This is a genomic window from Burkholderia sp. WSM2232 (genome assembly GCF_000472545.1).
In the GTDB taxonomy this organism is placed as follows: Bacteria; Pseudomonadota; Gammaproteobacteria; order Burkholderiales; family Burkholderiaceae; genus Paraburkholderia.
In genome coordinates, this window is the sequence record NZ_AWZV01000014.1 from 1 (window position 1) to 57,671 (window position 57,671).

At 63.7% G+C, this 57,671-nt stretch carries 48 protein-coding genes (1 of these 48 running past the window's edge); 16 read left to right on the top strand and 32 right to left on the bottom strand.

All coding sequences use genetic code 11. From position 1 onward, the window contains the following. Nucleotides 1-246: 246 nt before the first annotated feature. Complete coding sequence (locus tag F757_RS0114425; protein ID WP_027212012.1) at nucleotides 247-1,131, bottom strand: alpha/beta fold hydrolase; 885 nt, start codon at nucleotides 1,129-1,131, stop codon at nucleotides 247-249. 84 nt (nucleotides 1,132-1,215) lie between these two features. After that, nucleotides 1,216-2,139, bottom strand: coding sequence for a ferritin-like domain-containing protein (locus F757_RS0114430; protein WP_027212013.1), 924 nt, complete (start codon nucleotides 2,137-2,139; stop codon nucleotides 1,216-1,218). 351 nt (nucleotides 2,140-2,490) lie between these two features. Between F757_RS0114430 and F757_RS0114435 the strand changes: the two genes are divergently transcribed. The 3 genes from F757_RS0114435 (at nucleotide 2,491) to F757_RS0114445 (ending at nucleotide 4,599) form a co-directional block, all read left to right on the top strand. Continuing rightward, a complete protein-coding gene (locus F757_RS0114435; RefSeq protein WP_027212014.1) occupies nucleotides 2,491-3,015 on the top strand; it encodes a gamma carbonic anhydrase family protein in 525 nt (174 codons plus the stop codon). A 75-nt stretch (nucleotides 3,016-3,090) separates the two neighbouring features. Next, nucleotides 3,091-4,041 (top strand): Hsp33 family molecular chaperone HslO, encoded by a 951-nt coding sequence (gene hslO, locus F757_RS0114440; RefSeq protein WP_027212015.1) that lies wholly within the window; start codon nucleotides 3,091-3,093, stop codon nucleotides 4,039-4,041. A gap of 171 nt (nucleotides 4,042-4,212) precedes the next feature. Then, a complete protein-coding gene (locus F757_RS0114445) occupies nucleotides 4,213-4,599 on the top strand; it encodes a hypothetical protein (RefSeq protein ID WP_027212016.1) in 387 nt (128 codons plus the stop codon). 248 nt (nucleotides 4,600-4,847) lie between these two features. On the opposite strand, the gene ftsB is transcribed toward F757_RS0114445, so the two are convergent. The 9 genes from ftsB to F757_RS0114490 form a co-directional block, all read right to left on the bottom strand. Beyond that, complete coding sequence (ftsB, locus tag F757_RS0114450) at nucleotides 4,848-5,279, bottom strand: cell division protein FtsB (RefSeq protein ID WP_027212017.1); 432 nt, start codon at nucleotides 5,277-5,279, stop codon at nucleotides 4,848-4,850. A gap of 118 nt (nucleotides 5,280-5,397) precedes the next feature. Next, the gene (eno, locus tag F757_RS0114455) at nucleotides 5,398-6,681 is read right to left on the bottom strand and encodes a phosphopyruvate hydratase (RefSeq protein ID WP_027212018.1); all 1,284 of its coding nucleotides are present in this window, start codon (nucleotides 6,679-6,681) and stop codon (nucleotides 5,398-5,400) included. A 197-nt stretch (nucleotides 6,682-6,878) separates the two neighbouring features. After that, nucleotides 6,879-7,733: a 3-deoxy-8-phosphooctulonate synthase gene (gene kdsA / locus F757_RS0114460; protein ID WP_027212019.1), complete on the bottom strand. Its 855-nt coding sequence runs from the start codon at nucleotides 7,731-7,733 to the stop codon at nucleotides 6,879-6,881. Continuing rightward, complete coding sequence (locus tag F757_RS0114465) at nucleotides 7,730-9,403, bottom strand: CTP synthase (protein ID WP_027212020.1); 1,674 nt, start codon at nucleotides 9,401-9,403, stop codon at nucleotides 7,730-7,732. Before F757_RS0114465 ends, kdsA begins: the two co-directional genes overlap by 4 nt. A gap of 121 nt (nucleotides 9,404-9,524) precedes the next feature. After that, nucleotides 9,525-10,328 (bottom strand): alpha/beta fold hydrolase, encoded by an 804-nt coding sequence (locus F757_RS0114470; RefSeq protein WP_027212021.1) that lies wholly within the window; start codon nucleotides 10,326-10,328, stop codon nucleotides 9,525-9,527. 213 nt (nucleotides 10,329-10,541) lie between these two features. Continuing rightward, entirely contained in the window at nucleotides 10,542-13,523 is a 2,982-nt protein-coding gene (locus F757_RS0114475; protein WP_027212022.1) for a ComEC/Rec2 family competence protein, read from the bottom strand. A 147-nt stretch (nucleotides 13,524-13,670) separates the two neighbouring features. Next, entirely contained in the window at nucleotides 13,671-14,459 is a 789-nt protein-coding gene (locus F757_RS0114480; protein WP_027212023.1) for a TatD family hydrolase, read from the bottom strand. A gap of 140 nt (nucleotides 14,460-14,599) precedes the next feature. Continuing rightward, nucleotides 14,600-15,343: a lipoprotein-releasing ABC transporter ATP-binding protein LolD gene (lolD, locus tag F757_RS0114485; protein ID WP_027212024.1), complete on the bottom strand. Its 744-nt coding sequence runs from the start codon at nucleotides 15,341-15,343 to the stop codon at nucleotides 14,600-14,602. Further along, nucleotides 15,336-16,589 (bottom strand): lipoprotein-releasing ABC transporter permease subunit, encoded by a 1,254-nt coding sequence (locus tag F757_RS0114490; protein ID WP_027212025.1) that lies wholly within the window; start codon nucleotides 16,587-16,589, stop codon nucleotides 15,336-15,338. Before F757_RS0114490 ends, lolD begins: the two co-directional genes overlap by 8 nt. Before the next feature lie 422 nt (nucleotides 16,590-17,011). On the opposite strand from F757_RS0114490, the gene F757_RS0114495 reads away from it, so the two are divergent. From F757_RS0114495 to F757_RS0114520, 5 genes are all read left to right on the top strand, one after another. Beyond that, nucleotides 17,012-18,163 carry a hypothetical protein gene (locus F757_RS0114495; protein WP_027212026.1) on the top strand — a complete coding sequence of 384 codons (1,152 nt, stop codon included), beginning with the start codon at nucleotides 17,012-17,014 and terminating at the stop codon, nucleotides 18,161-18,163. A gap of 37 nt (nucleotides 18,164-18,200) precedes the next feature. Next, a complete protein-coding gene (gene recJ / locus F757_RS0114500) occupies nucleotides 18,201-19,907 on the top strand; it encodes a single-stranded-DNA-specific exonuclease RecJ (RefSeq protein WP_027212027.1) in 1,707 nt (568 codons plus the stop codon). A gap of 204 nt (nucleotides 19,908-20,111) precedes the next feature. Beyond that, nucleotides 20,112-21,216 (top strand): peptide chain release factor 2 gene (prfB, locus tag F757_RS0114510; protein ID WP_013338772.1). Its coding sequence is split into 2 segments (ribosomal slippage): nucleotides 20,112-20,192 and nucleotides 20,194-21,216, totalling 1,104 coding nucleotides; the frame shifts between segments, so codons are not numbered across the junction. A 115-nt stretch (nucleotides 21,217-21,331) separates the two neighbouring features. Continuing rightward, nucleotides 21,332-22,858 carry a lysine--tRNA ligase gene (lysS, locus tag F757_RS0114515; RefSeq protein WP_027212029.1) on the top strand — a complete coding sequence of 509 codons (1,527 nt, stop codon included), beginning with the start codon at nucleotides 21,332-21,334 and terminating at the stop codon, nucleotides 22,856-22,858. 295 nt (nucleotides 22,859-23,153) lie between these two features. Beyond that, the gene (locus F757_RS0114520; protein ID WP_027212030.1) at nucleotides 23,154-23,933 is read left to right on the top strand and encodes a glycine zipper 2TM domain-containing protein; all 780 of its coding nucleotides are present in this window, start codon (nucleotides 23,154-23,156) and stop codon (nucleotides 23,931-23,933) included. A gap of 108 nt (nucleotides 23,934-24,041) precedes the next feature. Here the strand turns inward: F757_RS0114520 and iscX are convergent, their stop codons facing one another. The 10 genes from iscX to F757_RS0114570 all read right to left on the bottom strand — a co-directional run bounded on the left by iscX (nucleotide 24,042) and on the right by F757_RS0114570 (nucleotide 31,290). Then, complete coding sequence (iscX, locus tag F757_RS0114525; RefSeq protein WP_013338769.1) at nucleotides 24,042-24,239, bottom strand: Fe-S cluster assembly protein IscX; 198 nt, start codon at nucleotides 24,237-24,239, stop codon at nucleotides 24,042-24,044. 15 nt (nucleotides 24,240-24,254) lie between these two features. Beyond that, the gene (fdx, locus tag F757_RS0114530) at nucleotides 24,255-24,596 is read right to left on the bottom strand and encodes an ISC system 2Fe-2S type ferredoxin (RefSeq protein ID WP_027212031.1); all 342 of its coding nucleotides are present in this window, start codon (nucleotides 24,594-24,596) and stop codon (nucleotides 24,255-24,257) included. 159 nt (nucleotides 24,597-24,755) lie between these two features. Further along, the gene (gene hscA, locus F757_RS0114535; protein WP_027212032.1) at nucleotides 24,756-26,627 is read right to left on the bottom strand and encodes a Fe-S protein assembly chaperone HscA; all 1,872 of its coding nucleotides are present in this window, start codon (nucleotides 26,625-26,627) and stop codon (nucleotides 24,756-24,758) included. Between the two features lie 157 nt (nucleotides 26,628-26,784). After that, a complete protein-coding gene (hscB, locus tag F757_RS0114540) occupies nucleotides 26,785-27,312 on the bottom strand; it encodes a Fe-S protein assembly co-chaperone HscB (protein WP_027212033.1) in 528 nt (175 codons plus the stop codon). A 154-nt stretch (nucleotides 27,313-27,466) separates the two neighbouring features. Next, a complete protein-coding gene (gene iscA, locus F757_RS0114545) occupies nucleotides 27,467-27,790 on the bottom strand; it encodes an iron-sulfur cluster assembly protein IscA (protein WP_027212034.1) in 324 nt (107 codons plus the stop codon). Between the two features lie 132 nt (nucleotides 27,791-27,922). Then, complete coding sequence (gene iscU / locus F757_RS0114550; protein WP_027212035.1) at nucleotides 27,923-28,336, bottom strand: Fe-S cluster assembly scaffold IscU; 414 nt, start codon at nucleotides 28,334-28,336, stop codon at nucleotides 27,923-27,925. Between the two features lie 90 nt (nucleotides 28,337-28,426). After that, nucleotides 28,427-29,650, bottom strand: a complete 1,224-nt coding sequence (locus F757_RS0114555) for an IscS subfamily cysteine desulfurase (protein WP_027212036.1) — start codon at nucleotides 29,648-29,650, stop codon at nucleotides 28,427-28,429. Between the two features lie 73 nt (nucleotides 29,651-29,723). Further along, entirely contained in the window at nucleotides 29,724-30,254 is a 531-nt protein-coding gene (gene iscR, locus F757_RS0114560; protein ID WP_027212037.1) for a Fe-S cluster assembly transcriptional regulator IscR, read from the bottom strand. A 155-nt stretch (nucleotides 30,255-30,409) separates the two neighbouring features. Beyond that, nucleotides 30,410-30,907 (bottom strand): low molecular weight protein-tyrosine-phosphatase, encoded by a 498-nt coding sequence (locus tag F757_RS0114565; RefSeq protein WP_027212038.1) that lies wholly within the window; start codon nucleotides 30,905-30,907, stop codon nucleotides 30,410-30,412. Between the two features lie 143 nt (nucleotides 30,908-31,050). Beyond that, entirely contained in the window at nucleotides 31,051-31,290 is a 240-nt protein-coding gene (locus F757_RS0114570) for a hypothetical protein (RefSeq protein WP_027212039.1), read from the bottom strand. 267 nt (nucleotides 31,291-31,557) lie between these two features. On the opposite strand from F757_RS0114570, the gene F757_RS0114575 reads away from it, so the two are divergent. Then, entirely contained in the window at nucleotides 31,558-32,067 is a 510-nt protein-coding gene (locus tag F757_RS0114575; RefSeq protein ID WP_027212040.1) for a hypothetical protein, read from the top strand. A 182-nt stretch (nucleotides 32,068-32,249) separates the two neighbouring features. Here F757_RS0114575 and F757_RS0114580 read toward each other — a convergent pair whose 3' ends face one another. Next, a complete protein-coding gene (locus F757_RS0114580; RefSeq protein WP_027212041.1) occupies nucleotides 32,250-33,665 on the bottom strand; it encodes a lactate utilization protein B in 1,416 nt (471 codons plus the stop codon). A gap of 10 nt (nucleotides 33,666-33,675) precedes the next feature. Continuing rightward, complete coding sequence (locus F757_RS0114585) at nucleotides 33,676-34,398, bottom strand: (Fe-S)-binding protein (protein WP_027212042.1); 723 nt, start codon at nucleotides 34,396-34,398, stop codon at nucleotides 33,676-33,678. Between the two features lie 179 nt (nucleotides 34,399-34,577). Here F757_RS0114585 and F757_RS0114590 point away from each other — a divergent pair, with 179 nt between their 5' ends. Beyond that, nucleotides 34,578-35,390 (top strand): IclR family transcriptional regulator, encoded by an 813-nt coding sequence (locus tag F757_RS0114590; protein ID WP_027212043.1) that lies wholly within the window; start codon nucleotides 34,578-34,580, stop codon nucleotides 35,388-35,390. A gap of 115 nt (nucleotides 35,391-35,505) precedes the next feature. On the opposite strand, the gene pbpG is transcribed toward F757_RS0114590, so the two are convergent. Further along, nucleotides 35,506-36,687, bottom strand: coding sequence for a D-alanyl-D-alanine endopeptidase (gene pbpG / locus F757_RS0114595; protein WP_027212044.1), 1,182 nt, complete (start codon nucleotides 36,685-36,687; stop codon nucleotides 35,506-35,508). 752 nt (nucleotides 36,688-37,439) lie between these two features. On the opposite strand from pbpG, the gene F757_RS0114600 reads away from it, so the two are divergent. Continuing rightward, nucleotides 37,440-38,012, top strand: coding sequence for a phasin family protein (locus F757_RS0114600; protein ID WP_006051259.1), 573 nt, complete (start codon nucleotides 37,440-37,442; stop codon nucleotides 38,010-38,012). 374 nt (nucleotides 38,013-38,386) lie between these two features. Here F757_RS0114600 and lpdA read toward each other — a convergent pair whose 3' ends face one another. The 3 genes from lpdA to aceE all read right to left on the bottom strand — a co-directional run bounded on the left by lpdA (nucleotide 38,387) and on the right by aceE (nucleotide 44,848). Further along, a complete protein-coding gene (lpdA, locus tag F757_RS0114605) occupies nucleotides 38,387-40,162 on the bottom strand; it encodes a dihydrolipoyl dehydrogenase (RefSeq protein ID WP_027212045.1) in 1,776 nt (591 codons plus the stop codon). Nucleotides 40,163-40,372: 210 nt separating this feature from the next. Beyond that, on the bottom strand, nucleotides 40,373-42,055 hold the full coding sequence (gene aceF / locus F757_RS0114610; RefSeq protein WP_027212046.1) for a dihydrolipoyllysine-residue acetyltransferase: 1,683 nt from the start codon (nucleotides 42,053-42,055) through the stop codon (nucleotides 40,373-40,375). A gap of 96 nt (nucleotides 42,056-42,151) precedes the next feature. Continuing rightward, entirely contained in the window at nucleotides 42,152-44,848 is a 2,697-nt protein-coding gene (aceE, locus tag F757_RS0114615) for a pyruvate dehydrogenase (acetyl-transferring), homodimeric type (RefSeq protein WP_027212047.1), read from the bottom strand. A 275-nt stretch (nucleotides 44,849-45,123) separates the two neighbouring features. On the opposite strand from aceE, the gene fixL reads away from it, so the two are divergent. The 3 genes from fixL (at nucleotide 45,124) to folD (ending at nucleotide 49,479) form a co-directional block, all read left to right on the top strand. Continuing rightward, the gene (fixL, locus tag F757_RS0114620; protein WP_035466833.1) at nucleotides 45,124-47,640 is read left to right on the top strand and encodes an oxygen sensor histidine kinase FixL; all 2,517 of its coding nucleotides are present in this window, start codon (nucleotides 45,124-45,126) and stop codon (nucleotides 47,638-47,640) included. Next, nucleotides 47,637-48,281: an oxygen response regulator transcription factor FixJ gene (gene fixJ, locus F757_RS0114625; protein ID WP_006051254.1), complete on the top strand. Its 645-nt coding sequence runs from the start codon at nucleotides 47,637-47,639 to the stop codon at nucleotides 48,279-48,281. The genes fixL and fixJ overlap by 4 nt, the downstream gene beginning before the upstream one ends. 337 nt (nucleotides 48,282-48,618) lie before the next feature. Beyond that, nucleotides 48,619-49,479: a bifunctional methylenetetrahydrofolate dehydrogenase/methenyltetrahydrofolate cyclohydrolase FolD gene (gene folD / locus F757_RS0114630; RefSeq protein ID WP_027212049.1), complete on the top strand. Its 861-nt coding sequence runs from the start codon at nucleotides 48,619-48,621 to the stop codon at nucleotides 49,477-49,479. Nucleotides 49,480-49,736: 257 nt separating this feature from the next. Here folD and F757_RS0114635 read toward each other — a convergent pair whose 3' ends face one another. Next, nucleotides 49,737-50,891: an acyltransferase family protein gene (locus tag F757_RS0114635; protein WP_027212050.1), complete on the bottom strand. Its 1,155-nt coding sequence runs from the start codon at nucleotides 50,889-50,891 to the stop codon at nucleotides 49,737-49,739. A 294-nt stretch (nucleotides 50,892-51,185) separates the two neighbouring features. Between F757_RS0114635 and F757_RS0114645 the strand changes: the two genes are divergently transcribed. Next, nucleotides 51,186-53,303, top strand: coding sequence for a M3 family metallopeptidase (locus tag F757_RS0114645; RefSeq protein ID WP_027212051.1), 2,118 nt, complete (start codon nucleotides 51,186-51,188; stop codon nucleotides 53,301-53,303). A gap of 262 nt (nucleotides 53,304-53,565) precedes the next feature. Here F757_RS0114645 and F757_RS0114650 read toward each other — a convergent pair whose 3' ends face one another. After that, nucleotides 53,566-54,858, bottom strand: a complete 1,293-nt coding sequence (locus F757_RS0114650; protein WP_027212052.1) for an amidohydrolase family protein — start codon at nucleotides 54,856-54,858, stop codon at nucleotides 53,566-53,568. A gap of 227 nt (nucleotides 54,859-55,085) precedes the next feature. On the opposite strand from F757_RS0114650, the gene F757_RS0114655 reads away from it, so the two are divergent. Then, nucleotides 55,086-55,781: an aspartate/glutamate racemase family protein gene (locus F757_RS0114655; protein WP_027212053.1), complete on the top strand. Its 696-nt coding sequence runs from the start codon at nucleotides 55,086-55,088 to the stop codon at nucleotides 55,779-55,781. A gap of 364 nt (nucleotides 55,782-56,145) precedes the next feature. Here the strand turns inward: F757_RS0114655 and F757_RS0114660 are convergent, their stop codons facing one another. From F757_RS0114660 to F757_RS35795, 3 genes are all read right to left on the bottom strand, one after another. Further along, nucleotides 56,146-56,634 carry a hypothetical protein gene (locus F757_RS0114660; RefSeq protein WP_156923615.1) on the bottom strand — a complete coding sequence of 163 codons (489 nt, stop codon included), beginning with the start codon at nucleotides 56,632-56,634 and terminating at the stop codon, nucleotides 56,146-56,148. Then, nucleotides 56,606-57,325 (bottom strand): M35 family metallo-endopeptidase, encoded by a 720-nt coding sequence (locus F757_RS0114665; protein WP_027212055.1) that lies wholly within the window; start codon nucleotides 57,323-57,325, stop codon nucleotides 56,606-56,608. The genes F757_RS0114660 and F757_RS0114665 overlap by 29 nt, the downstream gene beginning before the upstream one ends. An 82-nt stretch (nucleotides 57,326-57,407) precedes the next feature. Continuing rightward, nucleotides 57,408-57,671 carry the 3' portion of a PAAR domain-containing protein gene (locus F757_RS35795; protein ID WP_198021398.1) on the bottom strand. 237 nt of this gene lie beyond the right edge of the window, so only the last 264 of its 501 coding nucleotides appear in the window; its start codon lies beyond the right edge, outside the window; its stop codon occupies nucleotides 57,408-57,410.

Here is a 57,671-nt window from a genome sequence, read left to right on the forward strand (position 1 = left end):
GAAGCGCGCTCTGGCTGCCCGAGGCCCGTTTTAGACGCTTGCCCGTCGTGCAGATGCCGTGGTGCGCCGACGTGCGGAGTGCCGGGTTCCGCGCTGCAGGCGCGCCCGTGCCCTTGCCCGTGCCCTTGCCCTTGCCCTTGCCCTTGCCCTTGCCCTTGCCCTTGCCCTTGCCCTTGCCCTTGCCCTTGCCCTTGCCCTTGCCCTTGCCCTTGCCCTTGCCCCTTCGCCCTCCGCCCTCCGCCCGCTCTACGCGCAGAACCCCTCGATCAACGCCGCGACCTGTTCCGGCTGGTCGTGGTGCACCATGTGCCCGGCTTCGTCCATGATCTTCTCGCGCCAGTCCACAAACGCCCGAAAGCGCGCCTTGAATTCCTCGAGCGGAATCTCGCCGGCCAGCTCCGCAAGCGTCGGAGAATTCGCGGCCTCCACATGCAGCACTTTCGCGCTCACCTTGCGCCAGACGGCCATCACCTCGTCCAGACGGTAGAGCATCGGCCCGCGCAGCTTGTGCGCCGGGTCCGCGAGCAACATGAAGCGCCCCTCGCCGTCGGGCTTGGACCAGTGCTTTGCCAAGAACTGCGCGCGAGCGGGCGCGAGCCGCGGGTTAGTCTTCACGAGCCGCCCGGCCACTTCATCGAGCGACGCATAGCGCTTCAGTTGCGGCGGATCGCGCAGCTCGTCGAGCCAGTTTTGCAGGCGTCTGGGCGCTTGCGCGGCGTGCGCGGGCGCGAGTCCGAAACCCTCCAGATCCACCACCCGCCGCACGCGCTCCGGCCGCGCACCCGCATACAGGCAGACGACGTTCGCGCCGAGGCTGTGTCCGACGAGATTGACCTGACCGGTTGGCGCGTAATGGTCGAGCAGCGCATCCAGATCGGCGAGGTAGTCGTGGAACCAGTAATGTCCACCCCCGGCTTGCGCCACCGGCCAGTCGGACAGACCGAAGCCGCGCATGTCGGGCGCGATGACCTGCCAGTCACCGCCGAGCGCATCCACGACGAACTGGAACGACGCCGCCACGTCCATCCAGCCGTGCAGCATAAAGAGCGCAGGAGCGTCGGGATGGCCCCAGCGCCGCACATGCAGACGGATGCCGCGCACAGCGACGAACTCGGATCGGGAGGTATTCATGGTCGGACGCACGCCAAAAAAGAATGATCGTTCGATTATAGCGAGATGGACGGACGGCAGGCGGCGACTGCGCAGTGCAACGAGTCAGTCGGATGGCGTTGGAGGGACACTCGCGCTGTCTAGCTCGACGCCTGCCAGCGCCGCCAGCTCGGCGAGTTCCGCGGCGTCGAAACCCGCGTCGCGGCGCGCCTCGAAATTGAACGGACCGCGCAATTTCGGCGCGTGGTATTCGCAGGCAAGGCGCGTGTACGTCGCATGCGGATCAAGCCCGCCCTCGTCGCACAGATGACGGAACCAGCGGTTGCCAATCAGCACGTGACCGATTTCGTCACGCAGTATCACGTCGAGGATCGACGCCGACTTCTGGTCTCCTGCCTGCAGCAGACGCGCACGAATTGGCGGCGAGGCATCGAGCCCGCGCGCTTCGAGCGTCCGCGGCACGAGCGCCATGCGCGCGAGGACGTCGCCGCGCGTGCGCTCACACATGTCCCACAGGCCGTCATGGGCTGGAAAGTCGCCGTACCCATGGCCGTACTCCGCGAGCCGTGCTGCGAGCAGTGAGAAGTGATATGCCTCTTCGGCGGCCACTTTGAGCCAGTCGGTGTAGAAGGCTGCGGGCATGCCGGCGAAGCGCCACACCGCGTCGAGCGCCAGGTTGATCGCGTTGAATTCGATATGGGCGAGCGCGTGCAGCAGCACCGCGCGCCCTTGCGGCGATTGCATGCTGCGCCGTCCCAGCCGGCGCGGCTCGACGAGTTCCGGGCGGGCGGGCCGGCCGGGCAAACCCGGCGGCTCGTCCAGCGTGATTTCCGCGACGCACGGCACGGTGCCGTCGAGCACCGCCGCATGAAGGGCGCGCGCGGCGCTTGCCTTCTTCGCTGGATCGATTTCGCGCAGCGCGGCGAGCGCCGCCGTGCGCGCGCAACGCGGCTCGCCGCCCGCGGCGGACACGGACTGAACGGGCGCAGCGGACGGCGCGGAGCAAGCGGGAATGGCGGCGGACTTCATGAAAAACGTTGGCGGCAAAGTTATTGAACGTGACAGATAGCGAGCGAACGGTGCGGACAGCGGCGGGACAGCGCGAACGTATGAGGCGTCGGTTCGCGACCGATCGAGTGCCTCGCCTTCGGGACCGCCAGAACGCTCGCTTAGCAGGCAACCGGAGCGGGTCCGGCAGCCAGGCCACGACACCCCACGGTGAGCCGGATACGGCGCAGCGCCCGAACCACACAACCGTTTACAATACTCGATTCGACGTCCGCTAGCGCCCAACCGGCCGCGCCGTAACCCGCGAAGAGCCGTCGAACCCGACACGCCGCGAGCCTTTCCCTGCCCGCGACCGATCCACGAGGAGACAACGTGACCATTTACAAGCTTGGCGACGCCGCGCCGAACATTCATGAAAGCGTGTTCGTCGCCGATTCCGCGACCATCATCGGCAACGTGACGCTCGAGGAAAATTCAAGCGTCTGGTTTGGCGCAACGCTGCGCGGCGACAACGAGCCGATCACGCTCGGTGCGGGCAGCAACGTTCAGGAAAACGCCGTCTTGCACACCGACCCCGGCTTTCCGCTGACGATTGAAGCGAACGTGACGATTGGCCATCAGGTCATGCTGCACGGCTGCACGATCAGGGAAGGCGCGTTGATCGGAATTCAGGCGGTGGTCTTGAATGGCGCGATAATCGGCCGCAACTGTCTGGTCGGAGCGGGCGCCATCGTCACCGAAGGCAAGGTGTTTCCCGACAATTCGCTGATCCTCGGCGCGCCCGCGAAGGTGGTGCGCGAACTGACCGAGGCGGACATCGCCAACATGCAGCGCGGCACGGCCAGTTACGCCGAGCGCCGCGAGTATTTCAAGGCGCAGCTCGTGCGCATCGGCTAAACCGGCCGCGTGCGCGGGCGCGCAGGGTGTATGCACGGACTTCGCCGTGCGGCGCCATTCGATAGAGGAAAAGTTGTGAGCGACCAGTTGCAAAAATTCATGTTCAGCGCGGCGCCAGTGCGCGGCGAGATCGTTTCGCTGCGCAACACGTGGCAGGAAGTGCTCACGCGCCGCGAGTATCCCGCGCCGGTGCGTACGATCCTCGGCGAGATGATGGCGGCCTGCGCGCTGCTGTCGGCGAATCTGAAGTTCGACGGCACGCTGATCATGCAGATTTTCGGCGACGGCCCGGCCAAGATGCTGGTGGTTCAGTGCAGCTCGGACCTGTCGATGCGCGCGACGGCCAAGCTCTCCGGCGAGGAAGGCAGCACGATCGGCGATACCGCCTCGATGGTGGAGCTGCTCAACGCAAGCGGTCATGGCCGCTGCGTAATCACGCTCGATCCGCGCGACAAGAAGCCCGGTCAGCAGCCCTACCAGAGTATCGTGCCGCTTTCCGGCGAGGACGGGCCGCTCAGTTCGATGGCCGAAGTGCTCGAGCACTACATGCATCACTCGGAGCAGCTCGACACGCGTCTGTGGCTCGCCGCCAACTCCGAGCGGGCGGTCGGCATGTTGCTGCAAAAGCTGCCCGGCGACGGCGGCATCGTCCCGCATCCGGGCGAACTGGATGCGGACACGTGGGAGCGCGTGTGCACGCTCGGCAGCACGCTCTCGCAGGACGAACTGCTGAAGGAAGAGCCGGAAACCGTGTTTCGCCGCCTGTTCTGGCAGGAAAACGTCCAGCATTTCGAGCCGGCCAGCGCACGCTTCGAATGCACGTGCTCGCGTGAAAAAGTGGGCTCGATGCTGAAGATGCTCGGTCGCGACGAAGTGGACAGCGTGATCGCGGAACGCGGCCACGTCGAGATTCATTGCGAGTTCTGCAACCAGCGGTACGAGTTCGACCCGGTCGACGTGGCGCAACTTTTTCTCGCCAACGCACTCTCACAAGGTGTGTCGCCGGCCGCGGAGCAACGGCACTAACACCGCCGCGGGCCAGCGGTTTGGGCGGTGTCTTGGATTAGCATCGGCTTGACGTAGCAGCCTCGCCGGCGGTCTCATTCGTGGGTGCCCGGCGGGCACCTGGTGCCCACGCCCTTGCCGCCTGGTTGCCACTTAGCGTCCGTTTAGGTATCCGATCTATCGGGACTCAACATGAGCATTTCCACTTCATTTGGAGGCGCCGCGCGCACGCTTGCCGTGCTGACGGCGCTCGCGAGCCTCTCGGCGCTGACCGGTTGCATGATGGACCCGCCGGGCCCGTCGCCCATATACAGCCGGCTGCCCGCTGACCAGGCGGGCATGGCTAGCACCGCCCAGCCGCTGACACCGGCCGAGCGGCAACGTTACGATGCAATCGATCAGCAGGTCATGGCCGAGCAGAATCAGGCCATTGCCGCGGAAAACGCCGCGCAGGCGTGGTCGCGTTATTACAGTCCGCCGGTACCCGTCTCGGTGTACGGCAGCTACTACGGCGGCGGATGGGGCCACGGCTGGGGCACGGGCGTCGGCTTTGGCTACGGGCCTTATTGGGGCTGGTAACGGGATACCGGCGTGGGAATACCGGCGTGCGAATACGGCGTCATGCCTGAAGGCTCGTTGCAGGCATGCCTGAATGCAGGCCGCATGAGACTTTTTTACGTGCTCTCCCCTGCTGCATGCCGGTAGACGAAAAAAGGCGCGGTTCGCACCGCGCCTTTTTTCGTCCCGGTTCTGCCGCCGTCCTGTTGGCCGTGGGCCCTGCCTCATGCTCTGGGATCACCGCAACGCAGTGATGGCACGCGCGAAGCTCAGTGCGCGGGCTTCTTCTCTTTTGCCGCCTTGCCGCCGTGCTTCCGCTCCGGCTTTGCACGTGATTCCGGATTCGGCACCACATGCAGCGGCGCGGCAGACACCTCGCCGCGAGTCGAAGTCGCAGCCGAGGGCGCGTTTGCCGTCGGCAACGGTGCATTCGGCGACACGAACTGCACGAACACTTCGCCGTCCTTGACCATGCCCATTTCATAGCGGGCACGCTCTTCGACGGCAGCGGTGCCGTTCTGCAGGTCCTGCACCTCGCCTTGAATGCGCTCGTTACGCAGCTTAGCCTCGGCGTTCTTCTGCACCTGCTGCGCGAGTTGCTGCTGTAGCTCGTGAACGCGCAACCATCCGCCATGGCCCCACCACAGCGGATACTGGATCAAAGCCAGCAGAACGATCAGTACAGCAGTGACGAGCCGCATGAAGTAAGCACAATAAATACGCGCCGCCCTGCGCTTTACGCAGGGCGGCGAGGTCAATCAGACACGAAGGAGAACCGGCTCATCGGTCAGCGTAGAAAACAGTGGTCACAACCATTGATTAGCGCAGATTGTAGAACGCCGACTTGCCCGGGTAGCTGGCGATATCGCCGAGGTCTTCTTCGATACGCAGCAGCTGGTTGTACTTCGAGATACGGTCCGAGCGCGACAGCGAACCGGTCTTGATCTGCCCGGCGTTCAGGCCGACAGCGATATCCGCAATCGTCGAATCTTCCGTTTCGCCGGAGCGGTGCGAGATCACAGCCGTGTAGCCCGCGCGCTTCGCCATTTCGATCGCGGCGAAGGTTTCCGTCAACGTACCGATCTGGTTGATCTTGATGAGGATCGAGTTTGCGATGCCCTTCTCGATGCCTTCCTTCAGGATGCGCGTGTTCGTGACGAACAGGTCGTCGCCCACCAGCTGGATTTTCTTGCCGAGCTTCTCGGTGAGCAGCTTCCAGCCTTCCCAGTCGCCTTCGTGCATGCCGTCTTCGATGGACACGATCGGGAATTTGTCGGCGAGCGTCGCCAGATAGTCGGTGAATTCAGCCGACGACAGTTGCAGACCCTCGCCCGCCAACTGGTACTTGCCGTCGTGGTAGAACTCGCTCGCTGCGCAGTCGAGCGCGAGCAGCACGTCTTCGCCGGCGCGGTAGCCCGCTTTTTCGATGGCTTGCAGGATCGTGGACAGACATTCGTCGTTGCTGCCGAAGTTCGGCGCAAAGCCGCCTTCGTCGCCGACCGCCGTGCTCATGCCGCGGTCCGACAGAATTTTCTTCAGCGCGTGGAACACTTCGGCGCCGCAGCGCAGCGCTTCGCGGAAAGTCGGCTGGCTGACCGGCACGATCATGAATTCCTGGATGTCCAGGCTGTTGTTTGCATGCGCGCCGCCGTTGACGATGTTCATCATCGGCACCGGCAGTTGCATCGCGCCCGAGCCGCCGAAGTAACGGTAGAGCGGCAGGCCGGCTTCTTCAGCGGCGGCCTTCGCGACGGCCATCGAAACGGCCAGCATCGCGTTCGCGCCGAGGCGCGACTTGTTGTCCGTGCCGTCGAGTTCCAGCAGGGTCTTGTCGAGGAAAGCCTGCTCGGAAGCGTCGAGGCCCATGATCGCTTCGGAGATTTCGGTGTTGATGTGCTCGACGGCCTTCAGCACACCCTTGCCGCCGTAGCGGCCGGTTTCACCGTCGCGCAGTTCGATCGCTTCACGCGAGCCGGTCGACGCGCCCGACGGCACCGCGGCGCGGCCCATCGTGCCGGACTCCAGCAGCACGTCGCATTCGACGGTGGGGTTGCCTCGCGAATCGAGAATCTCTCGACCGATGATATCTACGATAGCACTCATGGTTTCCTCAAGAAATGACGATGAATTCGTTACTGTGACACTGCACCTGGCGCCTGGTGTGGCGTTGGCCGACCACCCCGACAGACAAGCTGTGCGCCGATACGTTCGACAACCATTGTGCGCATTTGCCGCGCGCCGGCTCGCAACATCAGCCGGCCGGCCCATGATGCGAGCCGACGCGCGGGCGCATGCCTGAATCAGTTGAAATCGCTTTCGAGGAACGGCGCGCGCTTGACCGCCTGATCGAGCGTAACGAGCGTCTCCAGCAGATCGGCCATGCGGTTGAGCGGCACCGCGTTCGGGCCGTCCGACTTGGCTTCTGCCGGATTCGGATGCGTTTCCATGAACAGGCCCGCCACGCCGACTGCCACTGCCGCCCGCGCGAGCACCGGCACGAATTCGCGCTGACCGCCCGAGCTCGTGCCCTGGCCGCCCGGCAACTGCACCGAGTGCGTGGCGTCGAACACGACCGGCGCATGGGTTTCGCGCATGATCGCGAGCGAGCGCATGTCCGACACGAGATTGTTATAGCCGAACGACACGCCTCGCTCGCAGGCCATGAAGCGGTCTTCGGAAAGACCGGCTTCACGTGCCGCGTCGCGCGCCTTGTCGATCACGTTCTTCATGTCGTGCGGCGCGAGGAACTGGCCTTTCTTGATGTTGACCGGCTTGCCCGAACGCGCACACGCGTGAATGAAGTCAGTCTGACGGCATAGGAAAGCAGGCGTTTGCAGCACGTCGACCACGGAGGCGACCTGTTCGATCTCGTGCTCGGCGTGAACGTCGGTCAGCACCGGCAGGCCGAGCTGACGCTTCACTTCCGACAGAATGCGCAAACCTTCGTCCATGCCAAGACCGCGGAACGACTTGCCGCTGCTGCGATTGGCCTTGTCGTACGACGATTTGTAAATGAACGGAATGTTCAGCTTCGCGCAAATTTCCTTCAGGCGGCCCGCCGTGTCGATCGTCATTTGCTCCGATTCGACGACGCAGGTGCCGGCGATCAGGAAAAACGGCTTGTCGAGCCCGATTTCGAAATCGCCCAGTTTCATGCTTTCTCCCCGACTTCGTTCGCGACACGCGACTGCTGATGCGCCAGCGCTGCCTCGACGAACGACTTGAACAGCGGATGGCCGTCACGCGGCGTGGAGGTGAATTCCGGGTGGAACTGCACGCCGACAAACCACGGGTGCATGCTGCGCGGCAGTTCCATCATTTCCGGCAGATCTTCACTCGGAGTACGGGCGCTGATGATAAGACCACCGGCTTCGAGCTGAGGCACGAAGCGGTTATTGACTTCATAACGGTGACGATGGCGCTCGTTCACGTCCTTGCCATAGATCTCTTCGGCCATCGTGCCGGGCTTGATCGGGCAGCGCTGTGAACCGAGACGCATCGTGCCGCCGAGATCGGATTCTTCAGTACGCTTTTCGACGCGGCCTTCGCGGTCGTACCACTCGGTGATGAGCGCGACCACGCGGTTCGGCGTTTCCTGATCGAATTCCGTGCTGTTCGCGTCCTTCAGGCCGACCACGTCGCGTGCGAATTCGATCACGGCCAGTTGCATGCCGAGGCAGATGCCGAGGTAAGGCACCTTTGCTTCACGCGCATAACGGATTGCAGCGATCTTGCCTTCGGTGCCGCGACGGCCAAAGCCGCCAGGCACGAGCACCGCGTCCAGATGCTTGAGACTCTCGACGCCATGCGTTTCGATCTCTTCCGAATCGATGTACTCGATGTTCACGCGCGTCGCCGTATGCATGGACGCGTGGCGCAGCGCTTCGATCAGCGACTTGTACGATTCCGTCAGATCAACATACTTGCCGACCATGCCGATCGTGACTTCGTGCTCCGGGTTCTGCAGCTTTTCGACGAGCTCCGACCACATGGACAGATCCGCCGCCTTCGGCGTGAGCTTGAGTTCTTCGCAGATGATCGCGTCGAGACCCTGGTCGTGCAGCATCTGCGGAATCTTGTAGATGCTGTCCGCGTCCCACACGGAAATGACGGCGTCTTCCGGCACGTTCGAGAACATGGAGATTTTCGCGCGTTCGTCGTCCGGAATGCGGCGGTCGGCGCGGCACAGCAGCACGTGCGGCGAAATACCGATTTCGCGCAGCTTTTGCACGCTGTGTTGCGTGGGCTTGGTTTTCAGTTCGCCGGCGGTGGCCACCCATGGCACCAGCGTGAGATGCACGAAGCACGCACTGTTGCGGCCCATGCGCAGGCTCATCTGACGCGCGGCCTCGAGGAACGGCAGCGATTCGATGTCGCCCACCGTGCCGCCCACTTCGACGATCGCAACGTCCGGCTCGCCGCAGGTGGCCGACGCGGCGCCACGCTCGACGAAAGCCTGGATTTCATTCGTGATGTGCGGAATGACCTGCACCGTCTTGCCGAGATAATCGCCGCGGCGTTCCTTGCGGATCACCGATTCGTAGATCTGGCCCGTGGTGAAGTTATTGGCCTTGCGCATCTTCGTGCTGATGAAGCGCTCGTAGTGGCCAAGGTCGAGGTCGGTCTCCGCTCCGTCTTCCGTCACGAACACTTCGCCGTGCTGGAACGGGCTCATCGTGCCGGGGTCGACGTTAATGTAGGGATCGAGCTTGAGAAGGGTGACTTTCAGACCGCGCGATTCGAGGATCGCGGCGAGGGAAGCGGCGGCAATACCCTTGCCGAGGGAAGATACTACGCCGCCGGTGACGAAAACATATTTGGTCATCGCTGGATGCTCGCGGGAAAAACGGATTATACCGTAAAGCAGGGTCCCAACCGAGCAAAATGCGAGCAGCCCCGGCGCGCGCACGTGCGGTGCAATCCAGCCGCGATCGACGCACGCCGCCTCAGCTCCGCTGGTTCAGTTCGCGCAGCATCCGCTGCACAGCGCGCGCCGTTTCGATCGGCTTTTCCATCGGAAAGAGATGGCTGCCCTCGATCCATTCGATGTGGCCGCCCGTCGCGCGGCGCGTGGCGTCGAGCCCGACCTGGCGGATTTCTTTCGAGCGCGTGCCGGCGATGAAACCCACGGGCACCGGCGCGCCTCGCGCGAGCCGCGCACCGAGCGTGTGCGGTAAAGTCCGGTAGATCTGATATTCGATGCGGCGATCGAACGCGAGGCTGCGCGTTCCGTCATGCGACACCTGCGGAATGCCGAAGTCGATGTAGTCGGACAGCATGCGCTCGTCCCACCGCGCGAACGCCGGCTTCGCATGAAAATGCCGCCATGCCTCGTCGCGGCTCGCCCAGTGGGTGCGGCGCGTGCGCGTGGCGGCCGCGGGCGAGAGCCGCTCGTCGAGCCCGGTCCACTGCGAGACGCGCAGGACGCTGCTGCGCCAGCCCGCGACCACCGGAGAGTCCAGCATTACGACGCCCCTCACCCACTGCGGCTTTTTCAGCGCGGCCAGCAGCGAAAGATAGCCGCCTAGCGAATGGCCGACGAGCCACACAGGCTCCTCGTAGGTACGGCCGATGTCGTCCAGCAACTGTTCGACGAGATGCGGCCAGTCCTGCGTCACGGGAAAGCGCGGATCATGCGCGATGCGTTCGATCGCGCGCACCTCGTAGTCGTCGGAGAGCTCGGCGAAAATCGTCCGGTAGGTCGAGGCCGGAAAGCCGTTCGCGTGCGAAAAGTGAATGATGTTTTTCAACTGCGATGATCTCCGTTCTGTTTTCGTGCAGCGGGTAAAGCTTTGCTGCATACGGCAGATGCCCGGCGGTGTTTTGGTGGCTACGCGGTTTGTGTGCCCGCTCGACAGCGAGTGGAAAGCGCCGCTCTCGTCGGCCGTTCCTCGGCCGTTCTATCGTCTACTGTGATGCCTGCGTGATACATGGCCACGATCGGCGAACGGCTGCACGAACATTCAGCGATCCATCCAGTAGCGCCGGTGCGTGTCGCGATAGCGCTCGACCGTGAGCGCGGCCTCCTGCGCAGGCGGGCCTTCGCGTGTCGCGAAATGCGGGTCGACGAGAACGCGCACCGCACCGTCCGCGTCGCTCCTGCCCAGCTCGATGTGACGCGCCGAATAGCGCGCCAGCACACCCGCATTGGGATGATGAAAGCGGTTGCGATAGCCTACCTGAAATAGCGCGACGAGCGGGTCGATAGAATCGAGGAACGGCTCGGTCGACGAAGTCTTGCTCCCATGATGCGGCACCACGAGCACCTGCGCGCGCAGCATGTGGCGATCGCGCGAGAGCAGCATGCGTTCGGCGGGCGCCTCGATGTCCGCCGTGAGCAAAGCGGCAAGAGGCGCGTCCGGGGCTTGAGGCTTCGCGGGGTCGTTTGGCTTGTCGTTTGGCTTGTCGTTCGGGTTGCCGTCAACCTTGTCTTTGGAGTTGCTGCGCCCTCCACTGTCCGCCTCGCTGCCCACGCGGTCATGCCCAGCCGGGCCGTGCACCGCCATTGGTGGCGACGTGCTCACGCGCAGCACGCAGCAATGCTCGTTCGGCTTGCCTTGCAGGGGACCTGCGTCGGGCCACAGCATCGTGAACTCGACACCGTCCCACTGCCAGCGCTGCCCCGCCGCACACGGCAGTGTCTGCGCGCCGTGTTGCCGCGCAGTCGCCCATAGCGCGTTAGCGGGCGCCAGCGAGGCGACCATCTGACGAACCTCGATTGCCTCCAGCACAGCTGGCGCGCCGCCCGAGTGGTCCGAATCTGCGTGACTGATGATCAGCGTATCCAGTGCGTTCACGCCTTGCGCCCGCAAGAACGGCACCACCACCCGCTCGCCGGCATGAGTCGATTCGGGCCCGGGCCCGGCATCGAACAACAGCGCATGGTGCGCGGTCTCGACTAGCACCGAACTGCCTTGCCCGACATCGAGCGCGGTGAGCCGGAAGCTGCCGGGCGGCGGCGCGGACGGCGCCGAGGCAACCAGCGGCAACCACGTGAGCGGCGCCGCCCAGCGCAGCGGCCAGCCGCGCGGCGCGAGACACCACAGCACGCCCGCCGCCGCGCTGGCGAGCGCCCAGCCATCCGGCCGCGGCAGCCACCAGAGCACCCAGCGCGGACCGGACAGCCACTGCAATCCCGCCATCATCACGTCGAGCAAGGCGTGCGCGATTCGCAGCGCCGCCGCATCCAGCGGCGCGGGCAGCACCATGCCGGCCAGCACCGCAGGCGTCACGAACACACTCACCCACGGAATCGCGAACGCGTTCGCGAGCGGCCCGATTAACGGAATCTGCGCGAACCAGAGGACGGTCAGCGGCGCGAGCGCGAGCGTGACCGCAAGCTGTACATGCGCCGCGCCATGCAGCCGCTCGCCGAACGCGCGCAGGCGCCGCACAGCGGCGGCGCGCAAGCTTGAAAAGCGCATGAGGCGTAGGAGCCGCGAGAAGCGTGAGTGGCGTGAGAAGCATGACAGGCGTGAGAGGCGCGAGATATGTGAGAAGCGCGAGATGTGTGAGAACCACGACAGGTTTGACAACCACGAGGGGCGTGAGAGGCACGAGAAGCGTGAGAGGCACGACAGGTGTGAGAAGCGCGAGAGGCGTAAGAAGCGCAACCAGCGCGCAAAGCGTGAAGAGCGCGACGAGGACCCGGCTACGGCGCCGCTATCGTCGCCGATTTCGTCCGTAAGCGGTTCATGATTCTGCACGCGTGGCCTCCCCGACGTGGCGTAAAGAATCGCCGCGACCGCGCAGAAAGACAGCCAGAATCCCGCCGACACCACCGCCCACGGATCGATCAGCAACACGAGCCCGAGCGCCCATGCAAGCACGGCCGAGCGCGGCACATTGCGCCCGCTCAGGTAGGCCAGCGCGACGACGCTCGCCATCCACAGCGCACGCTGCACCGGCACGTTGAAACCGGCGAGCGCTGCATGAAGTGCGGCGAAGAGCGCGCCGCCCGTCACCGCGACAACCTGCGCGGGCAGACGCAACGGCCAGTGGCGGCCGAGCCATCCGGAGCGCCGCCAGACAGTGCCGACCAGCCACGCCGCAAGGCCCGCGGCAAAGCCGATATGCAGGCCGGAAATCGCCACGAGATGACTCGTGCCCGTGGCGCGCATCAGTTGCCAGTCAGCGGGAGTGATTTCGTCCTGCGCGCCGATTGCGAGCGCCGCCACGATGCCGCGATGCGCCGCGTTTGCGAGCACCGTGTCGATCCGCGTTCGTAGCGCCGCGCGCCAGCGATCCACGCTCACGCCGATGCCACGCGCATCTGTCCGCAGCCTCGCCGCCTGCGCATTGCCGCTCACATAGCCGGTGGCCCGCACGTTGCGCGCGAGCAAGGCAGCTTCCGCGTCGCGCAAACCGAAATTCGCATTGCCGTGCGGTCGCTTCAGACGCACCCGCAAACGCCAGCGCTCGCCGGGCTGGAGCGGTGGCGGCGGTGCTTCGTCACTGATCCATGCAAGCTGAATGACGCGCGGAAAAGCGACCGCCGCGGGCGAAGCCAAGCCAGACGGCAAAGCATCGGGTGACTCCACTTCGAAAAGAAAACGCACGCCCTGGTCGTCGCGCGCCGGCAAACCTTTGATGCTGCCGACCACGTCGATGTCGCGGCCTTCCCACCCGGGCGGGAGGCTCGACGCGAGCCGTGCATCGGCACGCCACGCGGCATAGCCGAAGCCCGTGCACCACGCCGCACAGCAGAGCGCGCCCCATCCGGCGCAGGACCGCCAGCGTCGACACCACCCACGTGTAGAAGGCCCGCGATGCTCATCATGCTCATCACGCTGGCGAGATAAACGCCCCCACCAGCCCCAGCCGGCGACTGCCAACGCCGTGCAGCCTACCAACGCGAGCACGCACCCGCCACGCCAGTCGGGCAGCGTCGCCTGCCGCTGCAGCCACACCACGCCCAACGCGAACCCACACCACCATGCACGCATCCGCCCTCCGCCCGCCATGCGCCGGGCGAGCCACACGTATCACCCGGCGTACAGGACGCAAGGCACGGCACGGGTGGCGCGCAAGCGCACGCACGGCCGGGGCGTGGGTCTCGCCCGGCGCGAACCACTGTAAATCAAGCGCTTCGATTATGCAGAGGAAAGGGCGAGCCGCGGCAGCGCGGCGAGCGCGTTAGCCGTTGTGCGTAGGGCGGTTTCGTCGGCGGTCGTGCCGCGCAACTGCGCAAGGCCCGCGCCGATGCCGGGAATCTGCTCGGGCGAGTTGCGCTGCTTGTAGATCCAGGCAGGGGGAATGTCTGGCGCGTCTGTTTCGACGACGAGCGCGTCGAACGGCAACTGTTCGGCGAGCCGGCGAATCTGCCGCGCGCGCTCGAAGGTCAGATTGCCGCCGAAGCCCAGATGCATGCCCTGGTCGATATACGCTTTGGCCTGCTGGAAGCTGCCGTTGAACGCATGCGCAATGCCACGGTGAATCTGGTGCCGCCGCAGCCCCTTGATTACCTGGTCCTGCGATTTGCGCACGTGGCAGATCACCGGCAGGTCGAATTCACGCGCGATCTGCAGTTGGCCGTTGTAGAAGAATTGCTGACGGGCGTCGTCGAGCCCGTCGACGAAATAGTCCAGGCCGATTTCGCCGATGCCGACAAAGCGCGGATCGTCGAGACTCGCCTCGATTTCCGCACGCAGCAATTCGAGGTCGTGCTGCTGCGCGGACGGCGTGAAGAGCGGGTGAATGCCCAGCGCGTACACGCCGCCCTCGAAGCTGTGCGCAAGCTCGCGCACGGTCGCGAAGTTCTGCCGGCCAATTGCTGGAATCACGATACGCCCTACGCCCGCGCGGTGCGCCGACGCCGCGACATGCTCGCGGTCGGCGTCGAATTCGGAAGCGTCGAGATGGCAGTGCGTATCGATCCACATGACTTGCCTCGCTAACAGAGTTGGCAACAGCGTTCGCTAGAGCGCCCGCTCATCGCGCCCGGCACGGTTCCGATCGTGCCTGCCAGACAGCCGACGCGGGTATCGCGATGCTTGCCGCGCGGGGCTGTGCAGCCGCATCGTCATACCGGCACTGGCGGCTCTTCATGCAGTACGCCGTCGCGCAGCCGCATGATGCGGTCGCAGCGGCCCGCCAGTTCCGGGTCGTGCGTGACGATCACAAAACTCGTTTCGAGCGTGCGCGACAGTTCGAGCATCAGGTTGAAGACCGTGTCCGCGGTGCTGCCGTCCAGGTTGCCGGTGGGTTCGTCGGCGAGCACGCACGCCGGTTTCGTGACCAGCGCCCGCGCGATTGCGACGCGCTGACGCTCGCCGCCCGACAGCTCGCCGGGCCGATGTTTCGCGCGATGTGCCATGCCGACACGCTCCAGCACGGCAAGCGCTTCACGGCGCGACGCTTCGGTGGTCATGCGGCGGATGCGCAGCGGCATCGCCACGTTGTCCAGCGCGGAAAACTCCGGCAGCAGATGATGGAACTGATACACGAAGCCGAGCGCGCGATTGCGCAAGTCGTTGCGTTCGCGCTCGGACAGTTTGGTGAACGGCTTGCCCATCACCGACACATGTCCCGCGCTCGGATCGTCCAGACCGCCGAGCACATGCAAAAGCGTGCTTTTGCCGGAACCCGACGCGCCGACGATCGCGAGTTTCTCGCCGCGCCGCACGCTCAGTTCCGTGTTGTTGAGCACCTGCACGTTCAGGCCGCCCTGCACGAACGACTTGGAAATGCCGGTCGCTTCCAGCACGTAGGGATAAGGCGTCATGTCCTGAGCAGCCACCGATAAGCTTGCGGAACGGTCATTCATAGCGCAGTGCCTCCGCGGGACGGACTCGTGCACCGCGCCAACTCGGATAGAGCGTCGCCACCGCCGACATCAGGAAGGCAATGATGCCGATGCGGGCGACGTCAGCGGGAATCAGCTCGGAGGGCAACTCGCTGATGAAATACACCGACGGCGGCAGGAACTGCACGCCGAGCGCATGCTCGATCATCGGCACGAGCCACGGAATGCTCCACGCGATCAGGCACCCGAGCGCGACGCCCGTTGCGGTGCCGATAAAGCCGATGGTCACGCCCTGCACGACGAAAATCTTCATGATGGAACGCGGCTGCGCGCCGAGCGTGCGCAAGATCGCGATGTCAGCCTGCTTGTTGGTCACGGTCATCACGAGCGAGGACACCAGGTTGAACGCCGCGACCGCGATGATCAGCGTGAGGATGATGAACATCATGCGTTTTTCGATCTGCACGGCCGAGAACCAGGTCTTGTTCTGCTGGGTCCAGTCGCGGATATACAGGTCGCCCGACAGACTGCGCGCAAGCTGATGCGCGACTTCAGGCGCCCGTTGCATGTCGGCGAGGCGCAGCCGCACGCCGGTCGGCGCGGGCAGCCGGAACAGCGCCTGCGCGTCCTTGATGTTGATGAGCGCGAGCGTGCTGTCGTACTCGTAATGGCCGGATTCGAAAATGCCCACCACCGTGAACTGCTTCAGGCGCGGCAGCATGCCGGCCGGCGTAATCGTGCCTTCGGGCGCGACCAGCGTGATCCGGTCGTTCACAGCCACGCCGAGGTTGGTCGCCAGATCCGCGCCCAGCACGATGCCGAACTCGCCCGGCACCAGATTGGTCAGCTTGCCGCCTTTCATTTCCTTGCCGATGTCCGAAACCTGCGGCTCGAGCGTCGGCTCGATGCCGCGCAGCGCGACGCCGCTTACCGCGTCCTGCCGCGTGAGCAGCGCCTGTGCTTCGACGTAGGGCGCCGCGCCGATCACTTCCTTGTTCTGGCGCGCTTCCTGAGCGGTGAGTTGCCAGTTGGGCATCGAGCCTGTCGGCGAAAAAATTTCGACGTGCGCGAGCACCGACAGCATGCGGTCGCGCACTTCCTTCTGGAAGCCGTTCATCACGGAGAGCACGACGATCAGCGCCGCGACGCCGAGCGCGATGCCCGACATGGAAACAAGCGCAATGAACGAAATGAAGCCGTTGCCGGTCGTGCGTTTGCCGGCGCGCGTGTAGCGCCAGCCGATCTGCCATTCGTAGGGAAATTTCAAGCGAGTCCTTTTCTGCGTTCTTCGGCTACTGGGGCCGCCGCGCCGCGTGGCTGCCAATGCGTGCGCTTGCCTGTGCCTGCCTGCGCCTGCTTGCAGTGACGCGGCTACGCGGCCCAAGTACCCTGATCATTGGTGTCGCGGCGATCGGGATGGTTCCAGGCGGGCCCACGGCTTTGCAGGCCCCTCCAGATTGCCAGTGCCGTCACCGTCAACCAAGCGCGAAGTTTGCCATACAATGCCGCGCCGCCGCGTGATGGGAACAAGCGGAAACAAGCGGGAGCAGGCGCGAATGAGCGGAAACGACCGGCAAACGCGCGAGCGGGCGGGAACGCTCCCCCGCTCGCCATTCGCTCGGCCTTCGCGCGCCACAGCCGCGCCGCACCATCCGCACTAATCGAAACCCGCAAGCGCTTTGCCCTACAATGCGCAGCATCATGCACGCCAACCGCCTCCATCTGCTGCTTCCTTTCGCGCTGCCTGCCGCAGCGGACGCCGCCACCGCCCTGCACGACATCCGCAGTGCCGCCCTCGACCGGCTGATCGCACGCGCGACGCTGCTGGAGCGTGTGATCGGCGAAGATTTCCAGCGCACGCTGCCCCATGAACGCTGGATCGCGCGCCAGTTCGGCGCGTCACCCAGTAGTTCGACGGGCGCGGCTGGCGCCGCCGCCGACGAGGCCCCGCTCGCCCCCTACATGCTGCGCGCCGACGGCGGTGAACCCGGCGACGCAACGTGGGCCTGCGTGCAACCGGTGCATGTGCGCATCGCGCATGACCATCTGGTGCTGATCGACCCCGCGTCGCTCGAACTGTCGCATGAAGAAGCCGGCGCGCTGCTAGCAGTTGCGAGACCGCTGATCGAAGAACTCGGCGTGCGGATCGAGGCGCCCAGGCCCGCCCGCTGGTATCTGTCGGGCGATGACTTCGGCAGCCTCGCCGGCGCTTCGCCGTTGCGTGCGAGCGGCCGCAACATCGAAATCTGGTTGCCGCACGAGGCGCATTCCGGCGAGCGTTCGCGTGCCTGGATGAAGCTGCAGAACGAAGTGCAGATGGCCTGGTTCGGGCACCCCGTCAACGAGGCGCGCGAGGCGCGTGGCCTGCCCGCTGTCAATTCCATCTGGTTTCACGCGCAAGGCGCGGCGCGCCCGCTGCGCAGTCCGTTCACCGAGGTCTTCTCCGACGCCGCCGCGACGCGCGGCCTCGCGATTACGGCCGGCGTGCGCGTCGCCGCGCCGCCCGCGTCGTTCGCCGCGCTGAACGCTTCAGCCGGCGCAAATGCCAACACCAACGCCAACGGCAACGCGGACACCAACGCGCCCCCCACGACCCTCGTCGAACTCGACCCGTTCTCGGCACCCTACATCCAGCAGGATTGGGCGCGCTGGAACGCGGCGTTCGCGGCGCTGCAGGGCGACTGGCTCGAACCGGCGCTCGCGGCACTCGAATCCGGCGCGCTGGCCGAACTCGGCCTGACGCTGTGCGGCGACACCGGCTCAGTCACGCTCGCCGTGACGCGCGGCGATCTGCGCAAATTCTGGCGGCGACGCGTGCTGGCCTCGCTCTTCATCGAATGAACGATTGCATGACCGACCCTACCCACGGCCTTTCAGAATGACCCGAATCGTTACGCGCGCCTGTTCTCCCGCCGACGCCGAAGCGCTCGTGCGCCACGGCCTGCATCCGGTGCTCGCGCGCCTCTATGCGGCGCGCGGCGTGTGCCTGCCGGATGAAATAGAAACCGGCCTTGCCCGACTCGTGCCACCGGCCATGCTCAAGGGCTGCGACGACGCCGCCGTCCTGCTCGCCGACGCGATCCAGCAAAAGCGCCGCATGCTGGTGGTCGCCGACTACGACTGCGACGGCGCCACCGCCTGCGCGGTCGCGGTACGCGGACTGCGCATGTTCGGCGGCCAGATCGACTATCTGGTGCCGAACCGCTTTGAATACGGCTACGGTCTCACGCCGGAAATCGTCGCACTTGCCGCGCGCAGTGCCTCCGGCAAGCCGGATCTGCTGATTACGGTCGACAACGGCATTGCGAGCGTGGACGGTGTCGAGGCGGCCAACGCGCTCGGCATCGACGTGCTCGTCACCGATCACCACCTGCCCGGCGACCAGTTGCCCGCCGCTCGTGCAATCGTCAATCCGAATCAGCCGGGCTGCGAGTTCCCGAGCAAGTGCATTGCGGGCGTCGGCGTGATGTTCTACGTGCTGCTCGCATTGCGCGCGCAATTGCGCCGCCGCGGCGCGTTCGGCGACGGCTTTCCCGAGCCGCGGCTGGACGGGCTGCTCGATCTCGTCGCGCTCGGCACGGTGGCCGACGTCGTGAAGCTCGACGGCAACAACCGCGTGCTGGTTGCGCAAGGCTTGCAGCGCATCCGCAAAGGCAAGATGCAGCCCGGCATTGCCGCCCTCTTCCGCGCGGCGGCGCGCGATGCGCGCAACGCGTCCGGCTTCGACCTCGGCTTCGGGCTCGGTCCTCGGCTGAATGCGGCAGGGCGCCTGTCGGACATGTCGCTCGGCATCGAATGCCTGACGACCGACGACGTCGGCCGCGCGTGGGAACTCGCGCAGCAGCTCGACACGATGAACCGCGAGCGGCGCGAGATCGAAGCCGGCATGCAGCAACAGGCGCTCGACGACCTCTCGTCAGTCGACCCCGACGGCGCGACTACCATCACGCTGTTCAATCCGGCGTGGCATCAGGGCGTGATCGGCATTGTCGCGGGACGGCTGAAGGAGAAATTCCATCGCCCCGCGTTCACCTTCGCGCCAGCGGACGACAGCGGCCAGCTCGTAAAAGGCTCGGGGCGCTCGATCGCGGGCTTTCATCTGCGCGATGCGCTCGATCTGATTTCGAAGCGCGAGCCGGGGCTCATCGTAAAATTCGGCGGCCACGCGATGGCCGCGGGCCTCACGCTCGCCACCGCAGACGTGCCGCGCTTCACGGCCGCGTTCGAGGCGGTCGGCCGCGAGTGGCTGAGCGACGACGCGCTCGCGCGCACCGTCGAAACCGACGGCGAGCTGGAGGACGCCTACTTCACGCCGCAATTCGTCGAAATGCTCGACGCGGCGGTATGGGGCCAAGGCTTCCCGGCGCCGGTCTTTTCCGGCGAATTCGACGTCGCCTCGCAGGCGCTCGTGAAGGACAAGCACCTGAAGCTGCAACTCATGCGCGGTCGCCAGCGCTTTAACGCGATCTGGTTCAACCATACAGACACGCTGCCCGCACGCACGACGGTCGCGTACCGGCTCACGAGCGACACGTGGAACGGCGTGTCGCGCGTGCAACTGATCGTCGAGCACGCCGCGAGCTAGCAGGCGTGTGGCCGGACTGCCTCGCAACGAGGGACCAGCCAGCGGCCACCGCCTCTGCCCGCCGCCCGAGCGCCGACCCACGCGCGGGTGGCGAAAATCTCCGCAAAATCAACCGCAAACACGCGCCGGATCGCCGACACGCCACCGGCGCGGCACGCCGATCGGCTATAATTTCCCCTTTTTACGAAGCCACACAAGATCGACATGGAAGCGGAACGTCTCAACGCGATCGAAGCCTCTCTGGCGGACCTGCGCACGCGCGCGGCCGACCTACGGGGGTATCTTTGACTACGACGACAAGTCACGTCGTCTGATCGAAGTCAACCGGGAACTCGAAGACCCGGACGTCTGGAACGACTCGAAACACGCCCAGGCGCTCGGCCGGGAAAAGAAGCTGCTGGACGACACGGTGGGCAAGCTCACGTCGCTCGATAACGACTTGCGCGACACGCAAGACCTCTTCGAAATGGCGCGCGAAGAAGGCGACGACGAAACGCTCCTCGCCTGCGAAGCAGACGCGCAAGCGCTCGAGCAGCGCGTCGCCGACATGGAATTTCGCCGCATGTTCGCGAATCCCGCCGACCCCAACAACGCGTTCCTCGACATTCAGGCAGGCGCGGGCGGCACCGAGGCGTGCGACTGGGCGTCCATGCTGCTGCGCCAGTATTTGCGCTACTGCGAACGCAAGGGCTTCAAGACCGAAGTGCTCGAGCAGACCGACGGCGACGTGGCGGGCATCAAGAACGCGACGATCAAGATCGAAGGCGAATACGCATACGGCTTCCTGCGCACCGAAACCGGCGTGCACCGGCTCGTGCGCAAGTCGCCGTTCGACTCGTCGGGCGGGCGTCATACGTCGTTCTCGTCGGTGTTCGTCTATCCGGAAATCGACGATTCGATCGAAGTGGACATCAACCCGGCCGACCTGCGTATCGACACCTACCGCGCATCCGGCGCGGGCGGTCAGCACATCAACAAGACCGACTCCGCGGTGCGGATCACGCACATGCCCTCGGGCATCGTCGTGCAGTGCCAGAACGACCGCTCGCAGCACCGCAACCGCGCCGAAGCGATGGCCATGCTGAAATCGCGCCTGTACGAAGCGGAAATCCGCAAGCGTCAGGAGGAGCAGGACAAGCTCGAAGCCGGCAAGACGGACGTGGGCTGGGGTCACCAGATCCGCTCGTACGTGCTGGACAACAGCCGTATCAAGGACCTGCGCACCAACGTCGAAATCAGCAATACGAAGAGCGTGCTCGACGGCGATCTCGATCCGTTTATCAGCGCAAGCCTGAAGCAAGGCGTTTAAGCGCAACCGGCGCGGCATGCATGGCCGCGCCGCATCTTTTATTGCCTGAGGTTTTTCGCCGACTGGCTGTTCGCAAGCGGATCAACCCACGCGGACCACGAACACCAAGACCATCATGAACGAACCGATCCAACCGAACCTCGTGCCCGAGGTGGACGACAACAAGATCATCGCGGAGCGCCGCGAAAAGCTGCGCGAGTTACGCGAGCAAGGCGTCGCGTATCCGAACGATTTCCGCCCCACGCACCACGCGGAAGATCTGCAGGCGCAGTTCGAGCACGCCGACAAGGAAGCGCTCGAGGCCAGCCCGCTCGAAGTCGCGATTGCCGGCCGCATGATGCTCAAGCGCGTAATGGGCAAGGCGAGCTTTGCGACCGTGCGCGACGGCTCGGGTCAGATCCAGTTCTTCATTACCCCCGCCGACGTGGGCCAGGAAACGTATGACGCCTTCAAGAAGTGGGACATGGGCGACATCGTCGCGGCCCGCGGCGTGCTGTTTCGCACCAACAAGGGCGAGCTGTCGGTGCGCTGCACGCAGTTGCGCCTGCTGTCCAAGTCGCTGCGTCCGCTGCCGGACAAGTTCCATGGCCTGTCGGACCAGGAAATGAAGTATCGGCAGCGCTATGTCGATCTGATCGTCACGCCGGAAACGCGCAAGACTTTTGTCGCCCGCACCAAGGCAATTTCTTCGATCCGCAAGTTCATGGCCGACGCCGGCTTCATGGAAGTCGAAACGCCGATGCTCCACCCTATTCCCGGCGGCGCGGCGGCCAAGCCGTTCACCACGCACCACAACGCGCTCGACATGCAGATGTTCCTGCGCATCGCGCCCGAACTGTATCTGAAGCGCCTCGTGGTGGGCGGCTTCGAGCGCGTGTTCGAGATCAACCGTAATTTCCGCAACGAGGGCGTGTCCGTGCGCCACAACCCGGAATTTACGATGATCGAGTTCTATGCGGCCTACACCGATTACAAGTGGCTGATGGACTTCACCGAACAGTTGATCCGTCAGGCGGCCATCGACGCACTGGGCACGGCCACCATCACCTATCAGGGGCGCGAGCTCGATTTGTCCAAGCCGTTCCACCGTTTGACGATCACGCAAGCCATTCAGAAATACGCGCCGCAGTACACGAACGAGCAGCTCGCCGACAGCGCGTTCCTGCGCACCGAACTCAAGAAGTTCGGCGTGGACGCCTCGCAGCCGCAGTTCCTGAACGCGGGCGTGGGTTCGCTGCAACTGGCGCTCTTCGAAGAAACCGCCGAGTCGCAACTTTGGGAGCCGACGTACATCATCGACTACCCGGTCGAGGTGTCGCCGCTCGCGCGGGCGTCGGACAAAGTGCCAGGCATTACGGAGCGCTTCGAACTGTTCATAACGGGGCGTGAGATCGCCAATGGCTTCTCGGAACTGAACGATCCGGAAGACCAGGCCGCGCGCTTCAAGAAGCAGGTCGATCAGAAAGACGCCGGCGACGAGGAAGCGATGTTCTACGACGCCGACTACATCCGCGCGCTCGAATACGGCATGCCGCCGGCGGGCGGCTGCGGCATCGGCATCGACCGGCTGGTGATGATGCTCACCGACAGTCCAAGTATTCGCGACGTGATTCTGTTCCCGCACCTGCGCCGCGAAGATTGAGCCCGGTGCTTGCCGCGGTGTCCCTGCCTGGCGGGGTTTCCCGCGGTTCAGCGCAGCACGTCTGACCTACGCCCGGCTCACCTTGCCGGGCGTTGTTGTTTGTGGGTCCGGCTGTTCCGGTTACAGCGCTACACGCGGCCTCCGGGCGTTTGTAACGACAGGTAAAAGCCGCCCCGCGCGAGCCATGCGGCCATGTGCTTTTCGGCAAATCGTTACAATTTGAAACGCGTCCGGGATCGAATTGGGCGAGACTGGGTCTCAATCAAAAGTCACTCTGCCGAAGACGGAGGCCAAAATGGATAAACCCACCACGCAACCTGCCACCCAAGTCACACCGCCCGCGCAGCCGGCGCAGCGGCGGCTTCACCCGCTTGTCGCAACTGCGGCGGGCGCAGTGATTATCGCGAGCCTCGTCGCTACGGCGGCGGTGACCGGCATGTTCCCAAAGGCGTCCAGCACAGGCGAGCCGACCAACCAGACGCAGGCAGCCCAGGTCGTGCCACAGAGCGGTCAGCAAACCGTGGTCGATTCGGCCGCGCCCGCCAATCTCGCCGCACAGCCGAACTCGCAGCAAGCTGGCCAACAAGCGGCGCAGCAAGCCGTGCAACAGCCCGCCCAAGCGCAGCCGCAACGCGCCCCAGCGCCGCCCTCGCAGCAATACGCTCAGCAGGAGCCTGTCGCGCAGGCGCCGGCGGTGCAGGAGCCGCAATATGCTCAGCGGCAACCCGCACCGACGGCGCATTGCTCGACGTGCGGCACCGTGGTCGCGATCTCGGCGGCGCGCCAGGAAGGTCACGGCACCGGCATTGGTGCGGTGGGCGGCGCGGTGGCGGGCGGCGTGGTCGGCAATCAGTTTGGCAGCGGCAACGGCCGCACCGCAATGACCCTGCTTGGCGCGCTAGGCGGCGGGCTTGCCGGTAATTCAGTGGAAAAGCACCTGCGCAGCAGCACGTCGTATTCCGTGCGGGTGCGGATGGAAAACGGCAAGACGCGCTACTTCACGTATCACGAAGCGCCGCCCTTCCAGCAGGGCCAACGCGTTCGGGTGCAAAACGGCACGCTGGTCGCCGACTGATGGCGGCGCAGCGCTCGACACCGCTGCACGTGTCATGCGCATAAAAAAAGGCGACTCGATTTAGAGTCGCCTTTTTTGCGGCATCGGCAGCACGACTAGCGTGCTGGCTCAGTAATCCGAGTCTTCGATCCATGCAGCCTGAATTGCCTCGAGGATCTTTTCGTTCGACCGGTTAGGGTCGTCGTCGAATCCCTCCAGTTCGGTGACCCACCGGTGCAGGTCCGTGAAGCGCACCTGCTGCGGATCGATGTCCTGGTACTTGTCGGTCAGGGCCATCGCGATGTCTTGCGTATCGGTCCACTTCATGGCTGCGTCCTCCTCTTAGTGGTTTTCCTTCGCGTGATTGATCGAGTAACGCGGGATTTCAACAACCAGGTCCTGCTCAGCCGGCACGATGGCCTGGCACGACAGACGCGAAGCCGGCTCGAGCCCCCACGCCTTGTCCAACAGATCGTCCTCGTCTTCGCCGGACGGCGTCAAGGCGGCGAAACCCTCACGCACGATCACGTGACAGGTAGTACACGCGCACGACTTCTCGCACGCGTGCTCGATTTCAATGCCGTTATCGAGCAGATTGTCGCAAATACTCTTGCCAGGCACGGCATCGATCACCGCGCCTTCGGGGCACAGTTCGACGTGAGGCAGCACAACGATTTGAGGCATACATGTTCCGTTTGGTCTGAGGCGCGGCCTCAAACAGGCTTCGCACCATTTTACTGGCGACACGCCCGCTTGTTAAAGCCCGCATGTCTTCAATCAGGTCCGCACCGCGCTTGTGCAATGGCGGCGAGCCCGGACTCGGCCCGCGCCATCTCGCGACGATCAGATCTCGTCGAGTTTGCGGCCCGCCAGCGCGCGGCGAATGCCCTTGTTCATGCGGCGGGCGGCGAATTCGTCGGTGCCCTCGGCAAGCTTCTTGGTCGCGGCTTCAATTGCGTCGACGTCTTCGCTCTGCGCGAGCGCGCGCAAACCGTTGAGCAGCGCGTCGAGCTCCGCACGCTCGCTTTCGTCGAGCAACTCGGCGTCAGCGGCGAGCGCGACGTCGGTCGCTTCGAGCAGACGCCGCGCCTCCACCTGCGCTTCGCGCAGTGCGCGGGCGCGCATGTCGACTTCAGCCGTCGAAAAGCTGTCTTCGAGCATTCGGGCAATGTCGTCATCCGCGAGACCGTACGAGGGCTTCACGACCACCGACGCCTCCACGCCCGAGCCTAGCTCGCGCGCGAACACGGACAGCAGACCGTCGGCGTCCACCTGGTAGGTCACGCGAATGCGAGCGGCGCCGGCCGCCATCGGCGGAATGCCGCGCAACTCGAAGCGCGCGAGCGAACGGCAATCGCTGACGAGCTCGCGCTCGCCTTGGACGACGTGGATCGCCATGGCGGTCTGGCCGTCCTTGAAGGTGGTGAAATCCTGCGCGCGCGCGACCGGAATGGTCGAATTGCGCGGGATGATCTTCTCGGTCAGCCCACCCATCGTCTCGACGCCGAGCGACAGCGGTATCACGTCGAGCAGCAGCCAGTCGTCGCCCTCGGCGCCGCGGTTGCCCGCGAGCAGGTCAGCCTGGATCGCCGCGCCCAGCGCGACCACCTGGTCCGGGTCGAGGTTGGTCAGGGGCGGCTGGCCAAAGAACGCTTCGACTGCGCGGCGAATCACCGGCATGCGCGTTGCGCCACCGACCAGCACCACGCCCTTGATGTCCTTCGTCGTGACCTTGGCGTCGCGCAGCGCTTTTCTGGTCGGACCGAGCGTGCGCTGCACGAGCGCCTGGGTGATGGACTCGAAAGTGGCCTCGTCGATCGTCAGATCGAGCGTGGCGCCGTTCGAAAGCGTTGCGGCGAGAGTTGCCTTGGGCGCGTCCGAGAGCGCCTCCTTGGTCACGCGCACGCTGTCGAGCAGCAGCCGCACGTCTTCCGGTGTGAGCGCTTGCGGCGCGATGCCCGCCTGCTGCAGCACGTGGCGATACAACGCGTGGTCGAAATCGTCGCCGCCGAGCGCCGAGTCGCCGCCTGCCGCCAGCACTTCGAACACGCCCTTGGTGAGCTTGAGGATCGACAGGTCGAAGGTGCCGCCGCCCAGGTCGTAGACCGCGTACAGCCCTTCGGAGCCGTTGTCGAGACCGTAGGCGATTGCCGCCGCCGTCGGTTCGTTCAGCAGACGCAGCACGTTCAGGCCCGCCAGACGCGCGGCGTCCTTGGTCGCCTGGCGCTGCGCCTCGTCGAAGTAAGCGGGCACAGTGATCACTGCGCCGACCAGCTCGTCGCCGAGCGTGTCCTCGGCGCGCTGGCGCAGCGTCGCGAGAATTTCCGCCGACACTTCGACGGGGCTCTTCACGCCGTCGACGGTGCGGATCTGCACCATGCCCGGCGCGTCGATGAAATCGTACGGCGCGTTCTCGGCGCCTTCCACTTCCGCCTTGCCGCGTCCCATGAAGCGCTTGACGGAAACGATCGTGTTGCGCGGATCGGTCGCCGCCTCCGCCTTGGCCGCGCGGCCGATGCGCCGGCCGCCCTTCTCGAGGTAGCGCACCACCGACGGCAGCAGCACATGACCTTCCTCGTCGGGCAGCACGTCGGGCACGCCGCTGCGCACGGCGGCGACGAGCGAGTTGGTCGTGCCGAGATCGATACCGACCGCGAGACGCCGCTGGTGAGGCGCCGGCGCCATGCCGGGTTCGGAGATTTGCAGTAGGGCCATCTGGATCTTCTCGGAGCCGCGAGGCCCCGTCCTGAATTTGCGTTGCTGAATGTGATGCCAAGGCCGCAGCCGAAGCCACCTGAGCTTCACCTTAGCGCCGCCGATACACTGCCGGGGACGCTGCAATGCGGCGGCGAGTCAGGCGATAAGGGCCAATCTAGCCCTCGAGCCGCTCGATCTGCGAGCCGATTTCCGACGCCACCCGTTCGATGAACATCAACTGCCGTACTGCCTCGCCCGCCGCCTGATTCGCGCCGCTGTCGAGCAGCGCGCCGAGCTTTTCGAAGCGCACGCGCTCTTCGTCGCGCAACTCGGTGAGCAGGACGTCGAGCGCGTCGACGTTCTTCGCCGCGGCCGCGTCTTCAATGCTTTCGCGCCATTCCATCTGCTGCATCAGAAACGCGGGTTCCATGGCCGTGTTGTCATGCGCGCCCACGTCGAGGCCGCGCAAATGCAGCAGATACGTCGCGCGCTTGAGCGGATCGCGCAGCGTCTGATACGCCTCGTTCGCGCGCGTCGCCCATTGCATCGCGATGCGCTTTTGCGCGTCGCCGGCCGCCGCGAAGCGATCCGGATGCACTTGGGCCTGCACCGTGCGATACGCGTGATCGAGCGCAGCCGGATCGAGCGCGAATTGCGCCGGCAGACCAAAAAGGTCGAAGTGGCTATCGTTCAGCGAGGCCATCGGATAAATATTTTTTCGTTCAGAGAAGCGCACCGAAGTGCGGCTCACGTGCAGCCCGAATGCTGCGCGGGCAGTCACGTCGTGCGAATTCGCGCGGCAAACTAAAAAGGCGGCCCGCGCCGCCTTTGGTCCGCTGCACGCGGAGTTGCTCCCGCTACACGCGGAACGACTCGCCGCAACCGCACTCGTCCTTCACGTTCGGGTTGTTGAATTTGAAGCCTTCGTTCAGGCCCTCACGCGCGAAGTCGAGCTCGGTTCCGTCGATATACGCGAGGCTCTTCGGGTCGACAATGATCTTCACGCCGTTGCATTCGAATACCTCGTCCTCGGGCGCGAGTTCGTCCACATATTCGAGCTTGTATGCCAAGCCGGAGCAGCCAGTGGTGCGCACGCCCAGACGCAGACCCACGCCTTTGCCGCGACGGGTCAGATACTTCTGCACGTGCTGTGCTGCCTTTTCGGTCAACGTAATTGCCATAGCGTTTCTCATTGCGCGGTGCGTGCGGATGCGCCGCTACCCTGCTTGCATCAAATATCGCTCTTGCCGGACGGCGCCATTCGCGCCATCTGCCTGCTTCACTTCGCCTCGCTGGTCGCGAACTCCACGGCTTCAGGCGTGCTGCTTCTCGCTCTCGGCCACTGCTTCGCTGTGACGCTGCTTGTAGTCGGCGACCGCTGCCTTGATTGCGTCTTCCGCGAGAATCGAGCAGTGGATCTTCACCGGCGGCAACGCCAGTTCTTCGGCGATCTGCGTGTTCTTGATCGACATTGCCTCGTCGAGCGTCTTGCCTTTCACCCACTCGGTCACGAGCGAGCTCGACGCGATTGCCGAACCGCAGCCGTACGTCTTGAACTTCGCGTCTTCGATGATGCCGTCCGCGCCCACGCGGATCTGCAGCTTCATCACGTCGCCGCACGCGGGCGCGCCCACCATGCCGGTGCCGACCGCGTCGTCGTCCTTCGCGAACGAGCCGACGTTGCGCGGGTTTTCGTAATGGTCCAGAACCTTGTCGCTATAAGCCATGATTACACTCCTTGATTCGTTTCAATCCGCTGTTCCGTTGAACGCGCGGTGGACTTGAACTGCGCGAAAATTTTTCGACTAGCCGGCGCGTCAGTGCGCTGCCCACTGGATGCTCGAAATATCGACGCCGTCCTGATGCATTTCCCACAGCGGCGACAGATCGCGCAGTTTCGAAATCTTCGTCTTCAGCAGATGGATCACGTAGTCCACGTCCTGCTCGGTCGTGAAGCGGCCCACCGTGAAGCGGATCGAGCTGTGCGCGAGTTCGTCGTTACGGCCAAGCGCGCGCAGAACGTACGACGGTTCGAGCGAAGCCGACGTGCACGCCGAGCCCGACGACACCGCCACGTCCTTTACCGCCATGATCAGCGACTCGCCCTCGACGAAATTGAAGCTGATGTTCAGGTTGTGCGGCACACGCTTTTCCATGTCGCCGTTCACATACACTTCTTCGATTTCCGACAGACCGCGCAGCAGCCGGTCGCGCAGCATGCGAATGCGCTCGTTCTCGGTTGCCATTTCTTCGCGCGCGATGCGGAATGCCTCGCCCATGCCGACAATCTGGTGCGTAGCCAACGTGCCCGAACGCATGCCGCGCTCGTGACCGCCGCCGTGCATCTGCGCTTCGATACGCACGCGCGGCTTGCGGCGCACGTACAGCGCGCCGATACCCTTCGGGCCGTAGGTCTTGTGCGCAGAGAACGACATCAGGTCGACTTTCAGCTTTTGCAGGTCAATGTCGATCTTGCCGGTGGCCTGCGCGGCGTCCACGTGAAAGATGATGCCTTTTTCACGGGTAATCTCGCCGATTGCCTCGATGTCCTGGATCACGCCGATCTCGTTGTTCACCGACATGACCGACACCAGAATCGTGTCCGGGCGCAGCGCGGCCTTGAACTTTTCGAGGTCGATCAGACCGTCGTCCTGCACGTCGAGATAGGTAACTTCGAAGCCTTCGCGCTCGAGCTCGCGGCAGGTGTCGAGCACGGCCTTGTGCTCGGTCTTCACCGTGATGATGTGCTTGCCCTTGCTCTTGTAGAAGTGCGCCGCGCCTTTGATGGCGAGGTTGTCCGACTCGGTCGCGCCCGAGGTCCAGATGATTTCGCGCGGATCGGCGTTCACCAGGGCCGCGACGTGCTCGCGCGCTTCTTCGACTGCGCGCTCCGCCGTCCAGCCATACGAGTGGCTGCGCGACGCGGGGTTGCCGAACTGCTCGCGCAGATACGGAATCATCTTGTCCACCACGCGCGGATCGACCGGTGTCGTGGCGCTGTAGTCCATGTAAATGGGCAGGTGGGGAATCTCGTTGTTCATCTATCGCTCCGGGGACGTCGTGTGCTCTGGCTTCTGTATTCGCTATCGCGCTGCGGTGATGCCGCGCCGCGTCTTACGAACCGGCCATGTTGAAAACGGAATTGGGACCTTTGGGTGCGACGCGCACCGGCTCGACCGCCGGCGCCTCGCTGCGCCTGTCGCGCAGAACCGTAGGCGCGCCTTCGCGCGAACGCTGCTGATCGACCAGATCCTTCAGGGAGACGGAATCCAGGTACTCGACCATTTTCTGGTTCAGCGTGGACCACAGCTCATGGGTCATGCAGTGGCCGTCGTGCTGCTTGGTGCCTTCACATGAGCCCTTGCCGCCGCACTGCGTGGCGTCCAGCGGTTCGTCCACCGCGATGATGATGTCGGCCACCGTCACGTCTTCGGGACGGCGCGCGAGGTTGTAGCCGCCGCCCGGTCCGCGCACGGACTCGACGATTTCATGGCGACGCAGCTTGCCAAACAGCTGCTCGAGGTAGGACAGGGAGATATGCTGGCGCTGGCTGATACCCGCAAGCGTCACCGGGCCCTGCTCCTGGCGCAGCGCCAGGTCAATCATCGCCGTGACGGCGAAACGGCCTTTCGTGGTGAGTCTCATATGTATGGGGAACCGCTATTCTCGACAAGTTTTGTCAAGTATAAATACATGAGCGATTTAGTCAAGTATCCCTGTCGCGATATGGGTCATTCACTTAAATGTTTGCGCGCCGTTTGCGCACCGCTTGCGCACCTTTTAGCGGCGGCACGGCGAAGCTAGCCGAGCAATTGGGGATGCAATGCGGCGATGAGTCCGCGGCACGCCGCTTCGCACTGGTCCAGCACCTGTTCGAAGCCCTCTGCCCCGCCGAAGTACGGATCGGCGACTTCGCGTGCGCCGCTCCAGCGAACGTCGCTTTCCGGCACGAACTCCATCAGCAGGCGGATCTTGTCCTGCTGCTGTGGCGGGCAAACCTGGCGCAGCGCGGCGACGTTCCTGTCGTCCATCGCGATGAGCAGATCGAAGCGGTCAAAGTCGATTTCCGCAATCTGACGCCCGCGCAATGCCGCGAGATCATAGCCCCGGCCACGCGCGGCGTGCTGCGCCCGCTCGTCCGGCGGCTCGCCAATGTGCCAATCGCCGGTACCGGCCGAGTCGATCAAAATCTGCTCCGCGAGCTTCGCCTCTTCGACGAGACCGCGCATGACGGCCTCCGCGGTCGGCGAACGGCAGATGTTCCCGAGGCAGACAAAGCAGATGGACACAGTTTTCATCGCAGGCTTCTTGTCGCGCTTGGAGCGCAATGAGGGCGAACGACGTTGAAAATATGACCTCGCCGCACGGTGCCGCGATTATACAAAGCCGTGCGAAATCGCGTCGGCCGGCCGCGCGGCGCTCTGCCGCCGCGCCTCATGGCTCAGGACGCCTGCATTAAAGGCAGCGCGGGAATCTCGCGCAACGGTTTGACCGCAGGCGAGGAGGCATCGTCAATCATCCCGTAGGACACGGCCCGGGCGAGCTCCGCGCTCAGTTGATCTGCCGCGAGCGGCGCCTGCGGGCCGCGCGCCGCCGCATCGCTGCACACGTGCAGATAGGCTGCTGCGGCCAAACCGATAACGAGCGCGAGCGGCCAGTACATCGCTATTGTCTTTCTCATGATGTGTTATTCCAGATGATGGCTAGCGAATGCGTTACTCACTATGCCCATCACGAATGCTATAGGAATCAACAATCGGGAAAAACCCGCTGCGCCGCGATACAGCGTTGTCTGAAATGGAACAGTGACTGGGGACTTCACCGGCACGGCGCTTGTGGACACAGCCTGGCACGAAAAATAAGTCCTTACAAAAGCATACAAAGCTAGCGCGACAGATGCGCATAATTGCGGTCTCATAGCTATGAAACCTCCTGCCTCGGGCTTGAAATGAAACGCTTTGCACCTTTGGCCGCCGCCACCCTCGCCGTCCTCCTCGGCGGCTGTGCTGTCTACCCCGACGGCACACCGATGTACAGCAACGGCTACAGCACTTATGACGGTTACGACGGGTACGGCGTGCCGGTCGTCCCCCAGACCAACGTCTACATGGGCTATAGCAATTATTACGGCCCGGGGTATTACGACGGTCCGGGGCGCTATTACGGACCCGGCCCGGGATATCGCGGCTATCCGGGGCGCCCGTATCATGACGGGGACAACGGCAATCGCGGGGGATACGGTGGCTCACGCGGTCAGCCGAGCGGCGGACCGCCGCCGCAAGGCGCGGTGGCCAGCCCGCGCGGACCGAGCGGATCGAACGCGCCGCGGCCCGGCGTTGCGCCGCCGCCCCCGCCAGCACCCGCCCCGCAGGCAGGCGGAGGTGGTCGCGGCAACGGCGGAGCGCCGGTCGCGAGAGGCGTTCCGAATCGGCCTTCGGGCGGGCCGACCGAGCATTAAAGCTGCGCTTTAGCTGCGTACGGTGGGGCGCGAAGGTGGCGCGAGCCTTGTGAGCGCTGCGCCCCGGGATGTCCGTCGGCGCGCCGGGCGTGCCGTGCAAGCGGCGACGCGGGCAAACGCGGAGACTCGACGCTCCTACTGTTGATGAGCTAGACCGCGCGAGCGCATCGGCAAGGCTTGCATCAACCGATATGGCTGCGCTGTGCGGCGTACAACTCCCTGAATGTACGCCCGACCGGTGCGGGCATCTCGCGCGTGTCGGTCCAGCCGGCACCCGCCAAAGGCAGCTTCGCGATCGAGCGGTTCTTCCCGCCCATGCGCTCCAGCACACGTACGGCAAGCTTGGTGAAGAGCGCATAAGCATCCGGATGCATCGCCAGAAAGCCCCATAGCGCGAGACCGGCGCGCTCTTTCCACGGGCGCAGGCGCCGCTCAACCTGTTTCTCGCGCAACTTGCGCAGCAGGTCCGACAACGGAATGCCTACCGGACACACGCTGTTGCACTCGCCGCAGAGCGTCGCCGCTTGCGGCAGATCAAGTGCCTTGTCGAGCCCCACGTAGCTCGGCGTCAATACCGAGCCCATCGGGCCCGGATAGACCCAACCGTACGCGTGGCCGCCCACCTTCTGATAAACGGGGCAATGGTTCATGCACGCGCCGCAGCGGATACAACGCAGCATCTCCTGAAAATCGCCGCCGATAAGCCCCGTGCGTCCGCCGTCGACCAGCACCACATACATATGCTCCGGTCCGTCCTGATCGCCCTCGCCGCGCGGCCCGGTGAGCACGGAGAAGTAATTGGACGTGCTCTGGCCCGTCGCGGAGCGCGGCAACAGGCGCATGGCCGTCGCGAGATCTTCGAGCGTGGGCAGCACCTTCTCGATGCCGGTGACGGCAACATGCACACGCGGCATGACGGTACACATGCCTTCGTTGCCTTCGTTCGTGACGAGCACGACAGAGCCGGTTTCCGCGATCACGAAGTTGCCGCCCGTCACGCCCATGTCGGCACTCATGAAGTGCGGCCGCAGCATCTGGCGGGCTTCGAGCGTCATGTCCGGAATCTCCGTCAGACGCGGCCGGCCATGCGTTCGCGCAAAGAGGTCGGCAATCTCGTCCTTATCTTTATGGACGACAGGCGCGATGATGTGGCTCGGCGGTTCATTGCCGTTGATCTGCAGGATGTATTCGCCGAGATCGGTTTCGATGGATTGCACACCCATTTGCCCGAGCACTTCGTTCAGGCGCAGTTCCTCGGTGACCATCGACTTCGTCTTGATCACCTTCTTCACCTCGTGGCGGCGCGCAATGTCGCCGACGAGCCGTGCCGCTTCCTGCGTAGTCTCGGCGAACAGCACCGTGACGCCGCGCCGGGCCGCTTCGCGCTCGAAGGTTTCCAGCCACACGTCCAGATTCTCGAGCGCGCGGTTGCGGCGCTCTTTCAACGCGGCGCGCGTAGCCGGAAAGTCGATGGCCGTGAGCGCCGTGGCGCGCGCGGAGACGAACTTGGTGGAGAGCTTGGTGAGGTTCTGCTGCAACCGCTGGTCGGCGAGCTTCTGACCGGCGCGCGCCTTGAACTGCATCGACTGGATTTGCATGGCTTCTCCCTCAAACGTCGCCAGCCAGTACCTGCGCGATATGCAGCACGCGCGTGGCGGTGTCGCCGGTACGCCTCAGGCGCCCTTCTATATTGAGCATGCAGCCTAAGTCGCCGAGCACTACGGTGCCGGCGCCGCTGTCACGGATATTGGCGCACTTTTCGTCGACGATGGCCGTGGAAATGTCGCCGTACTTGACCGCGAAGGTGCCGCCAAAGCCGCAGCAATGCTCGCAGCCCTTCATTTCGGTCACCGCCACGCCCACCTGTGCGAGAAGCTCGCGCGGCTGCGCCTTTACGCCGAGCTCGCGCAGGCCGGAACACGAATCGTGATAGGTGACCTGCCCTGTGAACTCGCCGGGCTGCAACTGAACCTTGGCAACGTTGACGAGGAAATCCGTCAGCTCGAATACCTTGGCGCGCAGCCGGCCAAAGCGGGTCATCAGTTCGGGATCGTCGGCGAAAAGGTCGCCGTAATGCACGCGAATCATGCCGCCACAGGAGCCCGACGGTACGACCACGTAGTCGAACTGTTCGAATTCGCGTAGCGTTTTCTCGGCGAGGTCGCGCGCGATGCGCCGCTCCCCCGAGTTATAGGCAGGCTGGCCGCAGCAGGTTTGCGCAGGCGGCACCACCACCTCGAAGCCGGCGCCTTTGATGAGCTTGATTACCGAAAAACCGATCTCGGGCCGCATCAGGTCAATCAGGCAGGTGACGAACAATCCGACTCGCATGAGCCCTCCTCCGGGAAAACGTCCCTGATTATCCGCTGTTTGGCGCACAATACCAACGGCCGGAAGGCATAGGACGAATGCGTTGCCGAATTCGAAGAGCGCCTCCAAGTGCGTTCGCTTTTTTCACGATACGAGATACAATCAATTTCCGCTGTTTGACGCGTCAACTGATTCTTCTTATGAGCGACACGAACCCGGATCCCAAAACTTCGATCCAGGTGATCGAACGCATGATGCGCCTGCTCGACGCACTCGCCGCGCATAGCGACCCGGTCAGCCTGAAAGAACTTGCCCTGCGCACGGAACTGCATCCGTCCACCGCGCACCGCATCCTGAACGATATGGTGATGTGCCGCCTCGTCGACCGGTCGGATCCCGGCACGTACCGGCTCGGCATGCGCCTGCTCGAACTCGGCAATCTGGTGAAGGCGCGGCTCTCGGTGCGCGACGCGGCACTTACGCCGATGCGCGAGCTGCACCGTCAGACCGGCCAGACGGTGAACCTGTCGGTGCGTCAGGGCGACGAGATCGTCTACATCGAGCGCGCTTATTCCGAGCGCTCCGGCATGCAGGTGGTGCGGGCCATCGGCGGGCGCGCGCCGCTGCATCTCACTTCTGTCGGCAAGCTTTTTCTGGCCGCCGACGAATCCACGCGCGTGCGCGCATACGCAACGCGCACGGGCCTGTCGGGCCACACGCAAAACAGCATCACCGACCTCGCCAAGCTCGAGCGTGAGCTTTCACATGTGCGTCAGCAGGCATGCGCGCGCGACAACGAAGAACTGGAACTGGGCGTGCGATGCATCGCCGCAGGCATCTACGACGACACCGGCAAGCTGGTCGCCGGGTTGTCGTTGTCGGCGCCGGCCGACCGCTTGCAGGATTCCTGGCTCGGTCAACTGAGCCAGACGGCGCTGGTGATTTCGGAGGCGCTCGGGTATCGGCCGCAAGCCTCGCAGAATCCGGGCCATCATCCCAATTCGCACAGCTAGCGCTGCGCGGCAAGCCGCTCACTGGCTTGCAAAGGCTCAGAATAAAAAAGCCCCGCATTTGCGGGGCTTTGCGTTTGCGGCGGCGGGTTACGCACGCGACCGCACGCGGACCATCTCAAGTACCAGGACCGCCAGCGTCCGCGCTCGTGATACGCGCCTGATCGCCACCGTTATCCAGCCACGTGCGCAGCCGCGTGGCGTCCGCAAACCGCGAGTACTTGCCCGACGAATCGAGCAGCACCAGCACCATCGGGCGGCCGTGAATGTTGGCTTGCATCACGAGGCACTCCCCTGCTTCGTTGATGAAGCCGGTCTTTTGCAGACCGATGTCCCACGTGGGGTTACGCACGAGCGCATTGGTGCTGTTGTAGGCCAGCGTGCGTTTGCCCGTGTACACCTCATAGCTGTGGTCCGTCGAGAACCGGCGAATCAGTGGATATTGATAGGCCGCGTTGACCATCTTCACCAGATCGCGCGCGCTCGACACGTTCTGGCTCGTCAAACCGGTCGGGTTTTCGAAGTGCGTGTCAGTCATGCCGAGCTGCCGTGCCTTCGCGTTCATTGCGGCGAGGAACGCCGGGCGACCGCCCGGGTAGTAGCGCGACAGCGCGGCCGCAGCACGGTTTTCCGAGGCCATCAGCGCGATGTGCAGCATGTCTTCGCGCGACAGCACCGAGCCGACGGACAGACGCGAGCCCGTGTTCTTCTCGTAATCGCGGTCTTCGTCCGTGACCTCGAGCTGATCGGTCATGGGCTCTTTCGAATCGAGCACGACCATCGCGGTCATCAGCTTGGTGATGGACGCTATCGGCACCACGGCGCGCGAGTTCTTGTCAAAGAGCGGCTCGCCGGTGTTCTGGTCGACCACGTACGCGACGCTCGAGCGCAGCATCAGAGCGTCCGGCGTCTCGTGGAGGCCAAACGCCTGGCCGACGGTCGGCGGACGCGGCTCGTACGCGACGCGCCGCACCACGGTGTGGTGACGGCCATTGGTCGTGTAGGTCACGCGCTTGCGCTTGACGCTCGCGCGGGGCGCATCGTCATCCGCGGCGGCCGTTTTGGCGGCCGCAGCCTTGCCGGCTTTCGCGGCCTTGCTGGAGACTTTGGCGGGGGCGGCAGGCTTCTTGCCGGCCTTGGCGTGCTTTGAGGTTTTCGCTGAGGTAGCGGACGTCGCGGCAAAGGTGCTTACTGGCGTGGCAAGCGCCGCCGCAAGGACCATGGAGGCGGCAACCGACAGAGCGGTGCTGCGCGCCGCGCCGTGGATCACTTTCAGCGACGAAAACATGTCGGTTTTCATGGGTGTTCTGTAGGGAGCGGCGAGAGGGTTCCGCAAGTGTATTAAAACAACGAAAAATTAGCAATTTGAAGCACTTATGGGCGCTCTTTAAACCAGCTTGTAAGCTGGGATCGCAAAAACGCTAATAAGTGCCGCGCCTCGATCGATAAAAACGATAAAAGCGCCACGTCTCGGCGACGCGGCCACCCTCAAAAGGGTGTGATCCCTTTAGCATAACGGCAATTGAGAGACAACCTTGATGAGGGGAAACACGGCTCTCGTCGAACGCCAAGCCCCGCGCGGCGTGCCGCGCACGGGGGCGCGCGCCGCGAGGCACCGTCTTAAACGGCTACTGCAAATCACAGACGCGCGTTTGACTGACGTCAACAATTAACGTTCCGTGACGCTTTATGGTTTACATCAATTCGCGTGGACACCGGCCTTTTGTTAAATTTTGCAGCGCACTGCCGAGGCTCTCACAGCGGCTGCGACAGGCGGAACATGTTACCGAAACGCCTTCGAAACGCCACATCGGCAGGTCAATCATGCCGCGTCACGCCCCTGTCATGCGCACCGCATAAGCTATTGTTTTATAAGTGGTTTCTTAAGATTGTGCGATGCACAAAAAGCGCTTGACATTCGCCGGCACCATCTTAAAATAGAAACCATTGCTGCGATGCACAATACATCGCGGCCCGGGCAGACGAATCTGTGCGTCTCGCCACCACCCAATGCGGTCCGCAAAGATCGGCCGCGATCCAGGAGCGTAAACCATGACTCTGCTGACCCCCGAGCAATTCGCTGCAGCCCAGAAAGCCAACTTTGAAACGCTGTTCGGCCTGACCACCAAAGCGTTCGAAGGCGTTGAGAAGCTGGTCGAACTGAACCTGCAAGTCGTGAAATCGACGCTCGCGGAAAGCCAGGAAAATGCCCAACGAGCGCTGTCGGTCAAAGACGCGCAAGAGTTGCTGGCCCTGCAAGCGAGCCTCGCCCAGCCGGTCGCTGAAAAGGCGCTGTCGTATGGCCGTCACGTGTACGAAATCGTCTCGGCAACGCAGGGTGAGTTCGCCCGCGTAGCCGAAGCGCAATTCGAAGAGCAGAACCGCAAGGTTCAGTCGCTCGTCGAAAACGTCGCCAAGAATGCACCGGCCGGTTCGGAAACCGCCGTCGCCGTGATCAAGTCGGCTATCACCGCCGCGAACACGACATACGAAACGGTCCACAAGGCAACCAAGCAGGCTGTCGAAATCGCGGAAAGCAACTTCAACGCAGCCGCCACCGCCGCGTCGAAGGCGGCTTCGCAAGCCGCTGCGCAGGCATCGCGCTCGGCCAAAAAGCCGGTTTAAGTTCCGCGCTTGTCTGTCGGGCCTCGCTTGCGAGGCCTGCATCAAAGCCTGAGCTCAGGCATCGTCCGCGCCGGCCCAGCGTATCCGCTGCGCCGGCGTTGCTGTAAGCAACAGCGTCGTGCCGTTGCCGCTCACACGGTTCCAATTGGCCGAACGCTCCGATACGTCGAATGACGTATCGTTTGCCCGGCCCAGAGCCGGGATTTTTTTGCACCGTGCTTCCTGCAGGGTTTCCCTCAGGCTCACTGGGGGCGCAGCAACGGGAGCGGACGAGTTCTTGCTCGAGGTTTCGGACGATAAAAAACGGCGCGCCCCGCGAAAGGGCGCGCCGTTTTTTTGGTGCCATCCGCACGCAGGCGGATGAGCCGAACGCCTTACTTCTTTTTCTGCGGCGGCAGGTCGGTACACACACCTTCGTACAACTCGGCCGCCATGCCGATCGATTCGCCGAGCGTGGGGTGCGGGTGAATCGTCTTGCCGATGTCCGTCGCGTCCGCGCCCATCTCCACCGCCAGACACACTTCGCTGATCAGATCTCCCGCATTCAGACCGACAATGCCGCCGCCGATCACGCGATGCGTTTCCTCGTCAAAGAGCAGCTTGGTGAACCCCTCGTCGCGGCCGTTGGCAATCGCGCGGCCGGAAGCGGCCCACGGGAACACAGCTTTGCCGTACTTGATACCGGCCGCCTTCAACTGGTCTTCGGTCTTGCCGGCCCACGCCACTTCCGGATCGGTATAGGCCACCGACGGAATCTGGATCGCGTCGAAGTACGCCTTCTCGCCGTGCGCAGCTTCCGCTGCAACGTGGCCTTCGTGCACGGCTTTGTGCGCGAGCATCGGCTGACCGACGATATCGCCGATCGCGAAAATGTGAGGCACGTTGGTGCGCATCTGCTTGTCGACTTCGATAAAGCCGCGATCCGTCACCGCCACGCCGGCCTTTTCGGCACCGATCTTCTTGCCATTCGGCGAACGGCCCACGGCCACCAGCACGAGGTCGTAGCGCTGTGGCTCGGCCGGTGCCTTCTCACCTTCGAACGACACGTAGATGCCGTCTTCCCGGGCCTCTGCCGCAGTCGTTCTGGTCTTGAGCATGACGTTCGCGAAGCGCTTCGCGTTGTACTTCTCCCAGACCTTCACCAGATCGCGGTCCGCACCGGCCATCAGGCCGTCGAGCATTTCGACCACGTCGATCTGCGCGCCGAGCGTCGCGTACACCGTCGCCATTTCCAGCCCGATGATGCCGCCGCCGATCACAAGCATGCGCTGCGGAATCTGCCGCAGCTCGAGCGCGCCCGTCGAATCGACGACACGCGGATCTTCCGGTATGAACGGCAGCTTCACCGCTTCGGAACCCGCCGCGATGATCGCCTGCTTGAACCGCACGACCTTCTTGCCGCCTTCGGTCTGCACTTCCATGTGGTTCGGATCGACGAACGCACCGGTGCCTGTCACGACCTCGACCTTGCGCATCTTCGCCATGCCGGCGAGACCGCCGGTGAGCTTCTTGACCACGCCCGACTTGAAGTCGCGCAGCTTGTCCAGGTCGATTTGCGGCTTGCCGAACGTGATGCCGTGTGCGCCGAGCGCTTCGGCTTCGTCGATCACAAGTGCGGTATGCAGCAGCGCCTTGGACGGAATGCAGCCGACGTTCAGGCACACGCCGCCAAGCGTCGAATAACGTTCGACGAGCACGGTCTTCATGCCGAGGTCGGCGGAACGGAACGCGGCCGAATAACCGCCGGGGCCCGAACCGAGCACGAGCATGTCGCATTCGATGTCCGCGCTGCCGCTGAAGCTGCCCGCTTGCGGCGCGGGCGCGGCGGCCTTGGGCGCAGCGGCAGCTGCGGGAGCCGGTGCGGGCGCCGGCGCAGCGGCCTTCGGCGCTTCTTTCGCGGACGACGCTTCGCCCGACGTTTCCACGAGCGCGATCACCGTGCCTTGCGAGACTTTATCGCCGGCTTTGATGCGCACTTCCTTGACCGTCCCGGCGGTATCGCTCGGCACTTCCATGGAAGCCTTGTCGGACTCGAGCGTCAGGAGCGACTGTTCCTGCTCGATCGTATCGCCTGGCTTGATATTGACTTCGATGACATCGACGTCCTTGAAGTCGCCGATATCCGGCACTTTTACTTCGACGAGACTCATAGTGTCCCCTTCTCCTGTTGATCGTGACGAGCGAAGCACCTGCGTCGACAAGGTCTGATAGCTGGCCGCGCGACAGACAGCAATATCCGTTGCTGTCCTCATGAGGACGCACCGTTGCCCCACGGGGCAACGCAGGAGACCGATGTGGCAACAGGTCCTACGCAAACGCGCGGATCACCGGCCGCGGCCGGCGCCCCGCGCAACATCACATCAAAGAATCACACGCCGGAAATCGGCAAGAATCGACCCGAGATACGCATTGAAGCGTGCCGCTTCGGCGCCGTCGATCACACGATGGTCGTAAGACAGCGACAGCGGCAGCGTGAGACGCGGCACGAACTGCTTGCCGTCCCACACCGGCTTCATCGCGCCGCGCGACAAGCCGAGAATCGCGACTTCGGGCGCGTTGATGATCGGCGTGAAGTTCGTACCGCCAATGCCGCCCAGCGACGAAATCGAGAAGCACCCGCCTTGCATCTGGTCGGGCTTGAGCTTGCCTTCGCGCGCGGCCTTCGACAGGTCGGTCATTTCCTTCGCGATCTCGACGAGGCCCTTCTTGTCCGCGTCGCGAATCACCGGAACCACGAGACCGTTCGGCGTGTCCGCAGCAAAACCGATGTGGTAGTACTGCTTGAACACGAGGTTGTCGCCGTCGAGGCTCGCGTTGAAGGTCGGGAATTTCTTCAGCGCCGACACTACCGCCTTGATCACGAACGCCAGCATCGTGATCTTCACGCCGGCCTTTTCGTTTTCCTTGTTCAACTGCACACGCAATGCTTCAAGTTCGGTGATGTCCGCTTCGTCGTTGTTCGTGACATGCGGAATCATCACCCAGTTGCGATGCAGATTAGCGCCGGAGATCTTCTTGATGCGCGACAGCGGCTTCGCCTCGAACGGGCCGAACTTCGAGAAGTCGACCTTCGGCCACGGCAGCAGATTCAGCTCGCCGCCGCCTGCCGCCGCGGGCGCTGCCGCGCCTGCCGGCGCCGCGCGCTGGCCCGTCATCACGCCCTTGATGAACGCGGTGACGTCCGCTTGCGTAATGCGGCCTTTCGGGCCCGTGCCCTGAACCTGCGTGACGTCGACGCCCAGCTCGCGGGCGAACTTGCGCACGGACGGCGAAGCGTGGCTGGTGCGGCGCGAGCCACCCTCGCCTGCGGGAATCAACGGCGCCTGCGCAAGCGCGGACGGCGAAGCCGGTGCCGGCGACGGCGCAACCGGCGCGTCCGAGGGCTTTTCGGCTTCCTGTTTCGGCGCGGCGGCGGGTGCCGGAGCGGGTGCGGCAGCAGCGCCTTCGGCTTCCACCACGACGATCACCGAGCCTTCCGACACGGTATCGCCCACCTTGACCTTCACTTCCTTGACGACGCCGGCAGCGGAACTCGGCACGTCCATCGTCGCCTTGTCGGATTCGAGCGTGACGAGCGACTGCTCTTTCTCGACGCGATCGCCGACCTTCACCGCGACTTCGATGACGGGAATGTCTTTATAGTCGCCGATGTCCGGCACCTTTACTTGCTGGAGGCCACCGCCGCCGGACGCGGGAGCAGCAGCCGGTGCTGGTGCAGGCGCGGGTGCAGACGCAGGCGCGGGTGTTGCTGCCGGTGCAGGCGCGGCAGCCGGTGCGGGCGCCGGTGCAGCCGCGCCACCCTGTGCGCCGTCCAGTACGACGATCAGCGAACCTTCGGACACGTTGTCGCCAACCTTGACCTTCACTTCCTTCACGACGCCGGCCGCCGAGCTCGGCACGTCCATCGTCGCCTTGTCGGATTCCAGCGTAACGAGCGATTGCTCTTTCTCGACGGTATCGCCCGCCTTCACCAGCACCTCGATCACAGGAATGTCCTTGTAATCGCCGATGTCCGGCACCTTGACTTCGATCGCTTGACTCATTGTTAGTGTCTCCTGGGCCGCGCACGCGGCCTGCCTGCGCCGGTCGGAACCGGTCAGGGGCAGGCGCGCACGCCGTGGCACACGGGGAATGATGCCTTAGACGGTCATCGGGTTGGGTTTGGCGGGATCGAGGTTGTACTTCTTGAGCGCCTCGGCGACCACCTTGCGTTCGATCGTGCCTTCGTCTGCCAGTGCATTCAGCGCGGCAACGGTGACCCAGTAGCGGTCGACTTCGAAGAAGTGACGCAGCTTCTCGCGCGTGTCCGAGCGGCCATAGCCGTCCGTACCCAGCACGACGAAGCGTTGCGGCACGAACGCGCGGATTTGTTCGGTGAGCGCGCGGACATAGTCCGTCGATGCAATCACCGGACCTTGCGCGTCCTTCAGCAGCTTCTCGACGTGGGAGAGCTTCTTCTCTTCCGTCGGATGCAGCAGGTTCCAGCGCTGCACTTCGTGGCCTTCGCGCGCGAGCTCGGTGAAACTCGGCACGCTCCACAGGTCGGCGGCAACGCCCCAGTCGTTCTTCAGCAGCTCGGCGGCGGCGATCACTTCGTTGAAGATCGTGCCCGCGCCCATCAACTGCACGCGCGGCGCCTTGCTGTCGGCTTCGGCCTTGCGGAACGAGTACATGCCCTTGATGATGTCGGCCGCCACGCTCTCTCCCTGCGGAATCGCCGGGTGCTCGTAGTTCTCGTTCATCACCGTGACGTAGTAGTACACGTCTTCCTGTTCCGCGACCATGCGGCGCAGACCGTCCTGCATGATGACCGCGAGTTCGTAACCGAACGTCGGGTCGTAGCTGATGCAGTTCGGCACCGAAGCAGCCCACAGCAGCGAGTGGCCGTCTTCGTGCTGCAGACCTTCGCCGTTCAGCGTGGTGCGGCCCGCGGTGCCGCCCAGCAGGAAGCCGCGCGAACGCATGTCGCCCGCCGCCCACGCGAGGTCGCCGATACGCTGGAAGCCGAACATCGAATAGAAGATGTAGAACGGGATCATGATCTCGCCGTGCGTCGAGTACGACGTCGCGGCTGCGATCCAGTCCGACATGCCGCCGGCTTCGTTGATGCCTTCCTGCAGGATCTGACCGGTTTCCGACTCGCGGTAGAACATCAACTGGTCGGAGTCTTCCGGAATGTACTTCTGGCCGTCCTGATTCCAGATGCCGATCTGGCGGAACAGACCCTCCATACCGAACGTACGCGACTCATCCGGCACGATCGGCACGATGCGTTTGCCGAGCGCCTTGTCCTTCAGCAGGATGTTGAGAATGCGCACGAACGCCATGGTCGTGGAAATCTCGCGGCCTTCGCCCGTGCCCTTGAGCAGCGGCTCGAAGGCGGAGAGATCCGGCACCGGCAGCGACTCGGCCTTCTGGCGGCGCGCCGGCAGGTAGCCGCCCAGCTCCTGGCGGCGGGCGCGCATGTACTCGAGTTCCTTCGAACCTTCTTCGAACTTCAGGTACGGCACGTTGACGATGTCTTCGTCGGAAATCGGCAGGCGGAACTGGTCGCGGAATTTCTTGAGCTGCTCCACCTGCATCTTCTTCTGCTGGTGGGTGATATTCATTGCCTGGCCGGCTTCGCCCATGCCGTAGCCCTTGATCGTCTTGGCGAGAATGACGGTCGGCTGGCCCTTCGTGTGGGTAGCTTCGTGGAACGCCGCGTAGATCTTGTGCGGATCGTGGCCGCCGCGGTTCAGGTTCCACACGTCTTCGTCCGACCAGTCGGCGACCAGCGCCTTCAGCTCCGGCGTATTGAAGAAGTGCTCGCGGACGAACGCGCCCGACTCCGACTTGTACGTCTGGTATTCGCCGTCCACGACTTCCATCATGCGGCGCATCAGTGCGCCCGACTTGTCGCGCTGGAACAGCGCGTCCCAGCGGCTGCCCCACACGACCTTGATGACGTTCCAGCCTGCGCCGCGGAATTCGCTTTCCAGTTCCTGGATGATCTTGCCGTTACCGCGCACCGGACCGTCGAGGCGCTGCAGGTTGCAGTTGATCACGAACACGAGATTGTCGAGCCGCTCGCGGCCGGCCATGCCGATCGCGCCGAGCGATTCCGGTTCGTCCGTTTCGCCGTCGCCGAGGAAGGCCCAGACCTTGCGACCGTCGGTCTTCGCAATGCCGCGCGCCTGCAGGTACTTCATGAAGCGCGCCTGGTAGATCGCCATGATCGGGCCAAGGCCCATCGAAACGGTCGGGAATTGCCAGAAATCCGGCATGAGCCAAGGGTGCGGATACGACGAGATGCCCTCGCCGCCCACTTCCTGGCGGAAGTTGTCGAGTTGCTGCTCGGTCAGACGGCCGAGCAGGAATGCGCGCGAGTACACGCCCGGCGACGAGTGACCCTGCACGAACACGAGGTCGCCGCCATGCTCGGGCGACGGTGCGTGCCAGAAATGGTTGAAGCCGACGTCATACAGTGTGGCAGCGGACGCGAACGACGCGATATGGCCGCCGACATTGGTGTCCTTGCCGGCGCGCAGCACCATCGCGATGGCGTTCCAGCGCGTGTACGAACGGATGCGGTGCTCGATGTCCTGGTCGCCGGGAATCTTCGCCTGACGCGACACCGGAATCGTGTTGATGTACGGGGTATTAGCGGAGAACGGCAAATGTTCGCCATGCACGCGGGCGAACTCGATCTGCTTCTCAATCAGGTAGTGGGCACGGTCGGGGCCAACAGCAGAAATCACGCCATCCAGCGCTTCCAGCCATTCGCCGGTTTCCTGGGGATCGTCGTCTTTTTCAGCGGCGACATATTTCATGACTTCGTCGGGTACAGCGGACATGCTCGTCTCCTGGATATAGAGGAACGCTCTTTGAACAGACGACGCGGACGAAGCACGGCCGCGGCAGCTTCGGCCGATTGTAATAAGGGTCCCGACGTCCACGCAACAAAATTTTCGAATTACGAGATTCATTCTCATAATGCGGAAAATTGCTGCGGCGCAACTTGATTTGACTGCCTTTGCGGGGATACGTCGGCTAGTTTGCGCCGATTAACGGGACTTTCCGCGATTTTTTGCGCCATTTGCCAGCTACGCGCTGCGCTACAATGCCACGCATGTTGACCGAACGGCTTTTCGCTCGATCGGCGCGCTCCGCTGGTTCGCCGGCGGATTCGTCGCCGTCCTCCCGCTGGCACCATGGGCCATGGTGGTCCAATTCCTATTTGCTGACGCCGCTCCTGTCGATCCTCGTGTTTCTGGTCGTCATGAGCCTGATCTTGTGGAGTTTGAACCGGCGCGAGCAGCAACAGCAGGAAGACACGCTTTATCGCAACGTCGCGTGGGCGCAGCAGCAAATCCGCCTTTCCATGACGGGCGCGCAGGAGCAGATTCAGGCGCTCGCGCGCGATCTCGCCGCCGGCCACGCCGATCCGCATTCGTTCCAGGCGTCTACCACGGACGTCATGCAGGGGCATCCCGAAATCCTCTACATGAACTGGTACACGAGCCAGCAGCAGCCGCGCTGGCCCAATACGGCGCTGCCCGTGTTCGGGCAGCGGCTTGCCAAGCCCAACGACACGCAAATGGACGAAGCGGTGAAAGCCGCCTTCGCCGAGGCGCGCAGCACGCGCCGCCAGGTGTATTCGCCGCTCATTTATGACGACGTCGGCAACGGCTACATCACGTTGCAGACACCGGTTTTCCGCGACCGCGAATTTCTTGGCTCGATTGCCGCGGTATTTTCGGTGGAAGGCATTCTCAAGCACGACATTCCGACTGAGCTGTCGGCCAAGTACAAGATCTCGATCATCGACGCGAACAATCGCGAGCTGACCACCACGTCCACGCGCCCGCGCCTGCCGCGCGACATGTTCTACGACCTGCCGCTCGACCCTCCGGGCCAGGGCGTCTCGGTGCGCGTCTATGCGTTCCCCCAGATGACCAACTTCACCAACAACACGCTGGTGTGGCTGGTGGCGGGTCTGTCGTGCTTCGTCCTGTGGAGTCTGTGGAGTCTGTGGAAGCACACGCGCCAGCGTTTCGAGGCGCAGCAGGCGCTGTATGCGGAAGCATTCTTCCGTCGCGCAATGGAAAACTCCGTGCTGATCGGCATGCGCGTGCTGGATATGCACGGGCGCATCACGCACGTGAATCCGGCGTTCTGCCGCATGACCGGCTGGGACGAAAGCGATCTGGTCGGCAAGACCGCGCCGTTCGCCTACTGGCCGCGCGACTCGTATCCGGAAATGCAGCGCCAGCTCGACATGACGCTGCGCGGCAAGGCGCCCTCCTCCGGTTTCGAATTGCGGGTGCGACGCAAGGACGGCTCGATGTTCCATGCGCGTCTCTACGTGTCGCCGCTGATCGACAGCTCGGGCCGCCAGACCGGCTGGATGTCGTCGATGACGGACATCACGGAGCCGAAACGCGCGCGCGAGGAACTGGCCGCCGCGCACGAGCGCTTCACCACCGTGCTGGAGAGTCTGGACGCCGCGGTGTCTGTGCTCGCCGCCGACGAAGCCGAACTGCTGTTCGCCAACCGCTATTACCGGCATCTGTTCGGCATTCGGCCGGACGGTCATCTGGAACTGGCGGGCGGCGGGTTCGACAGCGCGCAGGCGTCGTCGGATTCCATCGACATGGTCGACACATACGCCGGGCTGCCCGCCGCCGCGCTGACGGAGAGCACGGCCGACGCGCAGGAAGTCTATGTAGAGAGCATCCAGAAGTGGTTCGAAGTGCGCCGTCAGTACATTCAGTGGGTGGACGGTCACCTCGCGCAGATGCAGATCGCAACGGACATCACCACTCGCAAGCAGGCGCAGGAACTGTCGCGTCAGCAGGATGAAAAGCTGCAATTCACCAGCCGCCTGATGACGATGGGCGAAATGGCCTCGTCGCTCGCGCACGAGCTGAATCAGCCGCTCGCCGCGATCAACAACTATTGCTCCGGAACCGTCGCACTGGTTAAATCGGGTCGGACAACGCCTGACAATCTGCTGCCCGTGCTCGAAAAAACCGCCCAGCAGGCGGTGCGCGCGGGCATGATCATCAAGCGCATTCGCGAATTCGTGAAACGCAGTGAGCCGAAGCGTCAGGCCACACGCGTATCGGACATCGTCGCGGACGCCGTGGGGCTCGCCGAAATCGAAGCGCGCAAGCGGCGCATTCGCATCGTCACCGACATGCGCTCGCGGCTGCCGGTGATTTATGTCGATCCGGTGCTGATCGAGCAGGTGCTGGTCAACCTGTTGAAGAATGCCGCCGAGGCCATGGCCGAAGCGCGGCCGCACGCGGTGGATCCGGTGATCCGCGTGGTCGTGCGGCTGGAGAGCGGCTTTGTGTGCATCAGCGTCGTCGACCAGGGGCCGGGCGTCGACGAAGCAACGGCCGAGCGGCTGTTCGAACCGTTTTACAGCACCAAGTCCGACGGCATGGGCATGGGGCTGAACATTTGCCGTTCGATTATCGAATCGCACCGCGGCCGTCTGTGGGTGGTCAACAACGTCGAGTCCGACGGCCACATCACAGGCGCCACGTTCCACTGCAGTCTGCCTATTGGAGAGCCTGACGGCCCGAGCAACGGCGGGTCCGAGGCACCGACACCACAAACCGTTACGGGAGAGCTATGAACAGCCCAGTCACCACACAGGAAACTGTCTTTGTCGTCGACGACGACGAGGCCGTGCGAGATTCGCTGCGCTGGCTGCTGGAGGCGAACGGCTACCGCGTGCAGTGCTTCTCCAGCGCCGAGCAGTTTATCGACGCGTGGCAGCCGCACCAGCATCCGGGCCAGATCGCCTGCCTGATTCTCGATGTGCGGATGTCCGGCATGAGCGGACTGGAACTGCAGGAACGCCTGATCGCGGACAATGCGTCGCTGCCGATCATCTTCGTGACGGGTCATGGCGACGTGCCGATGGCCGTGTCCACGATGAAAAAAGGCGCGATGGACTTCATCGAAAAACCGTTCGACGAAGCCGAACTGCGCAAGCTCGTGGAGCGCATGCTCGACAAGGCGCGCAGCGAAAGCACCAGCGTGCAGCAGCAGCGCGCGGCCGCCGAGCGCCTTGGCAAGCTCACCGCGCGCGAGCATCAGGTGCTCGAGCGCATCATTGCAGGCCGCCTGAACAAGCAGATCGCCGACGACCTCGGCATCAGCATCAAGACGGTGGAAGCGCACCGCGCCAACATCATGGAAAAGCTCAACGTCAACACGGTCGCCGACCTGCTGCGACTCGCGTTGTCCAACAAGCCGCAACCGGCGCAATAAGGCGACGGCGGCGCGCGCGGCATTCGCCGCGGCGCGCCGCGCACTTCCGGCCGGACTGCCCTGTCCGGCGTCTCACCGGGTTCTCGTCCGGACCTTCCCGTTCTTCGCGCCCCGCGCAGCGGCGCCTTGCACCCGCGCCTTGCATCTGCGCATTGCATCCGTCAGCGGACGTCGTGGGCCTCGCCGCTCGCGCCGGTATAATGACGGACTCCGCAGCGACGCCTACCGCCAATTGGCGTCGCGCGCTTTTCATGTGCCGACCGGTTGCTGCTGAAAAACGCCATCGTCCACGGCACGCACGCTGCCCCGCTTACCACACTGTCCCTCTCGACCGACCATGACTGCCAAATTGATCGACGGCCTAGCCCTCTCGAAGACACTGCGCGCCGACGTCGCCGCGCGCGCCGCCGCCCTCACCGCCCGCGGCCATCAGCCGGGCCTCGCCGTCGTGCTGGTCGGCGACAATCCGGCCAGCGAAGTCTACGTGCGCAACAAGGTGAAGGCGTGTCACGACAACGGTCTTGGTTCGTCACTCGACCGTTATCCGGCGGACCTGTCGGAAGCGGAATTGCTCGAGCGTATCTATGAACTGAATCGCGACCCGCTCATTCACGGCATTCTCGTGCAACTGCCGCTGCCGCCGCATATCGACAGCCACAAGGTAATCGAGGCAATCGCGCCGGAAAAGGACGTGGACGGTTTTCACGTTGCCAACGCCGGCGCGCTGCTCACGGGCCAGCCGCTGTTCCGCCCGTGCACACCGTATGGCGTAGTGAAAATGCTCGCGGCTTATGACATTCCTCTGCAAGGCGCGAACGCGGTGGTGATCGGCCGCTCGAACATCGTCGGCAAGCCGATGGCGTTGCTGCTGCTCGAAGCCGGCGCGACGGTCACTATCTGCCACAGCAAGACCCGCGATCTGGCCGCGCATACGCGCAACGCCGACATCGTGGTCGCGGCCACCGGCCTGCGCAACATTCTCACCGCCGACATGGTGAAGCCTGGCGCCGCGGTGATCGACGTGGGCATGAATCGCGACGAAGCAGGCAAGCTGTGCGGCGACGTGGATTTCGCGGGCGTGAAGGACGTGGCCGGCTACATCACGCCGGTGCCGGGCGGCGTCGGTCCAATGACCATCACGATGCTGCTGGTGAACACGATCGAAGCCGCCGAGCGCGAAGCGGCGAAAAACGGCTGATGCGAAAAAGGAAAGCGCTGGGCACCTGCTAGCCCCGCGCTTTCAACTCGCTACGCAACCTGCTTGGCACGCTCCTGCCCGATTTACTGCGCGATCAGCTTCAGCGCTTTTCCGCCTTTCCCGCCTTTCCCGCCTTTCCCGCCGCATACGGATCATCGCGGACTCGCACAAACCTGAACTCGTCGCTCACCTCTGCGTCCGTCGCGCGCTCCTCGTCTCACCCTCGTCACCGTCCGAGCTGGGCGCTCGCTGCCTCTTCAGCGGACGGTTTGCCCCGCGCCCCGCTCTGCCACGGGTGGCGCTTCGGCCAGCACCGTTCGCCGACGTGCAAGACGCCCACGGCACCACGTGAGCACCGGCCGCTCGACGCAATGCCACGAGAGCGCCGCGCACAGCAGGATCACCGGCGCGGCGATCAGCACAGCCGTCACATGGTTCAACTGCGGCGCGAGACTGGCCACGCATTGCTGCACCATGAAGCCATACAGGTAGATGCCATACGAGTAATCATGGCGCGGCACGAACCGCCGCATGAGCGGCGTCGTCCCCACCCACAGCACGGCGTACACGAATGCCAGGTAGAACAGCGGTTGCGCACCCGCCGTATCACGGAACACCAGGAACACCATCGTGAAAGCGAGCGCCGCCAGACCGTTGATACTGATGCGCTCGCGCAAGCCATACAGCAGCATGCCGAGCATGAAGAACGGCTCCGGCCAGAACGAGTAGCCGCCGGGTGTTTCGCTGAAATCGCGCAAACCGATCTGCACAAGCGGCAGCGAATGCGGCGTCAGATGCGGCGGCAAATGCACACGCAATACGAAAGCGGCAATGCCGAGCGCCGCCGCCAGCACCGTGCCGCGCGGGCTCGACAGAAGCCCGAGCATGCCGGTCACGAGCACGATCAGATAACAGCGCACTTCGATCGGCAGCGTCCACAGCGGCCCGCACACCGAGACGGGAAAGCGGTTGTGCTCGAACACGCCCGGCAGCGCCCAGCCGGTTTTCATCACGATGGTGGAGAAGTTGTCCAGGTTCAACCAAGTCATGCCGGAACCGAAATACTCGCGCAGCGGCAGCGTCGTGAACAGCGGCCCGACGACGAACACCGTCACCAGCGAGCCGAGCGCCACTGCCGGCCACAGGCGTGCGATGCGCAGCACCGCAAAGCGCGGCACCGAGCGTTGACGGTCGAAGCTCGCGGTCACCAGCATGCCGCTCAACAGAAAGAATGCATACACGCCGAGCGCGCCGAAACCGTCGAAACCGAGCGCGTTCTCAACCCAGTCGCTCGTGCCATCCGGCGCCTGCAGCAGGTACGAATGGCCATATACGACGGACACGGCGGCCACGAGCCGCACGAGGTCGAAGTTGTTGCCGTTGCGCGATAGAGCGTGCGAAAGCGGATGCATCTATACCTCTGGCAGGAAAGCGTCGCAACGCGTCGCTGCAGTTGCTGTGCGTTTCACCCGGTAATCGGGCGAGAGACACGTCAGCATGCGGCGCGGCACCATTTCGCACCGTTCGCTTTCGCACAAAAGCGCCGCGGGCCGCCACATCTGGTAATTTGTATGCCGACGATTGGAATCGGCCTGGCCGCCCCAATAATGTCCATGTCAGGTGCCCGATGGCGCTGCCGCGCGCGCCGCGCCGCGCACCGGTTAAAGTACCGAATACCCGTTCACCCGCGTCAGACAGGAAGCCTCATGTCCACTACCGTCTCGAATCACGACAATCCGCTCCTCGATTTCTCCGACCTGCCGCGCTTTGGCGAAATCCGCCCCGAACACGTCACGCCCGCGCTCGACGTGCTGCTCGCCGATGCGGCGGCCGCCGTCGAGCGCGCGGCCGCGCCCATCACGCCTGCTTCGTGGACCGATGTGGTCGAGCCCGTCGAGCGCGCCACCGAACCGCTGTCGCGCGCGTGGAGCATTGTCGGCCATCTGAACGCGGTCGCGGACACGCCCGAACTGCGTGCCGTGTATGGCGAAAACCTGCCGCGTGTCACCGAGTTCTGGTCGAGCGTCGGACAGAATCTCGCGTTGTATGAGAAGTACAAGGCGCTGAATGCGAGTGACGAATTCGCTTCGCTCACGAGCGAGCGCAAAAAGATTCTCGCCAATGCGCTGCGCGATTTCCGCCTGTCCGGTGCTGAACTGCCTGAAGACCAGAAGCCGCGTTTTGCCGAATTGCAGGAACGCCAGGCGGCGTTGTCCAAAGCGTTTTCGGATCACGTGCTGGATGCGACCAATGCTTATGCATATTTCGTCGAAGCCCGCAACGGCGCGGAGCAGGCCGAACTGGCAGGCCTCCCCGAAGACGTGATTGAAGCCGCGAAAGAAGCGGCCGAACGCGAAGGCAAGACCGGCTACAAATTCACGCTGCATTTCCCGTCGTATTTTCCGGTCATGCAGTACTCGGAGAACCGTCCGATGCGCGAGGCGATGTACCGTGCGTATGTGACGCGTGCGTCCGAACTTGGTCCGCAATACGGCAACGGCAAGCCCGAATGGGACAACACGTCCGTGCTCGCAGAACAGTTGAAGCTGCGCGCGGAAGAAGCGCATATGCTCGGCTACAGGAACTTCGCCGAAGTCTCGCTCGCGCCGAAAATGGCCGAGTCGCCGGAACAGGTCATGGCTTTCCTCGAAGACCTCGCCACGCGCGCACGCCCCCATGCGGAGCAGGACTGGAAAGAGTTGCGCGAATTCGCAGCGGGCGAGCTCGGTCTTGCCGACCTGCAACCCTGGGACATGACGTTTGCCGCCGAACGCCTGCGTCAGAAGCGTTATTCGTTTTCCGAAAACGAAGTCAAGCAGTACTTCCCGGAAGACGCGGTATTCAAAGGCCTTTTCAAGGTGACCGAGACGCTTTTCGGCGTGCGCATTCGCCGCGACGAAGCGGCAGTCTGGCATCCGGACGTGCGCTTTTTCCGCGTCGAGAATCAGGACGGCGGCCTCGTCGCGCAGTTCTATCTCGACCTGTACGCACGAGAAGGCAAGCGCGGCGGCGCGTGGATGGACGACGCGCGCGGCCGTCACAAGCATACGCACGGCGGCGTGCAAACGCCGGTTGCGTATATCACCTGCAACTTCTCGGCGCCGGTCGGCGGCAAGCCCGCCTGCTTTACGCACGACGAAGTGATCACCCTCTTCCACGAATTCGGCCATGGGCTGCATCACATGCTCACGCGTGTCGACGAGCTCGGCGTGTCGGGCATCAACGGTGTCGAGTGGGACGCCGTTGAACTGCCGTCGCAATTCATGGAGAATTTCTGCTGGGAGTGGGACGTGCTCTCCGACATGACGTCGCACGTGGAAACCGCAAAGCCGCTGCCGCGCGAACTGTTCGACAAGATGCTCGCCGCGAAGAATTTCCAGAGCGGACTCGGCACGTTGCGGCAGATCGTGTTCTCGATGTTCGACATGCAATTGCATACCGGCTTCGACGCGAGCGGCGCGAAGAACGCGACCCAACTTGCGAGCGAGATCAACGAGCGCTTTCACGTCGTGCCACAAGCGCCCTTCTCGCGTTGGCCCAATACGTTCAGCCATATTTTCGCGGGCGGTTATGCGGCGGGCTACTACAGCTACAAGTGGGCCGAGGTGCTGTCCGCCGACGCCTATGCGGCATTCGAAGAAGCGGCGCAGTCAGCAAGCGGCAGCGTACTCGACCAGACGACCGGCATGCGCTATCGCAAGGAGATTCTGGAAGTGGGCGGCAGCCGCCCGGCAATGGAATCGTTCAAGGCGTTCCGTGGACGCGAGCCGAACATCGACGCGTTGCTGCGCCATAACGGCATGGCGCCCGGTGCGACGCATTGATCGGATGGCGTGAACTGCTGAGGTAAAGGGCGCGGCACGGGTTCTCGTGTGCCCGCGCCGCAAGGAGAAAGCCGGTGTTCCGCGCGAGCGGGCACCGGCTTTTTGTTTGCCTGTGAGCTTTTGTGCGATCGTGCTTGTGCGCTTTGTCGGCTGCGTGCGCTTTATGCGCCGCGTCCGCTTTGTCCGCTTTGTCCGCTTTGTCCGCTTTGTCCGCTTTGTCCGCTTTGTCCGCTGCGCCCGCTTTGTCCGCTGCGCGCGGCACTCAATCGCGATGCAGCTTGAAATCAACCTCCGCAGGGCGCCCTTCCAGCGACAGCGCGGCGCGCGCCGCCGGTGCGCGGCTCACCACTTTGCCACGGCTAATCACGGCGAGACGCGCCGCGCGCAGGCGGATCGCCTCCACGGGGTCGCGCGCATCGAGCAGCACGAGATTCGCGGCGCAGCCGGGCGCAACGCCGTAGTCTTGCAGACCGAGAATGCGCGCGCCGTTTGCCGTCACCGCATCGAAGCATGCGTGCATGCCTTCCACGCCCGTCATCTGCGCGACGTGCAAGCCCATGTGCGCGACCTCGAGCATGTCGCCTGAGCCGAGGCTATACCACGGGTCCATCACGCAATCGTGACCGAACGCGACGTTGATGCCCGCCGCCATCATCTCCGGCACGCGGGTCATGCCGCGTCGTTTCGGATAGGTGTCGCTGCGTCCCTGCAACGTGATGTTGATGAGCGGATTCGCGATGGCCGACACGCCCGATTCGCGCATCAGCGGTAACAGCTTGCTCACGTAGTAGTTGTCCATGGAATGCATCGACGTGAGATGCGAACCCGTTACGCGCCCCTGCAAACCGAGACGCAACGTTTCGGCCGCGAGCGTTTCGATGTGACGCGAGAGCGGATCGTCGGACTCGTCGCAATGCATGTCCACGCGCAAGCCCTGCTCCGCCGCGTACTCGCACAACATGCGCACTGATTGCGCGCCGTCGGCCATGGTGCGCTCGAAATGCGGAATGCCGCCGACCACGTCGACGCCCAATGCGATGGCGCGCTTCAGGTTCTCGAAAGCACCCGGACTGCGCAGTACGCCGTCTTGCGGAAAGGCCACGAGTTGCAAGTCAAGATACGGCGCGACGCGGCGCTTCACTTCGACGAGCGCCTCGACGGCGAGCAGGCGCGGATCGCATACATCGACGTGACTGCGGATCGCCAGCAGCCCGCGCGCCACCGCCCAATCGCAATACTGCAGCGCGCGTTCGATCAGCGCCTCCTGCGTGAGCTGCGGCTTCAATTCGCCCCACAACGCAATGCCTTCAAGCAGCGTGCCCGACGCGTTCACGCGCGGCAGGCCATAGGACAGCGTGGCGTCCATATGGAAATGCGGATCGACGAAGGGCGGCGTGACGAGCGAGCCCGCGGCGTCGATTTCCTCGCGCGCGACGGCGGCCAGTCGTGCCTCTACGGCGACGATGCGCCCTGCTTCGATGCCGATGTCTACCGCATGCCTCGTTTGCCGCGCGAAGCGCGGCGGCAGCATCGCGCGGCGGATGATCAGGTCCATATCCCGCTCCTTGTTGTGGGCGTTGGCGTCGTGACTGATGACGATTCTAGCGGCGTCAGAAAGGCGGCGCGGGGTTTTGTTGGGGATTCTGCGGCGCTACGTGCGGTATTGCCTGCACAGGCTGGACCTGGTGTTCCGTACCGGCGGGCACGACGAAATCCGTATCGGCAACGTGGGCGGCAGCGCGCCTATACTCGGCTCATTGTTACGGGTTCGGGTGTGCGCAGATGAAAACGATAGGTGTGATTGGCGGAATGAGCTGGGAATCCTCCGCCGAGTATTACAGGCTGCTGAACCGTCACGCCAAGGCGCGCTTGGGCGGCCATCACAACGCCCGCAGCCTGATGCTGACCGTGGATTTCGCACGAGTCGAAGCCGACCAGCGTGCCGGCGCATGGGACGCACTCGGCGAGCAGATGGCCGACGCCGCACGCCAACTGGAGCGCGGCGGCGCGCAACTCGTGATGCTTGCCACGAACACCATGCATCGCGTGTATGAATCGATTGAACGGGCCATTCACGTGCCGTTTCTGCATATCGCCGATCCGACCGGCAGCGCGTTGCGCGCCGCGGGCGTCGAGCGGGTCGGCCTGCTCGGCACGCGCTATACGATGGAGCAGACGTTCTACACGGGGCGGCTGCGCGAGCGCTACGGCCTGGACACGCTGGTACCGGATGAAGCGGACCGCGCCCACGTGCATCGCATCATTTACGACGAGCTGTGTCATGGCGACGTGAAGCGCGAATCGCGCGGGGTGTATCAAGGTGTGATCGAATCGCTGCGTGAGCGCGGGGCGCAGGCAGTGATTCTTGGCTGCACAGAAATCACGTTGCTGATCAAGCCGGAACATTCCGTCCTGCCTGTTTTCGATACCACGGCGTTGCATGCGCAAGCGGCGGTGGAATGGGCGATTGGGGGGTGATTTGAGCGGACGGAGCGTGGTGGGGGACTGAGGCAATGACACGCATCCGAGATTGTGCGCAGCGCTGCGGCTAGCAGAACTGCGCACACATAGTGCCGCTCGATCGCTGAGGACGCCATGAGCACTGGCATGCGTTGCCGAACGACATTCGCGCGTGGAGCGGGCGCAGTCGGCATGTCCCCTACCGACCGGCGGCAATTCACTGCGTCAACCGATTAGATGCCGGCGGGCGGATGGGTGTGGCGCGGACTGTGGCCGGGGTGCAAGCGCGACTCGATGTTCAAGGCTCTAACGAAATTCCACCGAAGCGGGGCCGGGACTATCTCGAGCTCTTATAAAAAAGCTCAGCCAAAGCAACGCCAATTTACTGCTCGTCGCAACAGTTGTTGGGACAGCCGGGACTTACTTCGACGATGACTTCGCGGCTATCACTGTGGACCTGTCCTGGACTGCCTGTCGGATAAACCTGTGTCTTGATCTGCAACGGCGCATTCACCAATCCGTCTTCGAGTGCTTCCGTGGCGACAGCAACTGCACGGCGCATGGCTAGCTCCTTCGGTGCGCGTTCACCTGACTCTGCACTACCTACGATCGTTATCCAGTTCTGGATCGCATATTTCGAATTAGTCATCGCTACCCATCTGCGAAGGTGTTTCCTCTCATATTCAGAGACCTTGGCGCCGTTACTTTCGAAAGCAATCTGTACCTGCTCAGGCGGCAAGTTCATCGAACCGTTGCATTCTGCTCTGGCAGTCAGCCCGTAACCAAGTGCCAGAGCTACCATCGTATATTGAATACCCTTTATGCTGATCATGGAAAGCTTTCTATTGGGTGGCAAAAAGCGGTTCACCATACACAACATATCCTGCCAGCGTGTCGGCGTTACGGAGCGCTTCGTCCGGATTATTGCGGGCCCATTCGGCGGCTGTTGGGTCCAGGCCGTACCTCCGGTCACCGCTGCCGAACGTATCGGAGAAGTGCGTTACTTCGTGAATTAGTGTGGACAGGCGTGAATCGCCAAACATGTTCTGGTCGCGGAGGCCATTGCAAAATTTCATGCCGATACTTATTAGCCTGCGTTCCGTGTTAGGCCCGCATACGTGCGCAGCTTCTCGATCGACATTCTTTAAATTTGGCATGCAGCCCAGCATTCTGTCCAAATCGGGGTCGCTTCGTACGAGACAAGCCGGCGTCAAATCTCGGAGGGCGGCCAAGTGGCGGGAAAATCCCGCAAGCAGGTATTGACGCGTACTATCATCCGTTCGATTGAACCAGTACATCATCCGTTGTTTTGTCGCGGCATCATTGCGATTCAGGTCTCCAATCCGGCGCTCGACCAGAGTAACAGCCCAACCTAGCAGGCGTTTTGCTATCACGCGGAATTCGTTGTCGGTCATATTCGGGCAAATCGGTGTGACGTCAATCGTTACATGGACCATCGATCCCGGATTCGTGTTTGTGACCGCAGTAGAGTGAACTTCGAACCATTCTTCGTTCTGGTGCGCGTCGAATTGATACTTGTTGTCGTTTCCAAAGTTACGCATCTTTGTGTGCCCCCTTCAATACAGAGTTCGGCAGGCGCATGTCTTCGTCAATTGCATATGCAGTTGACCGCAGCAACGCGCATCACACTGCTCCGATAATTTCGAGTGTTAAACGTCGCGCGTCTTCGGTCGCGATTCGTTGGGTGCGTCCTCCAGAGTCCGTGGTGCCGCTAGCTACAACTGCCGATCCCACGCTCACGCGATAGCGCACGTTCGACAACGGCTGGCCGTCCGTATCCTTTAGTGTGTACTGCTGATCGTACACAAATGCTTTCGGCGTCTGCTCGACTGTATATCTCTCTTCGTTTTCTGAATAGAATGCGTTGGAACCGCTCGCCGCAAGAAC

Bases quoted from the DNA above. Each gene is read 5' to 3' on its own strand.
- F757_RS0114425 (WP_027212012.1), bottom strand. From the start codon at position 1,131: ATGAATACCTCCCGATCCGAGTTCGTCGCTGTGCGCGGCATCCGTCTG.
- F757_RS0114430 (WP_027212013.1), bottom strand. From the start codon at position 2,139: ATGAAGTCCGCCGCCATTCCCGCTTGCTCCGCGCCGTCCGCTGCGCCC.
- F757_RS0114445 (WP_027212016.1), top strand. From the start codon at position 4,213: ATGAGCATTTCCACTTCATTTGGAGGCGCCGCGCGCACGCTTGCCGTG.
- ftsB (WP_027212017.1), bottom strand. From the start codon at position 5,279: ATGCGGCTCGTCACTGCTGTACTGATCGTTCTGCTGGCTTTGATCCAG.
- eno (WP_027212018.1), bottom strand. From the start codon at position 6,681: ATGAGTGCTATCGTAGATATCATCGGTCGAGAGATTCTCGATTCGCGA.
- kdsA (WP_027212019.1), bottom strand. From the start codon at position 7,733: ATGAAACTGGGCGATTTCGAAATCGGGCTCGACAAGCCGTTTTTCCTG.
- F757_RS0114465 (WP_027212020.1), bottom strand. From the start codon at position 9,403: ATGACCAAATATGTTTTCGTCACCGGCGGCGTAGTATCTTCCCTCGGC.
- F757_RS0114475 (WP_027212022.1), bottom strand. From the start codon at position 13,523: ATGCGTGCATGGTGGTGTGGGTTCGCGTTGGGCGTGGTGTGGCTGCAG.
- F757_RS0114480 (WP_027212023.1), bottom strand. From the start codon at position 14,459: ATGTGGATCGATACGCACTGCCATCTCGACGCTTCCGAATTCGACGCC.
- lolD (WP_027212024.1), bottom strand. From the start codon at position 15,343: ATGAATGACCGTTCCGCAAGCTTATCGGTGGCTGCTCAGGACATGACG.
- F757_RS0114495 (WP_027212026.1), top strand. From the start codon at position 17,012: ATGCGCAGCATCATGCACGCCAACCGCCTCCATCTGCTGCTTCCTTTC.
- recJ (WP_027212027.1), top strand. From the start codon at position 18,201: ATGACCCGAATCGTTACGCGCGCCTGTTCTCCCGCCGACGCCGAAGCG.
- lysS (WP_027212029.1), top strand. From the start codon at position 21,332: ATGAACGAACCGATCCAACCGAACCTCGTGCCCGAGGTGGACGACAAC.
- F757_RS0114520 (WP_027212030.1), top strand. From the start codon at position 23,154: ATGGATAAACCCACCACGCAACCTGCCACCCAAGTCACACCGCCCGCG.
- iscX (WP_013338769.1), bottom strand. From the start codon at position 24,239: ATGAAGTGGACCGATACGCAAGACATCGCGATGGCCCTGACCGACAAG.
- fdx (WP_027212031.1), bottom strand. From the start codon at position 24,596: ATGCCTCAAATCGTTGTGCTGCCTCACGTCGAACTGTGCCCCGAAGGC.
- hscA (WP_027212032.1), bottom strand. From the start codon at position 26,627: ATGGCCCTACTGCAAATCTCCGAACCCGGCATGGCGCCGGCGCCTCAC.
- hscB (WP_027212033.1), bottom strand. From the start codon at position 27,312: ATGGCCTCGCTGAACGATAGCCACTTCGACCTTTTTGGTCTGCCGGCG.
- iscA (WP_027212034.1), bottom strand. From the start codon at position 27,790: ATGGCAATTACGTTGACCGAAAAGGCAGCACAGCACGTGCAGAAGTAT.
- iscU (WP_027212035.1), bottom strand. From the start codon at position 28,336: ATGGCTTATAGCGACAAGGTTCTGGACCATTACGAAAACCCGCGCAAC.
- F757_RS0114555 (WP_027212036.1), bottom strand. From the start codon at position 29,650: ATGAACAACGAGATTCCCCACCTGCCCATTTACATGGACTACAGCGCC.
- iscR (WP_027212037.1), bottom strand. From the start codon at position 30,254: ATGAGACTCACCACGAAAGGCCGTTTCGCCGTCACGGCGATGATTGAC.
- F757_RS0114565 (WP_027212038.1), bottom strand. From the start codon at position 30,907: ATGAAAACTGTGTCCATCTGCTTTGTCTGCCTCGGGAACATCTGCCGT.
- F757_RS0114570 (WP_027212039.1), bottom strand. From the start codon at position 31,290: ATGAGAAAGACAATAGCGATGTACTGGCCGCTCGCGCTCGTTATCGGT.
- F757_RS0114575 (WP_027212040.1), top strand. From the start codon at position 31,558: ATGAAACGCTTTGCACCTTTGGCCGCCGCCACCCTCGCCGTCCTCCTC.
- F757_RS0114580 (WP_027212041.1), bottom strand. From the start codon at position 33,665: ATGCAAATCCAGTCGATGCAGTTCAAGGCGCGCGCCGGTCAGAAGCTC.
- F757_RS0114585 (WP_027212042.1), bottom strand. From the start codon at position 34,398: ATGCGAGTCGGATTGTTCGTCACCTGCCTGATTGACCTGATGCGGCCC.
- F757_RS0114590 (WP_027212043.1), top strand. From the start codon at position 34,578: ATGAGCGACACGAACCCGGATCCCAAAACTTCGATCCAGGTGATCGAA.
- pbpG (WP_027212044.1), bottom strand. From the start codon at position 36,687: ATGAAAACCGACATGTTTTCGTCGCTGAAAGTGATCCACGGCGCGGCG.
- F757_RS0114600 (WP_006051259.1), top strand. From the start codon at position 37,440: ATGACTCTGCTGACCCCCGAGCAATTCGCTGCAGCCCAGAAAGCCAAC.
- lpdA (WP_027212045.1), bottom strand. From the start codon at position 40,162: ATGAGTCTCGTCGAAGTAAAAGTGCCGGATATCGGCGACTTCAAGGAC.
- aceF (WP_027212046.1), bottom strand. From the start codon at position 42,055: ATGAGTCAAGCGATCGAAGTCAAGGTGCCGGACATCGGCGATTACAAG.
- aceE (WP_027212047.1), bottom strand. From the start codon at position 44,848: ATGTCCGCTGTACCCGACGAAGTCATGAAATATGTCGCCGCTGAAAAA.
- fixL (WP_035466833.1), top strand. From the start codon at position 45,124: ATGTTGACCGAACGGCTTTTCGCTCGATCGGCGCGCTCCGCTGGTTCG.
- fixJ (WP_006051254.1), top strand. From the start codon at position 47,637: ATGAACAGCCCAGTCACCACACAGGAAACTGTCTTTGTCGTCGACGAC.
- folD (WP_027212049.1), top strand. From the start codon at position 48,619: ATGACTGCCAAATTGATCGACGGCCTAGCCCTCTCGAAGACACTGCGC.
- F757_RS0114635 (WP_027212050.1), bottom strand. From the start codon at position 50,891: ATGCATCCGCTTTCGCACGCTCTATCGCGCAACGGCAACAACTTCGAC.
- F757_RS0114645 (WP_027212051.1), top strand. From the start codon at position 51,186: ATGTCCACTACCGTCTCGAATCACGACAATCCGCTCCTCGATTTCTCC.
- F757_RS0114650 (WP_027212052.1), bottom strand. From the start codon at position 54,858: ATGGACCTGATCATCCGCCGCGCGATGCTGCCGCCGCGCTTCGCGCGG.
- F757_RS0114655 (WP_027212053.1), top strand. From the start codon at position 55,086: ATGAAAACGATAGGTGTGATTGGCGGAATGAGCTGGGAATCCTCCGCC.
- F757_RS0114660 (WP_156923615.1), bottom strand. From the start codon at position 56,634: ATGGTGAACCGCTTTTTGCCACCCAATAGAAAGCTTTCCATGATCAGC.
- F757_RS0114665 (WP_027212055.1), bottom strand. From the start codon at position 57,325: ATGCGTAACTTTGGAAACGACAACAAGTATCAATTCGACGCGCACCAG.